Source organism: Methanobrevibacter sp. (genome assembly GCF_017539065.1).
Taxonomy (GTDB): Archaea; Methanobacteriota; Methanobacteria; order Methanobacteriales; family Methanobacteriaceae; genus Methanocatella.
Map to the genome: position 1 here is coordinate 1 of NZ_JAFYHP010000026.1, position 57671 is coordinate 57671.

66 protein-coding genes (1 of these 66 running past the window's edge) are annotated in these 57671 nt (G+C 33.4%); 18 read left to right on the forward strand and 48 right to left on the reverse strand.

Translation table 11 applies throughout. The features are described 5' to 3' along the window. Positions 1-114: 114 nt before the first annotated feature. The 4 genes from IKS50_RS06635 to IKS50_RS06650 all read right to left on the reverse strand — a co-directional run bounded on the left by IKS50_RS06635 (position 115) and on the right by IKS50_RS06650 (position 4706). Positions 115-1146, reverse strand: a complete 1032-nt coding sequence (locus IKS50_RS06635) for a TIGR01177 family methyltransferase (RefSeq protein WP_292847291.1) — start codon at positions 1144-1146, stop codon at positions 115-117. Between the two features lie 6 nt (positions 1147-1152). Next, a complete protein-coding gene (locus IKS50_RS06640; RefSeq protein WP_292847294.1) occupies positions 1153-2346 on the reverse strand; it encodes an NAD(P)/FAD-dependent oxidoreductase in 1194 nt (397 codons plus the stop codon). A 9-nt stretch (positions 2347-2355) separates the two neighbouring features. Next, the gene (locus IKS50_RS06645; protein ID WP_292847297.1) at positions 2356-3318 is read right to left on the reverse strand and encodes a PH domain-containing protein; all 963 of its coding nucleotides are present in this window, start codon (positions 3316-3318) and stop codon (positions 2356-2358) included. Positions 3319-3449: 131 nt separating this feature from the next. Further along, positions 3450-4706, reverse strand: a complete 1257-nt coding sequence (locus IKS50_RS06650; protein ID WP_394357528.1) for a proteasome-activating nucleotidase — start codon at positions 4704-4706, stop codon at positions 3450-3452. A 163-nt stretch (positions 4707-4869) separates the two neighbouring features. Between IKS50_RS06650 and IKS50_RS06655 the strand changes: the two genes are divergently transcribed. Beyond that, entirely contained in the window at positions 4870-5364 is a 495-nt protein-coding gene (locus IKS50_RS06655; protein ID WP_292847300.1) for a multiprotein bridging factor aMBF1, read from the forward strand. Here the strand turns inward: IKS50_RS06655 and IKS50_RS06660 are convergent, their stop codons facing one another. The 11 genes from IKS50_RS06660 to IKS50_RS06710 all read right to left on the reverse strand — a co-directional run bounded on the left by IKS50_RS06660 (position 5365) and on the right by IKS50_RS06710 (position 14753). After that, positions 5365-5796, reverse strand: a complete 432-nt coding sequence (locus IKS50_RS06660; protein WP_292847303.1) for a DUF356 domain-containing protein — start codon at positions 5794-5796, stop codon at positions 5365-5367. 4 nt (positions 5797-5800) lie between these two features. Then, complete coding sequence (locus tag IKS50_RS06665; protein ID WP_292847306.1) at positions 5801-7066, reverse strand: hypothetical protein; 1266 nt, start codon at positions 7064-7066, stop codon at positions 5801-5803. Beyond that, positions 7063-7506: a hypothetical protein gene (locus IKS50_RS06670; protein ID WP_292847308.1), complete on the reverse strand. Its 444-nt coding sequence runs from the start codon at positions 7504-7506 to the stop codon at positions 7063-7065. The genes IKS50_RS06665 and IKS50_RS06670 overlap by 4 nt, the downstream gene beginning before the upstream one ends. A 76-nt stretch (positions 7507-7582) precedes the next feature. After that, positions 7583-9013, reverse strand: a complete 1431-nt coding sequence (locus tag IKS50_RS06675; RefSeq protein WP_366664944.1) for a Mur ligase family protein — start codon at positions 9011-9013, stop codon at positions 7583-7585. Positions 9014-9501: 488 nt separating this feature from the next. Continuing rightward, the gene (locus tag IKS50_RS06680) at positions 9502-10584 is read right to left on the reverse strand and encodes a glycosyltransferase family 4 protein (protein WP_292847314.1); all 1083 of its coding nucleotides are present in this window, start codon (positions 10582-10584) and stop codon (positions 9502-9504) included. A gap of 64 nt (positions 10585-10648) precedes the next feature. Further along, positions 10649-11743 carry an acetyl-CoA carboxylase biotin carboxylase subunit family protein gene (locus IKS50_RS06685; protein WP_292847317.1) on the reverse strand — a complete coding sequence of 365 codons (1095 nt, stop codon included), beginning with the start codon at positions 11741-11743 and terminating at the stop codon, positions 10649-10651. Next, entirely contained in the window at positions 11740-12222 is a 483-nt protein-coding gene (gene hycI, locus IKS50_RS06690) for a hydrogenase maturation peptidase HycI (RefSeq protein WP_292847320.1), read from the reverse strand. The genes IKS50_RS06685 and hycI overlap by 4 nt, the downstream gene beginning before the upstream one ends. A gap of 8 nt (positions 12223-12230) precedes the next feature. Then, a complete protein-coding gene (locus IKS50_RS06695) occupies positions 12231-12962 on the reverse strand; it encodes a methyltransferase domain-containing protein (protein WP_292847323.1) in 732 nt (243 codons plus the stop codon). A 57-nt stretch (positions 12963-13019) separates the two neighbouring features. Continuing rightward, complete coding sequence (nikR, locus tag IKS50_RS06700; protein ID WP_292847326.1) at positions 13020-13469, reverse strand: nickel-responsive transcriptional regulator NikR; 450 nt, start codon at positions 13467-13469, stop codon at positions 13020-13022. 115 nt (positions 13470-13584) lie between these two features. Beyond that, on the reverse strand, positions 13585-14052 hold the full coding sequence (locus IKS50_RS06705; RefSeq protein WP_292847329.1) for a hypothetical protein: 468 nt from the start codon (positions 14050-14052) through the stop codon (positions 13585-13587). Between the two features lie 56 nt (positions 14053-14108). Next, the gene (locus IKS50_RS06710) at positions 14109-14753 is read right to left on the reverse strand and encodes a hypothetical protein (protein ID WP_292847332.1); all 645 of its coding nucleotides are present in this window, start codon (positions 14751-14753) and stop codon (positions 14109-14111) included. 78 nt (positions 14754-14831) lie between these two features. Between IKS50_RS06710 and IKS50_RS06715 the strand changes: the two genes are divergently transcribed. The 3 genes from IKS50_RS06715 to IKS50_RS06725 are packed head-to-tail and all read left to right on the forward strand — an operon-like array spanning position 14832 to position 16583. Then, positions 14832-15389 (forward strand): DUF2115 domain-containing protein, encoded by a 558-nt coding sequence (locus IKS50_RS06715; protein ID WP_292847335.1) that lies wholly within the window; start codon positions 14832-14834, stop codon positions 15387-15389. Between the two features lie 10 nt (positions 15390-15399). Next, positions 15400-15924: a TIGR00730 family Rossman fold protein gene (locus IKS50_RS06720; protein WP_292847339.1), complete on the forward strand. Its 525-nt coding sequence runs from the start codon at positions 15400-15402 to the stop codon at positions 15922-15924. Positions 15925-15932: 8 nt separating this feature from the next. Next, positions 15933-16583 (forward strand): hypothetical protein, encoded by a 651-nt coding sequence (locus IKS50_RS06725; RefSeq protein ID WP_292847342.1) that lies wholly within the window; start codon positions 15933-15935, stop codon positions 16581-16583. A 30-nt stretch (positions 16584-16613) separates the two neighbouring features. Here IKS50_RS06725 and IKS50_RS06730 read toward each other — a convergent pair whose 3' ends face one another. After that, a complete protein-coding gene (locus IKS50_RS06730) occupies positions 16614-17078 on the reverse strand; it encodes a HEAT repeat domain-containing protein (protein WP_292847345.1) in 465 nt (154 codons plus the stop codon). A 169-nt stretch (positions 17079-17247) separates the two neighbouring features. On the opposite strand from IKS50_RS06730, the gene aksF reads away from it, so the two are divergent. Continuing rightward, entirely contained in the window at positions 17248-18237 is a 990-nt protein-coding gene (gene aksF / locus IKS50_RS06735) for a homoisocitrate dehydrogenase (protein ID WP_292847348.1), read from the forward strand. Next, the gene (locus tag IKS50_RS06740) at positions 18237-19706 is read left to right on the forward strand and encodes a class I adenylate-forming enzyme family protein (RefSeq protein ID WP_292847352.1); all 1470 of its coding nucleotides are present in this window, start codon (positions 18237-18239) and stop codon (positions 19704-19706) included. The genes aksF and IKS50_RS06740 overlap by 1 nt, the downstream gene beginning before the upstream one ends. Before the next feature lie 26 nt (positions 19707-19732). Here IKS50_RS06740 and argB read toward each other — a convergent pair whose 3' ends face one another. Beyond that, positions 19733-20596: an acetylglutamate kinase gene (argB, locus tag IKS50_RS06745; protein WP_292847355.1), complete on the reverse strand. Its 864-nt coding sequence runs from the start codon at positions 20594-20596 to the stop codon at positions 19733-19735. 90 nt (positions 20597-20686) lie between these two features. Between argB and IKS50_RS06750 the strand changes: the two genes are divergently transcribed. Then, the gene (locus tag IKS50_RS06750) at positions 20687-21361 is read left to right on the forward strand and encodes a reductive dehalogenase domain-containing protein (RefSeq protein WP_292847358.1); all 675 of its coding nucleotides are present in this window, start codon (positions 20687-20689) and stop codon (positions 21359-21361) included. Positions 21362-21699: 338 nt separating this feature from the next. Here IKS50_RS06750 and IKS50_RS06755 read toward each other — a convergent pair whose 3' ends face one another. From IKS50_RS06755 to IKS50_RS06780, 6 genes are all read right to left on the reverse strand, one after another. Beyond that, positions 21700-22287, reverse strand: coding sequence for a DUF998 domain-containing protein (locus IKS50_RS06755; RefSeq protein WP_292847361.1), 588 nt, complete (start codon positions 22285-22287; stop codon positions 21700-21702). Between the two features lie 2 nt (positions 22288-22289). Continuing rightward, a complete protein-coding gene (locus tag IKS50_RS06760; protein WP_292847364.1) occupies positions 22290-23225 on the reverse strand; it encodes an SAP domain-containing protein in 936 nt (311 codons plus the stop codon). A 156-nt stretch (positions 23226-23381) separates the two neighbouring features. Further along, positions 23382-23639 (reverse strand): hypothetical protein, encoded by a 258-nt coding sequence (locus tag IKS50_RS06765; RefSeq protein WP_292847367.1) that lies wholly within the window; start codon positions 23637-23639, stop codon positions 23382-23384. A 91-nt stretch (positions 23640-23730) separates the two neighbouring features. Then, positions 23731-24231: a hypothetical protein gene (locus tag IKS50_RS06770; RefSeq protein ID WP_292847370.1), complete on the reverse strand. Its 501-nt coding sequence runs from the start codon at positions 24229-24231 to the stop codon at positions 23731-23733. A gap of 6 nt (positions 24232-24237) precedes the next feature. Then, positions 24238-24462 (reverse strand): hypothetical protein, encoded by a 225-nt coding sequence (locus tag IKS50_RS06775; protein ID WP_292847373.1) that lies wholly within the window; start codon positions 24460-24462, stop codon positions 24238-24240. Positions 24463-24631: 169 nt separating this feature from the next. Next, entirely contained in the window at positions 24632-24889 is a 258-nt protein-coding gene (locus IKS50_RS06780) for a hypothetical protein (protein ID WP_292847375.1), read from the reverse strand. Between the two features lie 50 nt (positions 24890-24939). Here IKS50_RS06780 and IKS50_RS06785 point away from each other — a divergent pair, with 50 nt between their 5' ends. After that, complete coding sequence (locus IKS50_RS06785; RefSeq protein WP_292847378.1) at positions 24940-25104, forward strand: hypothetical protein; 165 nt, start codon at positions 24940-24942, stop codon at positions 25102-25104. A 61-nt stretch (positions 25105-25165) separates the two neighbouring features. Here IKS50_RS06785 and IKS50_RS06790 read toward each other — a convergent pair whose 3' ends face one another. Together IKS50_RS06790 and IKS50_RS06795 are read right to left on the reverse strand one after the other, a co-directional pair. Further along, positions 25166-25378, reverse strand: coding sequence for a hypothetical protein (locus IKS50_RS06790; RefSeq protein WP_292847381.1), 213 nt, complete (start codon positions 25376-25378; stop codon positions 25166-25168). A 135-nt stretch (positions 25379-25513) separates the two neighbouring features. Continuing rightward, positions 25514-25864, reverse strand: coding sequence for a hypothetical protein (locus tag IKS50_RS06795; protein WP_292847384.1), 351 nt, complete (start codon positions 25862-25864; stop codon positions 25514-25516). 168 nt (positions 25865-26032) lie between these two features. On the opposite strand from IKS50_RS06795, the gene IKS50_RS06800 reads away from it, so the two are divergent. After that, entirely contained in the window at positions 26033-26560 is a 528-nt protein-coding gene (locus tag IKS50_RS06800) for a hypothetical protein (RefSeq protein WP_292847387.1), read from the forward strand. Here the strand turns inward: IKS50_RS06800 and IKS50_RS06805 are convergent, their stop codons facing one another. From IKS50_RS06805 to IKS50_RS06865, 13 genes are all read right to left on the reverse strand, one after another. Further along, complete coding sequence (locus IKS50_RS06805) at positions 26561-27577, reverse strand: alcohol dehydrogenase catalytic domain-containing protein (protein WP_292847390.1); 1017 nt, start codon at positions 27575-27577, stop codon at positions 26561-26563. It lies immediately after the preceding gene. Beyond that, positions 27570-28280, reverse strand: a complete 711-nt coding sequence (locus IKS50_RS06810) for a 2-C-methyl-D-erythritol 4-phosphate cytidylyltransferase (RefSeq protein WP_292847393.1) — start codon at positions 28278-28280, stop codon at positions 27570-27572. The genes IKS50_RS06805 and IKS50_RS06810 overlap by 8 nt, the downstream gene beginning before the upstream one ends. A 5-nt stretch (positions 28281-28285) precedes the next feature. Continuing rightward, positions 28286-28873, reverse strand: coding sequence for a class I SAM-dependent methyltransferase (locus tag IKS50_RS06815; RefSeq protein WP_292847396.1), 588 nt, complete (start codon positions 28871-28873; stop codon positions 28286-28288). A 95-nt stretch (positions 28874-28968) separates the two neighbouring features. Continuing rightward, complete coding sequence (locus IKS50_RS06820) at positions 28969-29571, reverse strand: class I SAM-dependent methyltransferase (protein WP_292847399.1); 603 nt, start codon at positions 29569-29571, stop codon at positions 28969-28971. Between the two features lie 309 nt (positions 29572-29880). Further along, the gene (gene argJ / locus IKS50_RS06825) at positions 29881-31104 is read right to left on the reverse strand and encodes a bifunctional ornithine acetyltransferase/N-acetylglutamate synthase (RefSeq protein WP_292847402.1); all 1224 of its coding nucleotides are present in this window, start codon (positions 31102-31104) and stop codon (positions 29881-29883) included. 14 nt (positions 31105-31118) lie between these two features. Then, on the reverse strand, positions 31119-31523 hold the full coding sequence (locus IKS50_RS06830) for a hypothetical protein (protein ID WP_292847405.1): 405 nt from the start codon (positions 31521-31523) through the stop codon (positions 31119-31121). A gap of 22 nt (positions 31524-31545) precedes the next feature. Next, on the reverse strand, positions 31546-32748 hold the full coding sequence (locus tag IKS50_RS06835; protein ID WP_292847408.1) for a hypothetical protein: 1203 nt from the start codon (positions 32746-32748) through the stop codon (positions 31546-31548). Continuing rightward, the gene (locus IKS50_RS06840; protein ID WP_292847411.1) at positions 32741-33766 is read right to left on the reverse strand and encodes a Zc3h12a-like ribonuclease; all 1026 of its coding nucleotides are present in this window, start codon (positions 33764-33766) and stop codon (positions 32741-32743) included. The genes IKS50_RS06835 and IKS50_RS06840 overlap by 8 nt, the downstream gene beginning before the upstream one ends. 60 nt (positions 33767-33826) lie before the next feature. After that, a complete protein-coding gene (locus tag IKS50_RS06845) occupies positions 33827-34570 on the reverse strand; it encodes a metallophosphoesterase (RefSeq protein ID WP_292847414.1) in 744 nt (247 codons plus the stop codon). Between the two features lie 5 nt (positions 34571-34575). Beyond that, on the reverse strand, positions 34576-34926 hold the full coding sequence (locus tag IKS50_RS06850) for a nascent polypeptide-associated complex protein (RefSeq protein ID WP_292847417.1): 351 nt from the start codon (positions 34924-34926) through the stop codon (positions 34576-34578). Between the two features lie 85 nt (positions 34927-35011). Beyond that, positions 35012-36154, reverse strand: coding sequence for an aldo/keto reductase (locus tag IKS50_RS06855; protein WP_292847419.1), 1143 nt, complete (start codon positions 36152-36154; stop codon positions 35012-35014). An 18-nt stretch (positions 36155-36172) separates the two neighbouring features. After that, positions 36173-37258 (reverse strand): acyltransferase, encoded by a 1086-nt coding sequence (locus tag IKS50_RS06860; protein WP_292847422.1) that lies wholly within the window; start codon positions 37256-37258, stop codon positions 36173-36175. Between the two features lie 55 nt (positions 37259-37313). Beyond that, positions 37314-38378, reverse strand: coding sequence for an acyltransferase (locus tag IKS50_RS06865; RefSeq protein ID WP_292847426.1), 1065 nt, complete (start codon positions 38376-38378; stop codon positions 37314-37316). Between the two features lie 39 nt (positions 38379-38417). Here IKS50_RS06865 and IKS50_RS06870 point away from each other — a divergent pair, with 39 nt between their 5' ends. Then, positions 38418-38954, forward strand: a complete 537-nt coding sequence (locus tag IKS50_RS06870; RefSeq protein ID WP_292847429.1) for a DNA-3-methyladenine glycosylase I — start codon at positions 38418-38420, stop codon at positions 38952-38954. A gap of 23 nt (positions 38955-38977) precedes the next feature. Here IKS50_RS06870 and IKS50_RS06875 read toward each other — a convergent pair whose 3' ends face one another. From IKS50_RS06875 to modA, 3 genes are read right to left on the reverse strand one after another with little or no spacing between them, the layout of a single operon-like run. Continuing rightward, the gene (locus IKS50_RS06875) at positions 38978-40012 is read right to left on the reverse strand and encodes a sulfate/molybdate ABC transporter ATP-binding protein (RefSeq protein ID WP_292847432.1); all 1035 of its coding nucleotides are present in this window, start codon (positions 40010-40012) and stop codon (positions 38978-38980) included. A 53-nt stretch (positions 40013-40065) separates the two neighbouring features. Continuing rightward, positions 40066-40743, reverse strand: a complete 678-nt coding sequence (modB, locus tag IKS50_RS06880) for a molybdate ABC transporter permease subunit (protein ID WP_292847436.1) — start codon at positions 40741-40743, stop codon at positions 40066-40068. Between the two features lie 56 nt (positions 40744-40799). Next, positions 40800-41624: a molybdate ABC transporter substrate-binding protein gene (modA, locus tag IKS50_RS06885; protein ID WP_292847440.1), complete on the reverse strand. Its 825-nt coding sequence runs from the start codon at positions 41622-41624 to the stop codon at positions 40800-40802. A 297-nt stretch (positions 41625-41921) separates the two neighbouring features. Between modA and IKS50_RS06890 the strand changes: the two genes are divergently transcribed. Next, the gene (locus IKS50_RS06890; protein ID WP_292847443.1) at positions 41922-42329 is read left to right on the forward strand and encodes a pyridoxamine 5'-phosphate oxidase family protein; all 408 of its coding nucleotides are present in this window, start codon (positions 41922-41924) and stop codon (positions 42327-42329) included. Between the two features lie 94 nt (positions 42330-42423). On the opposite strand, the gene IKS50_RS06895 is transcribed toward IKS50_RS06890, so the two are convergent. After that, positions 42424-43590: an MFS transporter gene (locus tag IKS50_RS06895; protein ID WP_292847446.1), complete on the reverse strand. Its 1167-nt coding sequence runs from the start codon at positions 43588-43590 to the stop codon at positions 42424-42426. 71 nt (positions 43591-43661) lie between these two features. Further along, on the reverse strand, positions 43662-45542 hold the full coding sequence (locus tag IKS50_RS06900) for a YhgE/Pip domain-containing protein (RefSeq protein ID WP_292847449.1): 1881 nt from the start codon (positions 45540-45542) through the stop codon (positions 43662-43664). 184 nt (positions 45543-45726) lie between these two features. Here IKS50_RS06900 and IKS50_RS06905 point away from each other — a divergent pair, with 184 nt between their 5' ends. Further along, on the forward strand, positions 45727-47208 hold the full coding sequence (locus IKS50_RS06905) for a pectate lyase-like adhesive domain-containing protein (RefSeq protein WP_292847452.1): 1482 nt from the start codon (positions 45727-45729) through the stop codon (positions 47206-47208). Positions 47209-47260: 52 nt separating this feature from the next. Here IKS50_RS06905 and IKS50_RS09135 read toward each other — a convergent pair whose 3' ends face one another. Both IKS50_RS09135 and IKS50_RS06910 read right to left on the reverse strand, forming a co-directional pair. Continuing rightward, positions 47261-47371 carry a symporter small accessory protein gene (locus IKS50_RS09135; RefSeq protein WP_366664941.1) on the reverse strand — a complete coding sequence of 37 codons (111 nt, stop codon included), beginning with the start codon at positions 47369-47371 and terminating at the stop codon, positions 47261-47263. Then, positions 47368-48981 (reverse strand): sodium:solute symporter, encoded by a 1614-nt coding sequence (locus IKS50_RS06910; RefSeq protein WP_292847454.1) that lies wholly within the window; start codon positions 48979-48981, stop codon positions 47368-47370. Before IKS50_RS06910 ends, IKS50_RS09135 begins: the two co-directional genes overlap by 4 nt. 231 nt (positions 48982-49212) lie before the next feature. Here IKS50_RS06910 and IKS50_RS06915 point away from each other — a divergent pair, with 231 nt between their 5' ends. Together IKS50_RS06915 and IKS50_RS06920 are read left to right on the forward strand one after the other, a co-directional pair. Beyond that, complete coding sequence (locus IKS50_RS06915) at positions 49213-50517, forward strand: phenylacetate--CoA ligase family protein (RefSeq protein ID WP_292847456.1); 1305 nt, start codon at positions 49213-49215, stop codon at positions 50515-50517. A 5-nt stretch (positions 50518-50522) separates the two neighbouring features. After that, positions 50523-50954, forward strand: a complete 432-nt coding sequence (locus IKS50_RS06920) for an amino acid-binding protein (protein ID WP_292847458.1) — start codon at positions 50523-50525, stop codon at positions 50952-50954. Between the two features lie 69 nt (positions 50955-51023). Here the strand turns inward: IKS50_RS06920 and IKS50_RS06925 are convergent, their stop codons facing one another. From IKS50_RS06925 to iorA, 3 genes are read right to left on the reverse strand one after another with little or no spacing between them, the layout of a single operon-like run. Next, positions 51024-51302 (reverse strand): hypothetical protein, encoded by a 279-nt coding sequence (locus tag IKS50_RS06925; RefSeq protein WP_292847461.1) that lies wholly within the window; start codon positions 51300-51302, stop codon positions 51024-51026. A gap of 52 nt (positions 51303-51354) precedes the next feature. Beyond that, positions 51355-51939 carry an indolepyruvate oxidoreductase subunit beta gene (locus tag IKS50_RS06930; protein ID WP_292847464.1) on the reverse strand — a complete coding sequence of 195 codons (585 nt, stop codon included), beginning with the start codon at positions 51937-51939 and terminating at the stop codon, positions 51355-51357. Positions 51940-51943: 4 nt separating this feature from the next. Beyond that, positions 51944-53836 (reverse strand): indolepyruvate ferredoxin oxidoreductase subunit alpha, encoded by a 1893-nt coding sequence (gene iorA, locus IKS50_RS06935; protein ID WP_292847467.1) that lies wholly within the window; start codon positions 53834-53836, stop codon positions 51944-51946. A 105-nt stretch (positions 53837-53941) separates the two neighbouring features. On the opposite strand from iorA, the gene tfrB reads away from it, so the two are divergent. The 4 genes in view from tfrB to dcd are tightly spaced (at most 19 nt apart) and all read left to right on the forward strand, a layout consistent with a single transcriptional unit that may run on beyond the window. After that, positions 53942-55417, forward strand: coding sequence for a fumarate reductase (CoM/CoB) subunit TfrB (gene tfrB / locus IKS50_RS06940; RefSeq protein ID WP_292847470.1), 1476 nt, complete (start codon positions 53942-53944; stop codon positions 55415-55417). Between the two features lie 12 nt (positions 55418-55429). Beyond that, positions 55430-56338, forward strand: a complete 909-nt coding sequence (locus IKS50_RS06945) for a TrmJ/YjtD family RNA methyltransferase (RefSeq protein WP_292847584.1) — start codon at positions 55430-55432, stop codon at positions 56336-56338. Next, positions 56335-57165, forward strand: a complete 831-nt coding sequence (locus tag IKS50_RS06950) for a 4Fe-4S binding protein (protein WP_292847473.1) — start codon at positions 56335-56337, stop codon at positions 57163-57165. Before IKS50_RS06945 ends, IKS50_RS06950 begins: the two co-directional genes overlap by 4 nt. A 19-nt stretch (positions 57166-57184) precedes the next feature. After that, positions 57185-57671, forward strand: partial view of a dCTP deaminase gene (gene dcd, locus IKS50_RS06955; protein WP_292847476.1) — the 5' portion only. Its footprint extends 101 nt past the window's final position; the window shows 487 of its 588 coding nt (coding positions 1-487); the start codon lies at positions 57185-57187; its stop codon lies off the right edge, out of view.

The following is a 57671-nucleotide window of genomic DNA, read 5'->3' on the forward strand; positions in this document are numbered from 1 at the left end:
AAATCAAAATTAAAAAAACAATTCAAGAAAATAATAAAATTAAAGGGAGTTAATAAGATTTAACCCCTTAAAAACAAAAAAATAAACAAGTAGTATATAAACTTATCCCTTAATTTATTTTTTTCTTATAACAGAAATGATTCTTGTTAAACTTCTATGCATTTTGATAGCATATTGCTCCACTATCACAAAACCAACTTCGTCAACCATCGGTTTTAAATCAACATAATGCGGTGAGGCCATACATAAGTAAGCGTCATCCCTCATATTATCATAAATCGCATGGAAAAATTCCTTAAAAATTTCATCACCATCAACATCCCCTGTTGAAGTAGAAATTCCATAAGGAGGATCTGTAACAACACTAGATACCTTTTCATACATTTTTAGTTCGCGGACATCAAGATGAAAGGTTCTATAATCGGTAATTCCATAATAATCAAGATTGATGGCCGTTCCATTTTTCATTTTCCAGTAAACATCAGACCCCACTACCTTACATCCTATTAATCCGGCTTCTATAAGTATTCCTCCGGTACCGCAAAAAGGATCAAGCAATAATTCCCCTTCTTTGATTCTTGATAGATTAACCATGCATCTTGCTAATTTCGGATTCATTGATCCGGGATAAAAGAATGGTCGTTTATGAGGTTTGCTGTCTTCAAAATGTTTCTTATTTAGTTTTATCCTTTCAATAGCTACATATAAATCATTTCCAAAAGCAGCGACTCTTATTAATGTTTTTGGTTTAGATAAATTAACTTTAATATTCTCGCTATTCTCCAGGATTAATGTTCCGATTTCTCTTTCAGTACCCACAGTATCAATTTCAGAGTGCAATCTTTTTACACGAACTGCGAATGTTTCATTAATGTATTTGGACCATTCCACAGTCTGGAGGTCTTCAGCCAAATCATCGATGTTAGATTTAATTATCATTTCATGTATTTCATGAGTATAACCTAATCTTTTTGTCAGAATCTTATAGTACTCATATATTTTATCACTTGAGATATCTTTTAAGATAACTAAACCCTCGGCTACATCATCAATTTTAGCTTCAATATTTTCACATTCGATAACTGCTTTTAGTTCAGCTAAAGGCAATTCCGGGTGTTCTTGTGATTGTATACATAATAATTCCATTAAAATTCACCTAAATCCAAATATATTTGCCACTTTTTTAAAAAGAAATGTTGGAATAATCTTAAATATTAGACCTCTTTTTATAAATTCTTTTACAAGTTTTGATTGATTGTCCATATCTCCATATTCAGAGATAATTTTTTCACATTCATTTTCCCGTAATTTTTCAAATAGATAATCCAAATCTTTATCATTCAATAGATTAAGAGTGTTTTGTACTTTAAACTGATAGTTGAATTCTTTTGAATACTTTTTAATAAATTCTTCCTGATAACCACTTAATATTTTAATATTGTCCTTTTTAATAGCTTCTGTTATGTATTTGCTTGCTATTTTACAGCTATCAAATGCGATTAGCAAACCTCCGCCTGAAGTTGGTTTTACCTGTGAGGCCGCATCACCAATTAAAAGCACTCTATTTTTTACCAGTTTATTTTTATTATTATAAATTGGAATAAATCCTTTATATTTTTCTATAATTTCATAATTAAAATTTTCATTTAAAAAGTTTATTAAAAATTCGTTTTGCTGTTTGTGAGAATGATTTGAAAATAGTCCAACCCTATACTGATTGTTTTTCAGAGGAATAATCCATAAAAATCCCGGAAGAATATATTCAAACAAGTAAGTGTCCACATAATCATCCAATGTTTTATTTGATTTTCTAAAACTATTCATAAATTCCCCATCTATTGAAACAAGCATTTGTGATGCCGGGAAATTTTGTTGAGCGTTCCCTATGATTGAGGATATTTTTGAGTTATACCCGTCACATGCCACAATAATTTTTGAAGTGATGAACTCATTATTGGAAAAATAGGTTATTCCCTTTTCAGCATTTACATCAATTACTTTATGATTTATAAGTTTGACACCATTTTCAATAGCTCGATTTAGCAAATATTGGTCATATCCACTTCTATCGATTACATAAGCAACATTTTCCTGTTTTTCAACATTGAGAATATGATTTTTGGTATGGAGAAACGCTCCTTTAACTGAATTTAAAATAACCTCCTCAGGCAGCTCATTATTTTCAAAAATATGTTTGCTTAAAATTCCTGCGCATTGTAGCGGATATCCTATTTGTTTTTTCTTTTCAACAACGGCTACATTTAATCCATTTTGTGCGAGGTAATATGAAATTGTTGAACCTACTGGTCCCGCTCCAACAATTACAACATCATAATCAAAATTCATTATCCTACCTTATTTCTTAAATTTGTCAAAATGTCTTTTTATGGCTTTTTCGGACACGTCTTCAAAATCATCTTGGGGAACTTCTTCAACGACTTCCTCATAATAAATGTCGCGTTCATTATGAGGATAGTAATCCTCGTTTCTATAGGAATAATCATCCCTTACTTGATTATAATGCCTGCCTTGGGAACGGCCATTTTGGCGGTTATGATATCCTGCATCATAAGGTTCATAATCATACTGATGCCTTGGGGGTTGGTTTTGTGAAAAATCTTCAGGATAATATTCATATTCCCTTCTTGGGGAGTAATTTCTCTCATGGGTTATTGGGGTGATTGGCTCGAATTCGTCATAGTAATCATTTCTTCCCAAGTAATCCTCATCCTCGGATAAAAGTCTTTCATGAGGTTCATATTGTGGAAATCTTTGAGGAGGAGCCTGAAAACTTCTTGGCCCAACCATTCTTGAGAATATGATCTCTTCAACTTCTGATGGATTTGATATGTTGCTTAACTCCAACAGATTATTGTCATAAGCACTGAATACTGAAACAGAGCCGACATTGAAAATCTTTTCAAGAATATTTTGAGAAGTATTGAGATCCTGAATTGTAGAATAAGGCATGTAATTTTTTTTAGTGGACAATACACCGGATTTAATAATAATTTTTGTATCAGTTAAAATGTATTCAACTGAATACCAACCTATCAATTGCCAGATTATGTAAATAACATTGACAAGGATTATAACAAAAAAGGCAATAGCTAAATAACTTGTTAGGGGAAGTTTAATATAGGATATTAAATAAACTTGCATTTTCCCTATAAACTTAATAGCAATAGGTGAAAGTGATAAAATAACTATTAATAAAATAACTCCAAAAATTGCTTTCTTACAACCTAAAAGCATATTCGGCTTAGTTTGATAGAGTATTCTATCAGCAGTTCTTCCATCTTTATTATTAAATAACATAATTATACATTGAATTTACTTTTAAATAAAGTTTTAGTAAAAAAAGATATTAAAATAAGCCTCAGCTCGCCCATCATTCATCACATATCAGAGCTCATAGGGTTCATCATAGGCTTATTATTTAATTAGATTTAACCAAACATTACGCCAGCTTCTGTTTTGAACAATTCATCTTCTTTAGATTTGCTCATAACTTTATCAATAGCATCCATAAAGTCATCTACGGTAATCTTATCACGTTTTTCACGAATTGCAAACATACCGGCTTCAGTACATACTGCTTTTAAATCTGCACCAGACAATTCATCAGTTAGCTCAGCAAGCAAGTCAATATCTGCTTCTTCATCTAGTGACATGTTTTTAGTATGGATTTTAAGAATTTCGCGTCTTCCATCTATGTTCGGAAGTGGAACTTCAATGAATCTGTCAAAACGACCTGGACGTAAGAGTGCAGGGTCTAGAATATCCGGCCTATTGGTTGCACCTATAATTCCAATGTCTCCTCTTGATTCAAATCCATCAAGTTCTGCTAAAAGTTGCATTAAAGTTCTTTGAACTTCCCTGTCTCCACTAGTTGAACTTTTAAGTCTTTTAGCGGCTACAGCATCTAATTCATCTATGAATATAATGGCAGGAGCTTTTTCCTTTGCAAGTTCGAATACTTCGCGAACAAGCCTTGCCCCTTCTCCAATGTATTTTTTAACGAATTCAGAAGCAACGATTTTGATAAAAGTTGCATTAGTTTCATTAGCTACCGCTTTAGCAAGTAAAGTCTTACCTGTTCCCGGCGGACCATATAACAATATACCTTTAGGCGGTTCAATACCTACCTTTTCGAATAGTTCCGGTTCAGTTAATGGAAGTTCCACAGTTTCTTTCACTTCTCTGATTTGTTCTTCCAAACCGCCGATTTGCTCATAAGTAATGTCCGGTTTAGTTTCTATTTCCATTCCAGATACATTTGCATCTTTTTCTGATGGTAATACTTCCACAATACCAAAGGTTTGTTGATTTAATGCTACCCTTGAACCAGGCACTAATAATTTTTCATCTAAGAATTTTGAGTAATTAACAAGAAAACTAGGTCCAGTACTGCTTTTCACGGTCATTCTGTGATCATCTAAAACTTCTGTAATAGTAGCGAGTACTAAAGGAGGGGATCTGAATCTATCCACTTCGGATCGTAAGGATTTAGTTTCTCTTTCAAGTCTAATTTTTTCATTCTCAATTAAGACTTTATCCTTTTCTAATTTCCTAACTTTCCACATTAAGTTACTTTTAGCTTTGGATTTTTCTTCTCTTAAAAGAACAATTTCCTCTTTTAAAGATTCAACTTGTTCAATTAATTCCTCTTTTGAAGAATTTTCCAAATCGTTAAAATCATTCATGTGAATCAACTCCAGTTAGTTAATATATTTCTACAATATGTTACTTTAATAACAATTAGTAACTTTAAAGTATTTAAAGGTATTCATTTTATTTTATACTAACAATAATTAAATAATAAAAATAATATAATATTAATTATAAAATGTGGAGGAACTGATTAAAATGGAATGTGAAATCTGCGGTAAACCAGTACCAGAAAACAATCCAATTAAAGCTAAAATTGAAGGATCAGTTATGGTTGTATGTAAAGAGTGCTCAAAACTTGGTAAAATTCAAAAAGCTCCACCAAAACCTAAATACGTAAAACAGAACAATAAATCAAAAAGACCTGCAACTACTCGAAATAGACCTTACTCCAGAAATGACGAACCGACAGAAGAGTTAATTGAAGACTTTAGTTTAGAAGTTAGAAAAGCCAGAGAGTCTAAAAATTGGTCTCGCGAAGATTTAGGTAAAAAGATTAACGAAAGAGTTTCAGTTATAACAAGAATTGAAACAGGCAAAATGACTCCGGACAATAAACTTACAAAAAAATTAGAAAAAGCATTGAATATAAAGCTACTTGAAGATTTAGACAATGTTGATTTAAATCAATTTATTAACAGTTCGTCTGGAGAAAGAACATTAGGCAACATTATGAAAATCAAAAGAAAATAGCTATTTAGTATAGCTATTTAATTTATCATTTTTGATGTGCCTTTCTTTTTTATTTATTTTATAGTCAATCATCCCATCATTAACAGCTTTTACAGAATTATAACCCTGAAAATTATCAGCTTTATTCAAAACATATTCCAATTTAGAATATGCTCCATATTCATCACTTACAACTACAACATGAGCTGGAGGATGAATTTTTTTAACCTGCATAATGCTTAAAGTTGTGTCTTCTTTTACAAAAAATGCAATGGCAACATTGGATTTAGTTTTAAGCTTGGAATTTAAAATTCCCTCAACCAATGAATCTGCAAAAGAAGCATCAATAACTTTAGGCTTTGTAGTTAAAGTTAAATTACCATGACGTTCCATATCAGTGATTGCATTAAGCAATTTAGAATTATTCTCTCCTCTAACTAATATTAACGCCATGACCTCACCTATTCTGGAATGATTTTAACAATCTTGATCTAAAGACCACGAGAAGTATTAAAATAATACCTACCGCAGTTTGTATGCTTCCTAAAATATTTAATATATTGCCATCAATAGGCAAATCCCATGCTGGAGAAGACCTATCTCCAGGAAGGGCATTATAATAAACACCAACAGCCTTTGAACCTTGTTTTACATTAATATCCTTAGGTTCAACATGGTCAACACCCATTAAAAGTCCATTATCAATTCCTCTATTAATGGAACCTGCAATAGCGGATGCATCATATCCATACTTTGCAACTGATGCATAAACAATTTCGGAAGTAGTGGATGCCAATCCCGGTTTATCACTTCCATAAACTGAAACACTGACTGCATTCGGACTGACTGTTAAAGCATTACCTAATGATTCATAAGCATAAACAACTCTAATGTCTGCTCCACAAACAGGACATTTATCATAAGAGTCCGACAGAGGATAACCGACAGCCCATCCACAATCGTCACAAACCTTAGAATATTGTTCATCCATCGGATACCCAGTTTGATTCATGTCTTTAGGAGTAAACATGTCTCCAGTGGAAATTCCTGAAACTAAATTCACTCCACCTCCACCATATTTCTCTCCTGCATCTTTAGCTACTTCACCCATAGCTTCTGAAAGAATAGTAGTGGCCGGATATCCGTCCCTAATCATTTTTCCAATATTCATTGCCGTTTCTTTTCTAACGGAGTTTGCAGTACCATACATTGGATTTCCTTCAGTATTCCTTAAGTGAATAATAGCTCCTTTTTGACCTGGCTGTAGAGTAGCCACTCCACTTGAATATGGAGTTACTTTAATATTATTACTGTATTCATCTACTGTGATAACATATGCATCAAAGGAACCGCCAATTGCCGCACCAATTCCTGGACCTCCAACTAACAGACGAGCCCCCTTAAATCGGCTTGCAGATGCCGCTGCTGATGCTGCTGATGCATTATTTTCTAGACTTGCAACTGCATCAACAATAGATTCCAACCTAGTATCAGAACTACCAGTACCCCCGGAAAGAACCGCAAAATGATTATTTTTAGACATTAAAAATGTTGACTGGAACATGTTTTCTGCAAATGACATACTTCCAGCTGCAGCACCATTTGGATCGCTACCGGTAGGGTCAGTGATAATTATAACATTACAAGTAGCGGCAACACTACTCATAGTCATTAAAATTATAATTAAAAAAACAATTGACGCGTGAAATCTTTTATACTTCATTTACTCGCCCCAGTTTTATTCTCAAATTCCACAGACGAAAAGTCTTCTATAACGGTTACGGTCACAACACCAGTATTCTTATCTACTTGCACATCTGCAGCGGTAATCGGTTCTACAGATGTACCTGGCACTGTCGACCATGTTGCAAATTCCTGCGCCGTCTGTATCGCATCCTGCAGGGAAACTTCTCTTTTAGAAGTTTTTAAAATATCTCCATATATTACACTACCGTCCCTGAAACCCGCCTGCATTACATTAGCTCTAATTGAATCTACAGGAACAATATCATTACCTTTAATAATGACTCCAGATATTGGAACGCCATCATTAATATCATCAGAGGATGCAAAAGCAACATATGTGATTAAACGGCCACAAAGAATTAAAATAAACGCTAACAATAAAATAATTAATGTGTCTCTTCTAATCTTTATAAACATGTTTATTTCCTCTAAGCATCAATATTCTTAACAAAAGAATAAATTATACATTTATTATATTAAATTAATATAATATTTAAATTTTTATTATGTCTTTTAAAAGTGACTCCGCAGGATCCATTCCCTGAGCACCAATCAGCAAAATAACATCTTTCTTATCTGCTTTTCCAAAAACTTCTTTTAAACAATCTTTTAAGTTATCAAAATGAGTATAATCAATGTTATTTTTATTTAAAGTGTTGAAGAATACTTCTCTTTCATCATCTTCAACAAAGTTTAATTCATTTACTACATCTTTACTTGAAGACAAGTATAATTCTATATTCTCATTCATTGATTCAACTAATGCATCAACATTTAATTGATTAATCTCAACACCTCTGGAACCTCTTATTGCACAAGCAACATGTAGTTTTTGATTTTTAGGAAGTAATTTAAGAGTTTCAGATATTGTTGCTTTGATTCCATCAGGATTATGGGCAAAATCATCATAAATTAATGGCTCATCATTTAATTTTGCAAATCTTCTATTCAATGCTTTATAAGTTTTAACGCCTTCGACTATTTTATCAATATCGATGCCTAAAGAAATGCATGCTCCAATAGCTGATAAGATATTTTGTATGAAGTGATTGCCTTTGAATGGCAGTTCATCAATTGTTAAAATTGAATTATTATTATAAACAATATTCTCTCCATCAAAATAAACAGCATTTTCTTCATTTAATGGAGACATTGATGTATAAAACGGATTTTTAGCATCGAGTTTTCTTACTAACTCATCATCATAATTTAAAACAGTTATTCCATCACCAATAGCATGCGGCACCGCTTTGATTTCATTGAAAACATCATCAATTGAATTTACAAGACCGATATGGTCCATTGCAATATTGGTTATGACTCCCACATTAGGTTGAATGGCTTCACTCATTAATGCAGCATGATTTTCCATTAATTTGTCAAGCCATCCCTGAACTTCAGATACTTCAATCACCAAATAATCCAGTTTGCCATTTGCAATAACTTCATCTGAGATTAATTTAGAAACCATAGGGTCAATTAATGTATTAAATTCGGATTCGCTATCAGTATTTGTTAGTACGTGATAGCCGGCATTATTTAAAATATGATAAATTAAATGGGATGTTGTTGATTTTCCGTTTGTTCCTGTAATAACAATATTTGTTGAGTTTGGAGAATATTTTTTTACAGTGTGTGAAAGTGCAAATGCATTTGCAAGTTCTATTTTATCTGTAACTATTAATGGAAAGCCCAAACGTTGAGCAGTTTCAATAGCTCCATCTTTAGGAGTTTGTGTAATGAGGCAAGCAATATTTTTATTAAACGCCATTTCTACACCGGTTCCATTAATCCAATGCCTGATAACTATATCTCCAGTGTGAGCTTCATTTAAAAAAGTGAATTTGCCTGTAAAACCTTCTATGGAGAAAAAGTCAGAGTTACCATAAAGTTTGCCGTTGACTTTTTGAACTAACAAATTTATATCGCCTAATCCATTGTCTGGAAGTTTCTCTTCCTCATGTAAAAAGGGAATTTTATCTGTAATCTCCTCCAGAATATCCTCCTTATCGGGAATTTTATCTTCAACCTGATGAACCAAATTATGAATGGTGTCTCTTTTTCTGCTAGAAGCTTGTTTATTTTCTTCTGAATATTTAGATACATACTCCTTTGCTATTTCAATGTTGGGTATAACAATTAATGGGAAACATAAACGTTGAGCAGTTTCAATAGCTCCATCTTTAGGTTTGGGTGTTATAAGGCAAGCAATATTCCTATTAAATGCCATTTCAACTCCTGTTGAATCAATTTCCTCTCTAATGACTATATCTCCAGTATGAGCATCACGTAAAAAAGTAATTTTTCCTGTAAAACCATCAATGGAAAAAAAGTCGTCATTCCCATAAAGTTTTCCATTTATAGATTTAACCAAATCCTGAATATCCATTTTACCATCCCCAAAAAAAGAAATTAGAATATGTACATCTTGGCTAGTATCCCAATGATACATAATAATACTGTAGTTCCCCAATATGTGAATACAATTTTAGTTTCAGACATACCATAATGATTTAAAGTATGGTGTAGCGGTTCCACCGGTAATTTAATAATATGGGCACGATGTAATAAACTAACAACGACTGAAATAATCGGCACTCCTAATGCAAGAACACCAAAGTAGGGAATATCGCCTATTAAAACTGCTGTTGCATAACCTACGCCCAATACAAATGATCCAGTATCCCCCATAAATATCTTTGCAGGATATTTATTAAATACTAAAAATCCAAAACATATTCCGGCTATGATTAAAAATGGTGGAAGAATTGTTGGCTGTCCAAATAACTCCCCATAAATACAACATGCGAGTGATGCGATTCCAACAATACCTGCTGCTAGACCGTCCATACCATCAATAAGATTAACTGAATTTATACATCCAAGGATTGCTATAATGCAAACTGGAATGGATAACCACCCTAATGTAAATCCGCCTAATGTTGTTACGACACCAGTCAATCCTAAAAATAAACCTATAACAATTTGACAAATGATTTTTTCAAGTTCTTCTGGTTCTGTTTTAATTGGAACTTCTCCAATGACTTCAACTTTACCTTCTTTAAGAAAATCTTCTACTTCCGCTTTTGCTTTTGGAGTTGCAACCCTCACTTCCTCATTAGGTTGCACATCTAATCTTCCTAAAGTAATGACTTCATCTGAAATGTTTACCACAAGCTTTTGGACTTCTTTAATCTTGAGCCCGATTAAATCATCCACTAACCCTACAATTCCTCCAATAAGCATCATGAAACATACAACAAGAATAGGAGTATCAGAGAAAAATAATGCTATGATGAGAGAACTAGTAAATAAAAATGCAATGCCCCCCATTGTTGGAGTACCGCTCTTAAATCTATGTTCACTAACTATAGGGTTATCTGTAATCCTTGCTTGTAATAAAATCCTTTTAACATACCATGTGAAAAATATTGAAGCACATAGTGTTATCAAAAAAAGAATTAACATTTCAATATTATTCATTATACCACGCAATAAATCTTTTAAACAATTAGATTATTTATAGGTAATACTATATAATTATAACTTATAACAAAATTTAAGTTAATTCATTAACTAAATTTTCAAGCTCTTCTTTTGATTTTGCTCTTGCTGTAACCCTTTGATACCCTTCAGGACCATGCACAACAAAATCATTGTCTTCAAAAGATTTAACCGGTTCTTTTGGTGCAGGGCCTTGGTAATTGCCTACTGGAATTTCAGTTGAATAATAATATTGAAGTTTATCGGAAATATTAGCTAAACTAAACTCGCCGATTGCCATATCAACTAATTCACATAATGAGTTCACACCACAAGTAGCAGTGGTCAAATATCTTGTACCGTTAGGCCTTGTATTAACTTCAATAGCATATAATTGGTTGTTTTTACGAGAATACATGAAATCCATCTCAAAAATTCCATCTGAATCTAAATTTTTAGCTACTTTATAAGCAGTGTGTTGAATTAGATTATTATCCAATCCGTCAATCAAACAAGGGCCTGTTTTTACTTTATTTAATGGATGAGTGCCTTCTAATGTAGTTTCACCTTTATATATAGGGGGCAAGGCCACATATTCCCCATTAAAACCCAATACCTCAATGGAAATTTCGGCTCCTTCGATGAATTCTTCGCATAAAGCTTGGTTGAATTGTTTGAAATATTCCTCAACATCTTCAATTGATCTAGCCACTTTAATATCTTTTCCGCCTTGTCCTTCGCCTTGTTTTAAAACAACTGGAAAATCAAGTTTCAACTCATCGGGACTATTTAAAATTTGATAACTAGGAGTTGTGACGCCAATCTCTTTGTAAAATCCTTTTGTTTTAATTTTGTTGGAAGTTAGTTCAACTGCGCGTACACCCGCTGCAATAACCGGTATGTCATATTCTGCTTCAAGTTCTTCTTTCATATGGGCAACATCAATTAATGGCGGATCAATTCCAATTAATGGAACGACCGCATCAACATTTTGCATTAATGCAACTTGTTTAGGGCCTTCCATTCCACGAGGAACAATAAATACCTGATCAGGCAAATCCAAGTTAATTGCGTTCTCATTAGATTCTGTTAAGACACTTTCTATGCCTTTAGATTTTACATACCAATCAATATCATCATATAATCTTGAACCAATAAATAATAATTTCATAATATAATTCCTTTTAATGTTTCAATAAATTCATAAGCGGCTTTTTCAACTTTTGGTGTTGGCTTTTCTCCCCAATCCATAGTTTCAGGTTCAAAACCAACGAATATTATTCTAAAATCTGTGTCTTTTTCAAGGTATCTTACAAAGAAAGATAAAGACATTGAATGGGTTGAAATACCAATATTTGCAAAATCCTCTTTATTAACAATCCGCATATCTCCAGGTTGCGATTCCATTAGGCATGCATCAACGATGATTAGATGTGTAGGTTTTTCTTTCCTGATTTTTCCAGTGAAGTTTTCAGGTACGGTTTTTCCATCAATGAATAATAAATTATTATCCTCAATGTTTTCTTCTTTTAACTTTTTTATAATGAATGGGCCTACACCATCATCACTTTTAAGCTCGTTGCCAACACCCAATACTATTAATTTCTCACAATCTGTTAAAAAATTGTTTAATTGAGATTTGAAGGTCAAATTACCACCTATAAATATTTAGTTTTTATACTTTCAATCCCATTTCCCATAATATATTTTATCTCTACATCTATAAAGTCATTTACTTTTATTTGCTTTTCATCCAATGGGATTAATAATGGTGGGTTTAACATAGGCAGTGGCCCTGCAATTAAATTTTCATTAAGTTTAGTATAAGTAGTAATCTTTAATCCATTAACCAAACCATCTTTATTTGCTTTTAATTTTAGTGTTGTTTTAAATTCGGGATTAATTTCATCTAAAAAGTTAAATTGTGAATAAACGATTTCATCAGAAAGAGTTTCATACTTTGATTCCTCATCCCAGTGCACATAATGCCGTTCTAAGTTTACTAATTCAACAGTGTTTATTATCCCTTGAGGAATGATTTTTCCATCAGATTTCAGGAATTTTTTAACATGGTTCAGGACAGGGATTTCCTCTTCATCGATTAATGCAGTATCAAGCATTTCACAAACTATTAAATCTGCTTTTTTTGTGAAGTTATAATCTAATACGTCGCTGTTGATAACTTCAATATTTTCAAAATCATCTAAATTCTCTTTAGCACATTGAAATGCTTTTTTATCAATCTCCAAAGATATAATTTCTCTAAATTTTGAACTTAGAAAATAAGATAGGACCCCACTTCCGCAACCTAAATCATATGCTAAATCAGTATTTGAATCATAATCATTAATAGCTTCGTGAAAAACAGCCAGCCTATCATTATCTTTCAATAAATCAAAATGATATGAAGTGGTTTTAAATTTCATAAAAAAAAGTAAAAAGAAGATTTAATGAACATGTGGGTGGTCATGAGAATGACCTGGTTCTCTGAAATCTTCTCCGTTAGCGGTACTTGTAAGTTTTACGTGTTCAACCCCTTTTAATCTCATGATTTTTTCGGTTAAATCACGAATTTCAGCTATATCTCCATTCACAACTACAATTTCCATACAGTATTTATCAGTCATATGAATGTGCATACTAGTGTTGATTTCATTTCTGAAACTGTGTTGGATTTCTGCAAGGCTTTCCATAACCCCTGTGTAGTGGTGATCATAGATAATTGTTATTATACCAATTCTGTGTCCCTCCATGGAATTCATCCATTGATATCTCACAATATAATCTTGAAGCGCATCACGAATTCCTTTTGAACGAGACTGGTATCCCCTTTCTTTTAGTACTTCGTCAAAATCGGCCAGTAATTTTTTAGGTAATGACATACTTATTCTCATCATAAAAAACACATCATAATTTCAATATTATATTATACTTTGATTTTTTAATTATATAAATATTATGATTAAAATAGAAATTAATAATACTTTCATATTAAGAAAAATGTAAAAAATATTATCCAACGAGAAGATAATATTCTCCATCGTCCTTATTAATTGTTTTTAAAAGTCCTTTATTTTGAAGAGACAATATAATATGGTACATTCTAAAATTACTAAGTTTTAAATCACCATATAACAAATGACCCTCTAAAGTATATTTAGAAATAAGATTTTTATCATCAACTAAGTCTTGAATCAATTTATATGAATCCCTTTCTTTTTGGTTTAACTCCAACTCTTCCAAATCCTTTTTGGAATTAACTGTATTGACTTCCTTTTCACTTTCAGATAAGATGGCCTTATTATCTTTAAAAATAATTAAATTCTTATCCTGAAGCTCTTCAAGAATTTGAACTAAATCATATTCATGAAATCCCAACTCCTTTCTAAGTAGACTAACTGGAACACCATCAGGATATTCAATATTGAATATTTTTATTTGATTTAGAACAACTTCCTCATTGCGTGTAATATTAATCATATAATCAGTTAACTTAATTGATAATAATAATTATGTAAGATAATAATACTTAAATATTAGGATAGTTGCATTTCATTTTCAAGTGCTTTAGCTTCTTGTTTGTTTTTCTCGGCAACTTCTTCAGGAGTCAAATCAAAAGGTCTTGTGAAAAATAAGTCAATGTCATTAACCACCTGACAAATTGACATGTGGACAAGTTCTTTTAAAGCCAAACTCTTCTGAACTCTATTTAAAGATTCGTCAGAGTATATCCTCTCATGATCATTGTTATAATCTTCTAAGATTTTATCTTGATTTAAATCATTTTCGAGTTGATCTTTTTCATAATCTTCTGTTAGAAGTAAAAAACTGATTAATTCATCTTTTTCATCAGTGAAATCCTTATCTGGATTATCAATTACCTCATGAAAATAGCTACTAACAGATTGGAAAACATCACGTGAAACATTGCCATTAATAATATTGTCTATGAACAATTCGAAAGTATTTGAAATATAATACTTGCCGTTTTCCTCAAATGTATTAAAAACAAGTTCATTTTCAACATTAGCTACATATTGAATTAAAACAATATCCTTTGCTTTTTCAAATGATTTTACATTGAATTTAGTGTTTTTTAATTTATAATCGCTATTACTTTTTAAAGCATTTTCAACATTTTCAATATCTTCTTTTGAAATCTCCATAAAATCTTCAACCATATTCTAACCCCATATGTTAATAATATTGTCAAAGTGATTAATAGTTTTTATTAATTATAAATTTTATAAATTAATAATATGGAACCTGAAGACATACTGGCTGAACTTAAAAAATTATCTCAAAATGAAGAAATTCTAAAGTCAGGGATAATGAAAATTCTCAAAAAATACGCCCGCATAATATCTGTGAACGATTTGATGCTGGCTACAGCGCGTATGAGAAAGGATGGAGAATTTGTTCATGCCAGTTACCGTGAAAAATATTTGACAATTTATATAAAATATTTTATCATGCGTATGAAGGAAGTTAAGGAAAAAGAAGACTATGTTGACTCAACTATTGATAAAACTTCCTTTGATGAATCATTTCCAATGCTTGAGAGAACTTTTGAAAAAGAAAAAGAACAAACATTTGGCAGCCAAGATGATAAATTCGCATTAATCTATGTGATTACCGCACTTTACACCACATTCATTTTAGAAGAACCCGTTCATCCTGTGGGAAGCGAATTTCCAGGAAGTTTATTTGTCGAAGAAAGAAACGGACAATATTACTGTCCTGTAAAAGATAATCAGGACGACAATCCTGATGCAATCTGTCATTTATGCCTCGCAGAACAAACACCCGATATTTAGAGTTGATAAAATGAACATTTGCTTTTATGGTTCAGGAAGTAGAAAAATCGATGAAATTTATACTGATAAAGCCTATGAATTAGGTTGTAAACTAGCTAAAGAAGGTCATACTCTTGTTTTTGGTGGTGGAGACACTGGCATGATGGGAGCATGTGCAAAAGGAGTCCATGACAATGACGGAACCTCAATTGGAATTGCTCCAGAATGGATGAGGAACTTTGAACCATTATGTGAAAACTGCAGTGAATTTATTTATGTTGATTCTATGGATGAGAGAAAACAAAAGTTTTTTGATAATTCCGATGCATTCATCATATCTCCCGGAGGAATTGGAACCCTAGATGAATTTTTTCAGATAATCACCCTTAAAAAATTAAAACAACACGATAAAGAAATTATAATCTTCAATATTGACCATTTCTTTGATAAAATGCTTGAAATGATTGATGAAATGGATGAAAAAGGGTTTTTATACAAGCAGGAAGATCTTTTTAAAATAGCAAACAGTATTGATGAGATATTCATGATTTTGTAGGTGAGATCATGATAAGCGATGAAGATGTTTTAAAAATAGCTCAGAAAATGGAAGATGCCAATAATATTGACATTAAAAAAACAATCGAAAAAGCTTCAAATGTAGGATATCTCGGTGAAAAACATTTCTATTGCACTGTAATTGAAGATGGAGGATTAACCCATACCATACCCGAAATCTTAGGCAACCCCTATAAATCACAGCCATTGGATAATTTATATTTCGATATTATCTCCAAAGCTCTTGACCATGATGGGATTTACATTTCCCTTGGATACTGCGCATCACATATAATCATTCCAGACAGTGAATGTAGTGAAATAATAGAATACGACGATTATGACCTTGATGAGGATGAATATGAATATATGGTTGAATATTCTCTAATTACCTCTAACGGTGTTAAAAAATTTAAAGTTTATGCAGAGGAAGGTATCGCTGGCCATGACCGTACTGAAGACATCGGCCTTATGATTAACATCATTGATGGAGATTATAAAGCTTACTTTGCACTCAGGTCTACTGATCAATGCATGTCCAGTTTCAGAGTGATGCCATTAAAAATGGATTACCCGAAAGAGCACCCTTTATCTCTTAAAAATCCTATTAACAAAATAATGATTGAAATGATTGACAAGACAGTTGTTGAAAAAAATTAATTAAAAAAAAGAAAAAGTAAGAAATAATAATTATTTCTTAATTGAACTTATTGCACTTTGTGCGCCTTGTTTTACGAAACCACTTTCATCATCAAGTAATTCTTCAAGTGCAGGAACAGCTTTTTCATCGCCAATATTACCAAGCGCCCATGCAGCTGCACCTCTTACTCTCCAATCTTCATCAGATAATGTTTCAATTAAAGGATCAACAGCAGGTTGGCCCATACGTGAAAGTGCGGTTGATGCTTCTCTTCTAACTAACTTGTTATTATCGTGTAATGTTTCAACTAAGGCAGGAATTGCTTTAGGATCATTAATAGCACCTAATAAAGTGGCAGAATGTAATCTGATTCCTTTTTTTCTGCTTGATAGGCCATCAATCAAAGCATCAAGTGCTTCATTACCTCTTAATTCCAATTCTCCAACAGCATCTTCAACAACAAAGTCATCTTTATCGTTTAATAATTCTATTAACTCATCAATACTTCTTTCCATTTTCATCAGTCCTTTGATTAAGGTGTTCAACTACTTTTTACTATGTAATTAATATCATTTATATTTAGTATAATATAAAAGTATTTCGATAACATACGAACAAAATTACAATTATATAATATGACTTAAATATTATTAATATACGAACAAAATTGTTTTAAGTGAAATAATGTATAACATTGCAGTGATTGGTGGAGACGGAATAGGTCAGGAGGTAATGTCTGCTTGCGAGTATTTACTTGATAAAATCGACGTAGATTTTAGTTTCCAATATGGAGAAGCAGGTTTTGAGTGTTTCAATAAAAATGGTACAACATTGCCTGAAGAAACAATAAAAATAGCCAACAATAGCGATGCGGTATTATTCGGAGCATCAACATCAACCCCCGGAGAACCTAGCCCAATTATAGATTTAAGAAAAGCATTAAATGTTTATGCAAATATAAGGCCTATAAAATCATATAAAGGAGTTAACTGCTTGCGTGATGATATTGACTTTGTAATTGTTAGAGAAAATACCGAAGGATTGTATTCCCAAATTGAATATCTTGACGAAGACAGGATGATTGCTGAAAGACATGTTACAAGGCACGCTTCTGAGAGAATTTCAAAAGCGGCATTTAACCTGTGCATTAAAAGAGGGCAAAATAAAGTCACATGTGTTCACAAAAGTAATGTCTTAAAAAAGACCGACGGTATTTTTAAAGAGTCTTTTTATAATGTATCTAAAGATTACCCTCAAATTAAAACTGAGGATTATTACGTTGATGCTATGGCAATGTATCTAATTACACAACCTCAAAATTTCGAGGTAATTGTTTCAACTAACCTATTTGGCGATATATTATCTGATGAAAGTGCAGGGCTTGTTGGAGGATTGGGTCTGGCGCCGTCTGGAAATATCGGCGATCACAACGGACTATTTGAACCAGTCCATGGTTCAGCACCTGATATTGCAGGTAAAAATATAGCAAATCCATGTTCCATGATACTATCCGCGGCAATGATGCTTGATTATTTGGGAGAATGGGAAATCTCAAATAATATTAGAAATGCTGTTGAAAAAGTAATAGCTGACTGTAAAATAAGAACCCCTGATTTGGGAGGGGATGCTTGTACAATGGATGTTACAAAAGCTATTGTTAAGGAGTTAATTTAATGTTGAATATTACTACTTTTTTAGATGCGAATTCAAAAAGATTAGATAAAAATGTTTTATACAATCCAACAACAGGACATAAATATAATTCTGGTGAAATTTTATCAATTGTTTCTGAAATTGGACGTACTTTGAAAGATTTGGGAATTAATAAAGGAGACCGAGTATTAATCTATTTAAACAACTCCGAAGAATATTTATTTTCACTCTTTGCAATTTGGAGAATTGGCGCAATAGCGATTCCCGGCAATAGAATTTTCACAACAAATGAACTTGAATACATAATAAGTGATTCAAATGCTAAACTGATGATTACTGATGAAGATGCAAAAGATTTAATTGGCATAGAAACTTATATTCCAAAAGACGTTTCAAAATTTAAAGATTGTGAAGTTTTAGAAGCTGAAAACACTGATTGGGACGATTTATGCCAATTACAATACACCTCCGGTACAACCGGTAAACCAAAAGGAGCAATGCTGACCCATGGTAATTATTTCACTGCAATTCACAATGAATGTGATGTGCTAACCTTGAAACAAGATGATGTTTATTTAGGAATTTATCCAATGGCCCACGTTGGTCTTTCATGGTCTATTTCTGCACTAAGATCTGCTGCTTATTATATTATGATGGAACAATTCAACCTTGATGAATACTTAGATTTATGTCAAAAAGAACAAGTTACTGTTTTAAGCGGAATGCCCCCTGTCATACATTCATTAACAACAATGGATAAACGTGAAGAGTTAAAAACTGTTCGTGAAATCATTTCTGGTGGAGGACCCTTACATAAAAAAATATGGAAGGATTTTCATGAAACTTATGCAATACCTATAATAAATGCATATGGATTATCTGAATCAATAGTTATTGGAACCGGCACTGTTATTAGACCGGAAGACTATCGTGAAGCAGATAGATTTGAAAGTGTAGGGCACCCTGTTTGTTTTTCAGAAGTGAAAATCGTTGATGAAGATGATTCCTCAAAGAGTTTGCCTCAATATGAACAAGGTGAAATTGCACTTAGAGGTCCTGCTATTGCTAAAGGATATTGGGGAAATGAAGAAAAAACCAAATCAACCTTTTTAGAAGACGGATGGTTTTTAACAGGAGATATTGGGTATCTTGATGAAGATAACCGTTTATTTATCACAGACCGTAAAAAAGACATGATTGTGATGAGCGGATGGAAAATCTACCCTACAGAAGTAGAGGAAGTCTTAATAAAATATCCTGAAGTTAAAGAAATAGCTATTTTTAGTATAAATGACTGTCATAGAGGAGAAATTCCAGTTGCGGCAGTTGTTTGGGAAAACGAAGCTGACGATGAAGGATTAATTGATTTTGCTCGTGAAAACTTATCCCGATATAAAGTTCCTAAAAGAATTTTTGAACTTGATGAACTTCCAAGAGTAAACGGATGGAAACTTCTTAGAAGAGAATTGAGAATAATGTTTAAACAATAAAAAAAAAAAAGTAGAGTTAACCATGATCATTTAAAAATCATGGTTCCGATTCCATCAGTTGTAAAGATTTCTAAAAGTAAAGAGTGTTTTTTCCTTCCATCGATGATGTGGCAGGATTTAACTCCCTCTTCAATAGCTTTTACACAGGTTTCTATTTTTGGAATCATGCCTCCGGAAATAACACCATCTTCAATTAATTGTGGAATCTCGCAAACACGGATTTTTTGAATAAGAGAATCAGGATCATCCGGATTTCTTAAAACCCCTGGAACATCGGTTAGAATGATTAACTTTTCAGCACCAACGGCACTTGCAACTTCCCCTGCAACAGTATCTGCATTTAAATTTAGGCTGGTTCCATCTTTTGCAATACCTACCGGAGATATTACTGGAATATAATCATTTTGCAAGAACATATCAAGTAAATCAGTATTTACACAATCAACTTCTCCAACAAGTCCTAAATCAATGATTTCTTCGTCAATCTTTTTAGCCTCTTTTTTATGTGCAAAAATTAAGCTGGAATCTTTTCCAGATAAACTTATTGCTTTACCGTCATGTTGAATGAGTTCAGATACAATTTCATTACTTATTTTACCAACCAATACCATTTCAATAATTTCCATGGTCTCTTCATCAGTCACCCTTAAACCTTGGATGAATTTTGGTTCTTTTCCGAGTTTATTCATGGATCTTGAGATATCTGGACCTCCGCCATGTACAATCAATGGTTGCATTCCAACATATTTGAGTAATACAGTATCTCGGGCTGTAGAAGACTTTGCTTCATCATCCACCATTGCATGTCCGCCATACTTAATTAAAATCTTCTTATCATGAAACTTTTTAATATATGGTAAAGCTTCAATTAATACATCTATATCTTTCATTTAATCACTACATTAAATATTTAACTTAATTATTTATAAGTGTATAAGTTAAAAATCATCTTTAAATATTTCTAAAATATAATCATTATTATGTCTGAGATGAATGATGTTAAAAATTATTTGATTGGGCTAGGAGCCAGCAAAGTTGGTTTTGCAGATGTCAAGGGATTGGCCAGCGAATTTGTTGACTTGCCTAATGGAATAAGTCTTGTTTTAAAGATTCCCAAAGAAGCAATGTATTTGGTTAAAGAAGAGGAATATGAAGAATACTGGAAATGTTTTCATGCCCAAATCGATAAGTTGACTCAAATAGCCCTTGATGGTGAAGAGTATATCAAGAATCTCGGTTATGACGCTTTCGCCTTGACAATGACTAGAAACGAATGCGATATGGAAAGGCTGTTAAGCATTCTTCCATATAAAACAATAGCTACAAAATCAGGCCTCGGTTGGATTGGAAGATCTGCATTATTTGTAACTCCAGAATACGGTTCTGCCGTTGCTCTTGGTGCCATTTTGACTGATATGCCTCTGGATTTCGATGAACCCATTACCGATTCTCAATGTGACGAGTGCACCAACTGTCAGGATGCCTGTCCTGTAAATGCAATAAATCCTCTAAAATGGAATGACCGGCTTAATCGTGAAGACATCATTGATATCGAAACATGTGGAGAATACATTATTGGACAGTATAAGGCAGGGCTTGGCTGTACAAAATGCATGAGCGAGTGCAAACTCACACTAGAGTATTTGAAAGGATAAAACTAATTTTAGATATTGACTTTGGATGAGGGAATATTCTTTTTTAAAAAAATTTAGGTATGCCTAAATATTTATATATGATAAGGAAAATAATCACATATGGAGGTGAGAATATGATTATTGGAATTGAAAACCTAAAAGAAAAACAGAAAGACAAAGAAGATTCAAAAAATTAAAAACACCACTTTTCTAATTTTTACTATTCTCATCTACATCTGTCCAACACATTACCCTGATTTATAAATGAAAAGTTAAATAATCAAATATACGATCAATATAATGATAAATGGACCAACGACATTGAGAATTATAAAACGAGAAATCAAGTAAAACATGTCTTATTTTTTTACCAGAAATAGTCCTGCCAAGAAACTCCAGATGACCAACGGGTAAACTGAAAGCCTCTCAAAAACAGGCATGTAAATGCTTTCCATATTGAAAAACATTATCCAAAATGCCAGCAAACCGATGATTCCCAACGACAAGGTAATCTTTTGAAAATCTGAAAATTCACCCATTGATCTTGAAATGAATACCAATAGGACATTTCCTCCAAATATGGCCATTATGGCACCCAATGCATGATAGCCCAAAGTCAGAGGATTTCCTCCATGAATCAAACCGACTATGATGACTCCCAAACCTGTTACCAATGTCAAAATGAAAAATATTGCCTTATTCTTTACAATGAAATCCCTGAATCTGTAGAAATTGGAAAATATTAGTGCCAAACCAATCAGTATAAATGCAGAATTCATTAACCAGAATAATGGCGAATTCAGAAGGGGAATTCCAAGTTCGGATATGGTGTGAAAAACATAAGTGTTAAAAATAGAATCATTGAAATAAGCTGCAGAAATAGCTTCAGCTATAATATAATACAAACTGCCAATTATGAAGACGATTCCGGCAACTTTAGATTTCATTTTTAGATTCCGAATTTCTTATTGAAGAATTTCTCTCTTAATTCAAAGTTTAACTCCTCAATATCTGCACCATTGATTGCCTTTTGTAATGTTTTATAACAAGTCTTTTTAGGTATAGTAGTGCTTTTAATATGAGATTTATTCCAGATTCTGTCAAATCTTTTCTTAAGACTTCCCAAATCAACTTTTTCTGTCACATTTTTTATATTGAGGATATTCGCTTCACTAATGATTTCATAGGTGGCGTAAGTCTGTGCATCCATGACAATTGGATTCAAACCTAAAATGTAACGTTGCAAATCATAATCAAGGAATGAGTCATAATCCTTTTCATATGCATATACGTGAGCCTTTGCGGTCAGTGCATCGATAAATACTAAAAAGTGATTTGAAACCAATGACCTTGAAAGGATTTCGTCACAGAAATTCAGTGCTGTTTCAAAACTTCCAACATCGGATGCATTGTAATAGGTTTCATAATCTTCAAATCTGAATGCTACAAGAGCAAACATGTATAAGTCCATCCACTCATTTTCCTTTATGAAATCCTTTGCTTTTTGAGTTAATTCCAAATTTGCAAACGATTTGTTGGTATCAGCAGACACATCCAACTTGCGTGCATCCTTTGCTTCCTTTAATAATGGCAAGACTCTTTCCACCAATTCATGTTTTTTACCGGACACTTTCAGGCCGTTTTCCCTTAGGATATCCTTCAATTCAGCAACAACATAATTTTTAGAGATGTGTTCAGCAGTGATTTCAACATCAGCTGTTATTTCAACATCCCCTTCAAGATATCCTTCATCAATCAGATAATTAATACATTCTTCTGCTGATGCGAATGTCCCGAATTGGCCTTCGTTTAATATATCTTCAAGTTCATAACCATGATCCAAAAAATTTAAAACATTAAATACTTCTAATTTCTGTTCAGTCACTTAAACACCTTTTATACTTCATTTGCAATATTGCAAAATGTTATGATTAAACTTCCCCCTTAAGAAAGAAAAAATTTGAAATAATAACTATTCCAAATATAGTATTTCTATTTCAATTAATTTAATACTTTGCTTAATAATATAACCAAAAAAAGATTAAAACATGATTTGCTTTTCAATCATTTCCATCATAGGTTTGACATCATCAGAAAGATTAATCTCAGTTACTTTTTTAGAAGACCTCTTTTTTGAAGCATAATATGCTTGTGCAAAACTCATGCTAATATAAAAAATTCCCTCAAAATCCATTATAAACTCCTTTTCATCCATTTGATTTATTTTATCAAATAAATCAGATGCAGATTTATTAAAATCCAAAGCAGTATTTATCTCATCTTTAAGCTTTATAATCATCATTACACCAAATACGTGTAATTATTTAATTTTTGAGGCTCCAGCAATTCATAGATATTTTGAATTTCATGCTTATTTAATCTAACACTTACTAATGTCCCATAATATGTTCATCATCTAATAAATAATAATTGTAATTGCCTCCTAAAATATGCAATGAACCTTTTCTTGATATTATTAATAATTCACCACCATTACCTTCTCCAATTAATCTCGCAATAGTTCTCAAACCATTTCCGCGTTCATAAAAAGTATCTGAAACAGTAGAAAAAGTCCCAATACCCATTTCTAGTGAATGACAATCATCAACAAAATCAACATTAGATTTCTCAAATAACCCCGGAATAGACAACCCATCATCGACAACTGAAACTTCCAATTTTTCATATTCCGAATATAATTTAGAATAGATATAACTTTGCAGAGGCCTATTTTCAATTTTTGCATGATCATAGACATTATTTGCTAACTCTGATACGATGTGTCTTAAAGAGAAATAACCTCCATAACCTGAATCCAAATTATCCATATAACATGTGATAAAATCGATTTCATCACTTTTAATTCTAGATATTGGTAATTTAGAAAACAATACGTCCTATTTTAACATGCCCTCTAAAACTTCAAAAGCATTTCCCTTATTTGGGATATTAAAATTTTGTTTTTTAAACTCACATAACAATGGAAGGGATGTTGTTGGATTAAGTTCTACATCAGTTAAATCAATTTCACCATCACGTGCACTTTTTAATATTTCTTCAAATTCCATATAATTATCAAACAAGTCTTTAAGTGTTATAATAACACCACCTAAATCATTCAATAATTAACCAGAAAGTGAAAAAATCCGGATTTAAACAACTTTTCAGTTAACAAGATTAGTTTAGTCAAAAAGACATATAAAATAAGCAGTTGTAAATAATAACAATTTTACAATCGAAAAACAATATTTCAAACTCGTACAACTTTTGTTTTAAAAAAATAAAAAAAGATTAGGGATTGCATGCCTCATCCGCAGCCCCCATGACTACAGTTACTTCATCAGACAGGTTGATTTCGGAAATCTTTTTATCTGATTCATATTTGGCAGTATAGTATGCCTGTGCAAAATTCATTGTAACAAACATTACTTCCTTAAAATCGATTATAAAATCGTCTTTAGGGATTTTATTTAAAATATCAATTAATTCAGTTGCATCTTCGCTGGATTCCAAATGAGTGCCGAATTCGGCGCCAAGATTAATCATCATTTTAACACCTATATTAATATTTAAAATTCATCATTAATATATTAATTAACATGAAATGTCCATATTGTGAAAGAGAATTGGTCAAAGTATTTCACGGAGAGCCTGGTGATGAACTCGCCGAAGAATCCTTGGAAAATACTGTGATAATTGGAAACTGCTGTGAAAGCGAATACAATTATTATTGTGAAAACTGTGATGAATTCTATCAGTTTTAAAAAAAAAAAAGAAAAGAGACCTTATTATAATATAATAAGGTTTATTTAATTGCACTTGCTTCTAGTCTGCTGTAATATATGCATCATAAGCAGCGTAAATAGCAATAAACAAATTAATTATGTATACAACCCATGATCTAAAGATCCATGATGCAATAATTCCCATAATTAACGCAAGTACGAACAATATTATACCTTTTTTAATATCACCATTTATAGCTTGACCTAATCCTGGGATAATGAAAGATAATATAGCTGAGATTATAGGTATCATACTTTCCCTCCATCATTTTTAAGGCAATATGCCAAACATTATTATTCACTCTATTAAATAATAATTAATATTAAGTTTATATTTCTTTTATATAAATATTTGCTTATTTTTTAATAATTCAGCGAAAAAAAATTGTTATAATCCTAAAATGTCCTTATCAGGATTTGAATTTTTAAACAAGTTAATTTTTACATCTCTTTTCCATGTGAATTTCAAAAGACCCTCATGAACCAATTTTAAATCGTCATCTGAGAAATCTTCCAGATAATAGATTTTTCCCCTTTCGCCAACATTCACTAAGAATCTTATAAGATGCCTGTACACCATCACTGAATGAGGCTTATAGACTACAATATCATCTGTGATGTATTCAATCAACTGCTCCATTTCAAAAACATCGGGAGTCATGACTTCGACATCACATGTTGGGAATTTTTCACGAATTATTGCCTCATAATCCACATCATCACCACTAATAGATTTCAATATAATAAATATTAAAATTAATGGAATGAAAATTCGAGGATTGAAAAAACAATAACAATCTATAAAAACTGTTTTAACTTCGTAAAATTGATTTATTTTACAACTTACCAATTTATAAAAGATAAGAATGTATATAGAAAATGCAAATTAAATTACGAAGGTTAAAATATGAATAAAAAGGATTTTGATATAAGAGCTAAAATCATTAAAGAAACGTTCAAGGACAACCGCCCCATAAAATGTGAAACCCCTGAAGATGAAAGAAAGCTTGATGAAAATGTTCACCCCGGAGGAGACATTTTCACAACCGAAGATGGAGAATTCATAGATTTTGAACTGCAGCTAAACGATTTTAATGAGGAAGAACTTACAAAGTATATCGAATTTGCTGAAAACCTTTATGAAAAGCACCAAAAGCACGTCTCTGTTTACTTGCTATGTCCTAAAAATATCAGTGTCAGTGTCAGGGAATGTACAATAAAATCAGAATCAGACTTCACAATAAAATTGGCATGTTCACAAGAAGACCCCTGCCATATAATCCTTAATGGAATTAAAAATAAGCTTAAAAATAAGGAAATGCTTGATGGGGATGATTTGCACGCTCTTGCAATGCTTCCAATAATGTGCGATAGAAAGGACAGGAACTACTTTAGATTGGAATACTTGAAGATAATTAATAGATACTTCTATTGATTATTTATTCCATTTTAAAATAGTTTTACCGAAGTTTGAGTTATTGTCTATATCGAATGCTTCCTTCAAATCATTTAAAGTGGTTATTTCACAAACATTGGTCACTAGCTTTTCCAGATACTCAAATAGCTGAGGGTTTTGTTTGAGGGTTTCAACGACTCCAATAAAGTCTTCCCTTTCGGACCTGCTGTTTCCCTGAACAGTCAATCCTTTCTCTAAAACCATTCTTGTATTGATTGGTATCGGATATTCGCTTACACCAAATAAGCTTATTACACCTTGCGGATTGATTAAATCAATAATCTGTTCAATAGCTGACTGGGAAGCGCTGGAACCTACGCATTCGAAAGCATGGTCTATTGTCAGGTCATCGGGGACATTATGTATTTGATAATTTCCGTCTGCAAATGAAAACAAGTTCAAGTTTTCAAGATGTTTCCCAAAAACAATTACTTTTGAATCCGGAAACCTCTCCTTTAGAAACAGTGCTGTAATGAATCCTAAGTTTCCATCTCCCCAAACGCCCAAAGTATCCTTTGGAGTTATTGCAAGTTCTGAAAACTTAGTTATTCCCTGATAAGCCACAGTAATCAATTCTATAAATGCTGAAACAGCAGGATTAAATCCATCAGGAAGCCTGACAACACGGCTGGATTCCAATTTAATCAAATCTGAGGTGAATCCGTCGAATCCACTACCTCTAAATTTTGAATTGTAGGAATAATTGGCTCTGCAGACATCTTCCCCCAGAGGAGTATTTGGAATCATTACTACTATGTCTCCCGGCCCGAATTCCCCTGAAGCATCATGGACAACCTCACCTATTCCTTCATGGATCAATGCCATAGGCAGCTTTTCCTCTAAAACTTCAGCAGGCCTGGAACCCTGATAGTATCTTTGATCCGCCTGGCAAATTGAAAGATATGTCGGCCTTACAACCACTCCGTCAAGTTCAATTTCATCTATTGCCTCCTCAAAGAATTTTGGGGCCTTAAGTCTGTATACAATATTAATCATTTGAATCCTCAAGAATTGTATTTGCTAATCTTAAATCATAAGGGTATGTAATTTTGATATTTGTGACCTCGCCCATAACCAGATGAACATCCTCATCCTTAAGTGTGAATATCTTGCATGCATCGGTCAGTATATTGGCTTCCTCTTCTGTTAGACTGTTAATCAAATTGAAAAGTTTCCTTACATTGAAGCTCTGTGGAGTTTGGCCTTGGTAATAATAATCCCTTACTGGAATGCTTTGTATAGTTTCACCGTTTATGCTCTCAACGATAGTGTCAGTTGCCGGAACAACAGTATCACATGCCCCATATTTTCTTGCAGCATCAATATTGTCTTTAATTATCCTATGGGTGACGAATGGACGAACTGAATCATGTGTGATGATTATGGAATCGTCATCTATTCCAAAATTCTCTTCAATGTATTTCATGCTGTTCATTAAGGTATCGTTTCTAGTTTCTCCACCTTCAATAACAATGATGTTTTCACTATCTCCAATGTAGTCATTAATTAACTTATTAGTATGTGTTATAAAATTTTTAGGTGTTAAAACAATGATCTTATCGATATTTTCATTAATTACGAATTTTTCGATTGTATGGACAATAACAGGCTTGTTGCCTAAGGTTAAAAATTGTTTAGGAGTATCTGTACCTCCCATTCTTGAACCAATTCCCCCTGCCAATATTGCTGCAAAAATCATCTAAATTACTCCTTTTCAAATATAATTAAATAGTGAGACTTGGTTTCACCAATATCACTACCAATGTCCACTGTTAAATAAGTCTTTTTAAGACCATAATCATTAAATATTTTTTCCAGTTCAATGTGTGAAATTCTAACATCAATTGGAGGTCCGAATGTCATTTCAATTGGTTTGAATTCCATTATGGCTATTTTACCATCTGATTTAATAATCCTTTTTAATTCGTTGATAACATCTTCCCTTTGACCTGATTCCTTAAATCCGTGGAAAACATTGAGCATGAGAACAACATCCACAGATTCATCATCAACCCCCTGAATGGTTTTAGTAATATCTGCTTCAACAGGTATAAGATTATCAATATCATTCTCGTCTACAAAACTTTTCAACTCAATGATGGATTCTGAATATAAATCAACTGCATAAACCTTACCTTCCGGGAGATATTTTTCAATAGCTTTTTTAGAAATATAACCGTCACCGCATCCGGCATCCAAAAAAGTCTCATTACCGTTAAGATTCAATTCAGATAATATTTCATCTGAATCAAGGAATTTTGCACTTGATTTTCCATGATGTTTATGTTCCATTTTATACACCTTAGATTATAATCTTTAAAAAATAGTATATAATAATTTTCAAAAAAAAAAGTTTTAGAGAGTTTAAAACTCCCAATTAAAAAAAGTTATTCTTTTTCAAACATGATTAAATAGTGAGATTTACCTTCAGGAATATCTTCACCAATTTCCTCATTTAAATAAGTCATTTTAAGACCATGGCTTGCAAAAAGTTTTTCTAAATCTTCAGGTGAAGATCTCATTTGGGTTGGAGGTCCTTTTGGAACATCCCACGCTTTGTAATCCATAATGGCAATTTTTCCATCTTTTTTGATTATTCTGGCAAGTTCATCAACCGCTTCATCAAGTTTTCTTGATGCTTTAAAACCATGGAAAACATTAACAAGCAACACCACATCAATCGATTCGTCATCTACTCCAGGAATCCCTTCAGTAATGTCAGCTTCAATGTTTGTCAAATTTTCAATATTATTTTCTTTCTTATAAGTTTCCATATCTTCAATTGAAGCATCATAAACGTCTACTGCATAAACATGACCTTCAGGAAGATATTCCTCAATTACTTTTATTGCAATGTGGCCATCACCACAACCTGCATCCATAAAAGTCTCATTTCCCTTTAAGTCCAACTCTTTTATAATTTCATCAGAATCAAGGAAAAATGCACTAGAAAATCCATGAGCTCTGTGTCCGTTTTCGGGCATCATCATATTATCACCTATGATAATAATATTTAAAAAATAGTATATAATTATTGTCAATGTGAAAATTAGTAAATAACAGTTAAAAATAGTTAAAAATAATAAAAAAAAGATATAAGAGGATTATTTTTTCCAGGTTTGTTTTACTCCTCTTCCTCTTTTACTACCAGGTTTAGTATAACTTCTTTTTTGTCTAGTTCTTCTGTTAGTTCCTTTAACTTTTGCCATATCTTACCCTCCTTAAAATTTATCATTACAAAATTAGAATTAAATCTATAACAAAAAAATATTTGTTTTTAAGATATTTAAAGCTTTTCTTTAAGTGGTGTATTCTGCATTAATTTTAACATAATCATATGTTAAATCACAACCCCAAGCAGTAGCCTCGCCATCACCTAAATACATATCAATATTTACTGAGATATTTTTTGACTGCATAATCTTTTCAGCTCTTTCAAGATAAGGAGTGTCTTCAAATGCTAAAATTTCCCCTTTTTTAACAAGATCAACATCATCTACATCATCTGCAATAGATATTGTTACAATATCCGGATTCAAATCACATCCGGAGTATCCTATTGCTGAGACAATTCTTCCCCAATTAGGATCTCCTCCGAATACTGCTGATTTAAATAAACTTGAAGATATTATGGATTTTGCTGCAAGACGTGCATCTTCATCATTTTTTGCACCACACACATTTGCTTCAATAAATTTGGTGGCACCTTCACCATCACGGGCCATTTTCTTAGCCAAATCAATGCATAAATAATTTAAAGCATCTTGGAAGTTTGAATCGATTTCACCATCTTTTATGACATTTACCCCTGAGGCACCATTTGCCATCATTAAACATGTATCATTTGTACTTTCATCCCCATCAACGACAATCATGTTAAAACTGATATCAGCAGATGCCTTTAATGCTTTTTTAATCTCATCTGATGGAATAATGGCATCAGTTACAATAAATGACAACATTGTCCCCATATTAGGAGCAATCATTCCACTACCTTTAGTGATTCCTGCAATTCTTACAGTCTCGCCATTAGTTAATGTAACTTCAACAGCACATTCTTTTGGAAATGTATCAGTTGTCATTATGGCCTTTGCAGCTGCAAGGGAATTTTCAGGACTATTGCCCAATTTAGATAAAGATTCAAATGCAACTTTGGAAATAATGTCGATTGGCATTTCACGACCAATAACTCCGGTTGATGAAATAGCTATCTCATCCTTTGGCAATTTTAAATCATTGGATACTAATTCCACTAAGGTTTCACAATCTTTAAATCCTTGTTGGCCAGTAAAACAATTAGCATTCCCGCTATTTACAAAAACTGCGGAAACGATTCCTTTTTTTAAAACATTTTTTGTATACTTAACAGGAGCGGCAACTACTTTATTTGAAGTGAAAACCGCTGAAGCACTACTGTTAGGACAAACAATAATGCTAACACCATATTTTCCTTCGCGAGCTCCGGATACTTTTAGATTTTCAATTACTGAAAATCCTCCATCAAGTTCTTTAATATAATTCATAAAAATCACAGAAATTATTCTTCAACCGTCTGATATTCTATCTCTGTCAGTGTAGACGTATTTTCATTATAATCGACACGATCAACATCGGCATCGAATAAATAAACATCATCAGTCTGGTTTACATTGCTGGTCATTTCTTTGGTAACATTTTCATAATGGGGTCCATCATCACTACCATCACTCAAACTTAATGAAACGCCAATTCCGGCACCAATAACAAATGCAATTAATGCAATAATCATTATGAAAACAAGAGACTTATTAGCTTTTCTTTTTGGTTTATTTCTCTTATTTATAGGGGGCCTTTTTGGTTGGGCGAATTTACGAGTATTATTTCTTCTCCTTCTTCTTCTAGAATTTTTTTGTTGACCGTTTCCAGGTCGCAATACTCGTTTATCGTCTTTTTTTCGTCTCATATTATCTTTATTCTGATTTATTTTAAGAAACTAATGCATATACAAGAGCTAAAATTACCCCAATGAAGCTGAATATTCCTAATCCTAAAATTGACATTAAATAAGCAAATAAAAATACAAAAATGAACACACCAATTAATTTAGGTTTTTCATTTTCAACTAAGTTAATCAATGTCCTTGTGAATTCAGACGGAATATTATAAGCATATAATCCATTAGCTAATTCGAAAACAACTAATGACAATGGAGCCGCAGACTCTAAATCATCAACTATTTGAGCTCTTTCACCTGCTTCACGCCTACTTCTTCCAATACCTGCTCTTATTTTTGCACCATTGTCCAATGCAAACCAAGCAGCATCGAGTCCTGCACGAATTGCTAAGTCTTTTGATGGGAATCTTGCAATAAAATCGTCTCCACCTTCTCTGTAACCTTCTAATTCGCCGTCACACTCAGTTTCAATGAAATTTTTGATTGCAGTCATTAAATCAACAAGTTGAGTTCTGCCGTTTTTATTGATAAATTTAGTAGAATCAATCAAATCAATGAATAAGTAATTTTCTAAATCAACAGGCCTTGATTCTTGAAGCAAAAATGGTGAATCAAATACTAATGCATATTCCCCACCAAGTTTAGTGAATGAAATACCTGGAAAACTACCTATATTTTGAGTATAATGAATTGCCCGTTCGATTGCAGCCGCACCAGTCATTCCAACAGCAGATGTGACTTGCATTCCTTCAGACAAACCTATTCCGATTAATTCAATAGCGACACGTATAGCATCATTCTTACTTAACATTTTTGCAACAAGTTCTGTTGCTGTTTTTTCCACAATCTCCCCTTTTTCATTTTGAATGATTTTAACAAATATATCAATCAAACGGGAAGGATGCTGAATTTCTAGGTAAAGATAACGGTCACTACCCATTATAATATTGCTTACTAAAGCATATTCTTCTATTTTATTTTCCGCAGGTTTTAGTTCATGGAAAGTATAATCTTTCGGGAGATTTTCTGCACCCACGTCACGGATTAGATTTTTTAAAATTGTATCTGAAGTTATTTCTGCTTTTTCAATTTCAAAGAGAATAGTTTGAGTGTAATTGAATAATTCTACATACTCTGTCTCTAAAGAGTTTGTTGGAAAAAATTTAGTTCCAACAGCAATGGGTTTAAGCTTAGTTGTAAACTTAATAAAAGACTTAGTTAGACTATTAGCCATCTAAGCCCCCTCCCTTCTCTAATTCAATCTCAAATTCCCCTGGTTTTTCTAAAAGCATGTCTGGTTTTACGGATACAAATGGGAATTTCCAGGACCCAAGCCTTCCGGCAATAGTGCTTGCAATATTTCTTGAATTTCTTTTAATGAATACTTCATCATGCTCACTTACACGCACTAAAATATTATATGGAGCAGTTTCTGTAACTTCATCTGCAAGCAAAATATTTAATTCAAAGGTTCCTGGTTTTGTAAATAAATCATTACGTACTGCAATTAAAGGTTTTTTCTCAAGACCTAATCTATCTGCAACAGTAACAGAAATGTTACCTGCATTTTTTACAGCAATTTTATAATCTTTAGGATGCACCAATACAAAAATCACATATGGAGCGGCTATTTCTACATCATCTACCATTTCTACAATCTTATTAAACATTGGTATTTTTGCAAAAATATTTTCCAGTTTGGATTCTGCATTATTCTCATTATCAATACGAATAATAGCTTGTTTAGCAATATTTAATGGAGAAATTTCTAATCCTTCTTTGCCTTTATAAATTTCCCATTTTTTGAAGTTTAATTCTTTAATAATTTCATCACAAATGTGTTGAAGAATATTTTTATCTTTTTTAGGTTTTTTTGGTTTTCCGAAGGTGAGTCTTCCTCTATCAATAATGAATGGTATTCTCATTGAAGATATATTTCTAAATTCAGCAGCATAATCTCTGAATTTATCATTTGACAAGATTTTTGCTTTTTCACGAGTAGCAATATCTAAAATAAAATGATCTGCATCATTTCCCGCTGGAACTTCTTCTACATTCTCATTTTCCAACAATTTCAAAAAGTTTTCCTTATCATCAATATCATGACGAAGTGATGCATCGGCAATAATTACAAATTCATCTTCACTTTCTTCTAATGCTTTAACAGCTGCAAGGATATTGGACAATTGAGGTTGTCCATTTTCGTTTTTAACATGATAAGCTACATTAGAAGCATCTACAACAACTTTCATAATATCACCTTAAATTAATTCAGTTTATTATATATATTCTATTCAATATTTAAATCTATTTTAAAATTTATTTCTTGGATATTTTCCAAATAAGAATTTTTCACCATTGACTTCATTTAGATAAATTTCAATTTCGTTTTCAGTTATATCATAAACAATATATGAATTTTTGTTTTTACCTCTAAGCTTATTAGAAGCTATTGAACCGGCATTAACAATTATAGTCTCATTTAATTTCCAAATATTCGGAACATGTTTGTGTCCAGATAAAACTAAATCCACTTCATGTGTTGTTAGGGTTTTTAATATGTCCCCCGCATCTGATAAAACATTACGTTCACGTCCAGTTTGAGGAATTGGAACAATATGATGATGCAAAGCAACAATTGTAAAATTTTCATTAATGACACATTCGTCTAATTGATGTTCCAACCACATGTGCTGAGGGTTTCCAACATGACCTGTATCTTGATCAGGAGAACTGCTGTCAAGCCCTATAACAGTAAAATCATCATCCATAGTTAATTTCCAACTTTTCTCGCCAATTAACTCTTCGAATGTTTGATAACCTAAATTACGGGCATCGTGGTTTCCTGGAACTGCAAACAATGGAGCTTCAAACATTTCTAAATATTTAGTGGATTGCTCAAACTCCCTATAATAACCATTGTTTGTAATATCTCCAGTTAAAATAATCATATCCGGCTGTAAATCATTTATTTCACTTACAGCAAGCTTAAATGTCTCTTCATCAAATGTGGCTTCTGATATATGCAAATCAGAAATGTGTGCAATTAAAGTCATATTATCTATTGATTTAATTTCATGATAGCTTCTGCAAGATCTCCTTTACATTCTTCAAGTGCTTCTCTTGCTTTATCTGCACTAACACCTGCACTATTAGCTACCATTTCGACATCTTCATCAGGAATCTCAATTTCATATTCTAATTCTACTTCACGGGCTTTACCTTCAACTTGATATGTTTCTTGCCCCATTATATTCATTAAACTTACATTAGGATTATCAATAATTAATTCTTTATCTTCAAAACGGATAATGACTTCTTGAACTCCTTGAAGTTCGTCCATTTTCATACCCATTTTCTTCATTTGTCTTTCCATTTGCTTCATTTGTTTTTTATTCATACCAGGTATCATATTTAAAACCTTCAATATAATTTAACTATTTATAAATATGTTAATAATTATTATTTAAATTTACTTAAATTAAAAAAAACACGGACTAATCTGTGAATCCATAAATTTCAGTTTCAAAAGTTTTAGCAACATCTTTTAAAACTTCAGGAATGTTTATTTGTTGCGGGCATTCCTCAATACATACTTCACATTCAATACAATCAGAAGCTATTCCCACACCATCAAGCTTTGAATAATTTAAATAAGCATTTCCATGGGGTGTCCACTCATCAGTATCCAAAAGCTTATGTTTATTGTATAAATCAAATAATCTGGCAATATCAATTTCTTCAGAACATGAATCCACGCAATATCGGCATTTTGTACAATTTACAGTGATATTATTGTTGATAATCTCTGAAACCTCTTCAAGAATAGTTAATTCCTCATCATTTAAAGGATCGGCATTATTAAATTCTTCAATATTATTTTCAAGTTGTTCTAGGTTACTTGCGCCTGTTAAAACAACACAAACGTCATCAAGATTAGCTACAAATCTCATTGCCCATGAAACAATTGATCTGTCAGGGTTATACTCTTTCATTAATTTCTCAGCTTCTTTTGGAACGTCGGCTAAAAATCCGCCTTTATACGGTTCCATAATCATTATGGATTTATTATATTTTCTTGCAACTTCCCAACATTTTTTAGCTTCAATATTTTCATCTTCCCAATCAAGATAATTAATTTGAAGCAACACAAATTCCAATTCAGGATGTTCAAATAAAATTTCTTCTAAAAATTCAGAATTCCCATGAGTGGATATTCCAATATGCTTAATGTATCCCTCTTCTTTTTTCTTTTGAATGAATGAGAATAAGTCTACATTTTTCCATGCATTTTCTGTGAATCCGCTAACATTATGCAACATGAAATAATCAATGTAGTCAACACCACAATTTTCAAGTTGTTGGTTGAAAATTGGTTCCAATTGTGATTCTTCAGTGATGATGAATAATGGCAATTTAGTTGAAATTTTAAATGATTCGCGCGGATATCTGTCAACGACACATTTTTTAAATGTTTGTTCCCCTATACCTTCATGATAGACGAATGCAGTGTCAAAATGATTGAATCCCGCATCCATATATGCATCTACCATCTTATTGACTTGTTCATAATCTATATTTGTAAAATCATTTTCATCCAATAATGGAAGTCTCATCATCCCCATGCCTAATTTTGCCATAAAAACACATCCCTCTTTTTATTTAGCTCCAATAACCTTATTAATATATGGTACTTTCTCTAATAAATACATAGTCAGCATTGAACTTATTACAATTAATATAAATATTTCTATGAAATTTGTATAAAATTCATGGTAAGGCAAAATCTGAGAATAAATGCACAGGAATAATCCTTGAATCAAATAAATACCATAACTATATTTTGCAATATCGAAAACAATCCGTCTGAATAATTTATCTAATGTTTCATTAAAGTTTAAGTTTATATTAAATTTGTGGAAATTCTTGAACAATAAGAATATTCCCGCCACCTCAACAGATAAGAACAATGAATACCTATTTACTGTGTGAAACTCGGATGTTGTTGAATACATTGTTACATTGACAATTGTTAGAGCTGCTGAGACTAATATTAATGCTAGGGCGAAATAAGGATTGTTAAGAAGTTTTCTTTCAGTGTGCCTTAAATAATACCCTAAGACAACAAGGCCTATCGGGCTTGTAAAGTAAGACAGCTTAATTGGGAAATCAACATTGATGGTAAAGTCAAATAAACAGGTAACCAACCATATCACCAAGAAGTATTCAGCTTCTTTTAAATCAGAATGGAGCAGCCATTTATTGAATACCGGCATGATCAGATAAGTTCCCAATATCATCCAGAAGAACCAATAAGGCGAAAACCCTGGAGATTTGGCCATGAAAACACCTTGCATGAATGTGAGTATGGAATTGATGTCAAAGTGGTATATGAACTTAAATCCAAAGTAATATGAGATTATGATGGCAATGACTCCAGTCACGGATCCCCAAAAGATAAATGGGCCGACAATTCTTGGAATTCGCTTTCCTAAAAATTCCCTGATTGTCCAAACGCGACCAAGGGATAATGCTCCTGCCAACATTAAGAATAAATCTACACCAAATCTGAAACAGTTCCCAGTAATTTGTGCGAAAATCCATCTTAAAGAAGGTATTGTACTATATTCTGCCATTACATGCATTCTTGTAACGGCATAAACATGAACAACAATAACCGACAGTATTGCCGCTGCCCTTAGAGCATCTAAATAAAAAATACGCTTTGATTTCTTAACTGTCATAATCCTGCCCACAACATTTCCTTTTTCTCTTAAACATCACCAGAAAATTTTCGCATTACTTTACCCCACTGCCAATTTTTAATATTGGTATTTTACTCATAACATAAATTAGAGTCCATGACATTCCGATAATGATTACCGCGGCCAATGGGAAGTAGATAAATATGTTTTTGTAACCCCACCAGCGCATAAATCCAAAACGGTGCAAGTACAACAGGATAATATAATGGGAGAAGTAGATTCCAAAACTGCATGAACTGAACGTTACGATGATTTTACCAAGAGTCTGTTCTTTTATAGGTTTTATATTATCTGAAATCATCTTAACGTCCGCATATTTAAATGCAATGAATACACCCATGGTTTCCATTACCACAAATATGTCGAACAGGTCAATAGGAGCTAATGCGAATCCTCCCAATCCCTTATAATAAATCTTTAAGAAATGGCCAGTGATTCCTACAATGAACATCAAAACTCCAATTAAAAACATCTTATTGTTTGAATACTTGAATTCATGATTATGGATATAGGAACCTAATATAAAGTAACCCAATACGGGGAAGAAGTTAAATACTACCCTGAAGTCATGTTTTATGTGCTGGTCATTGAAAAATCCCACAGCTACAAGCACAGACAATATGATTGTAATTATGATCAGATATCTTGAACCGAAATCCCCATATTCTCTGATGAAACTGCTTAAGACAGGAATCAATAAATAAACCCCGATTAAAGACCATATGAACCAGAACAATTCACATAATGGATGGATTCCGAATGTTATTTCATAGGCATATTGCAATGTGAACTCATAATGCCATATTAAAACGCCTAAAATCATATAAACAATGATCCAAAAGGCAAAAGGCAAAAATACACGCTTGAATCGCTTTTCCAAGAATAATTTAATATCATGCTTTCTTGTCAGCAGCAATGCTCCACTAACAGTGAAAAATAAGGGAACGCCAATTCTTGTTAAAGAAAAAACTGCTGAGCAAATCTGCCAACTCGCAAAATCATGCGAAAAAATACGTATTAAATGACCCAAAACCACTAAAATAATAGCTAAGGATCTTACTTCATCTAAATATAAAATACGATTAGGAGAAATTTTCATTAAATAAATATTTAAATTAAGTTTCTAATAAGTATTTTTATGACTAAAAACCGATGCTCATGGGCAGGACCTGATGAAATTTATATAAGATATCATGATGAGGAATGGGGAATTCCAACCCATGACGATAAGGACCTCTTTGAAATGCTTGTTTTGGAGTCTTTCCAGGCAGGTCTGTCTTGGATAACAATTCTTAAAAAGCGTGAAAACTTTAGAGAAGCCTTTGATGACTTTGATGTGGAAAAGGTAGCAAATTATGATGATGATAAAATGGAAGAGCTTAGATTGAACGAAGGGATTATCCGCCATAAAGGCAAAATTGCCTCAGCAATCAACAATGCAAAAATTTTTATTGAAATTCAAAAGGAATTCGGAAGCTTTGACTCATACATCTGGGGCTTTACCGAGGGTGAAGTTATAAAAGCGGAATATTTAACTGAATCTGACTTATCTAAACACATTTCAAAAGATCTGAAAAAGCGCGGAATGAAATTTGTTGGCCCAACAATAATCTATTCATATCTTGAATCGATTGGAATTATTGATAACCACCAGAAGGATTGTTTTAAATATTAATTTCAAAACTAGTATAGAAGAAGCTACTCTTCCAATAGGATTATATCTTTAGGGTCTACCTTTAAGTATTTAGGAAGCACAAATTCATGCTCATGAATCTGCTTATCATATTTCCACCATAAACCATTTCCTAAGGTCACTTCCCATTCAAAAGGCATTTCCAATATTGATGAATCTTTAGTATCCAACACATTTACGGCATCTTTTTCACAAGGAGCAAAATCATGCGCCCTTATTCCAATATGAGTAATGTTAGGTGAAATTTTTTTAGAAACTTCGAATGTTATGCCCCAATCAATGGATTTAAGATGATAATCATCTATTATTTCGACTTTAGAAATATTTTTACAGCCTGTAAGTCTTGCAACCTGAACTTTTCTAGGATTCTCAAATACATCATAAGTATCTCCTTTTGCTATGATTTTGCCTTCATCCAATACTATAAGTTCATCACAAAACTGGAATGCCTCATCACGGTCATGAGTAACCATAATAGAAAATCCTTCGAAATCTTTCAGTAAATTAACAAGTTCAAGACGCAGCTGTTCTTTTAAAAAAGTGTCCATGGCACTAAACGGTTCATCCAACAATATGACATCCGGACGATAAGCCAATATGCGAGCTAAAGCTACCCTTTGTTGTTGGCCTCCGGACAATTGTCTTGGATATCTTTTTTCCAATCCCTCTAAATGAAAACGCTTAATCATTTGGGATACCCTTTTTCCATCGTCATCCTTAGGCAAACCAATGGCAACATTTTCTTCAACAGTCATATTGGGAAACAAAGCATAATTCTGAAATAAATAGCCCACATTTCTTTTTTGAGGTTTCAAATTAATTTTCTTATTAGAATCAAAATAAACAGTTTCCTCATCAGTTGTTAAACTTACAATGCCCTTATCCGGATCTACAATGCCTGCAATGGATTTCAATGTCATACTTTTACCGCATCCAGAAGGACCTAGAATACCCAAACGCCTTTTTTCCATTTCGAATTCAACATCCAAGTCAAATTCCTTTAGTTCCTTTTGGATATCTACTTTTAATTTATTACTCATAATCCTCCCCCATGACATATACAAAATATATTTAGATCATCCCAAATAATAAATTATTTCCATTGCTTTTCCTTACGTAAAGACACATAATCCATTATAAAAATAGCTATAAACGATATGACAACAATGACTACTACATAATTAAAAGCTTCTCCCATATTACCTGCAGCCACTTCAGAATAAACTGCCATAGGGAGTGTTCTTGTTTGTCCGGCAATATTACCAGCAAGCATAGCTGTAGCACCGAATTCTCCTAAACCCCGAGCATAAGCAAGAATTCCTCCGCTGATAATTCCCGGCAATGCATTTGCAAATAAAACTTTCCAGAAAATTTTCCACTCGGACATACCTAATGTACGGCCGGCGTCTAACAAGTTGGAATCCACTTGTTCATATGCGCCCCTAGCGGAACGATACATTAAAGGAAAAGACATGACTACTGCAGCAATAACAGTAGCCGGCCATGAAAAAGCAATTTTCACGGCAAAAAAGTCTATAAAGAACTTTCCTATTGGTCCCCTAACACCAAAAATGTACAAAAGAAAGAAACCTACTACAGTAGGTGGCAATACAATCGGTAGTGTAAAAATACCGTCCAGTACAATTTTTGCAGTGTCGTTTTTCATCTTAACAATACCCCAAGCTACAACCAAACCTACAAAAAAGGTTATGAATATTGATAAACTTGCGGTTTTCATTGAAATGAAAATTGGAGACCAGTCAACTGCCATGTCTTTATCACCTTTAATATAATATATTATTCACAAAGAATAACACTATTTGAAATCTATTCGTGAATAGTGAAACCGTATTCAACGAAAACATCTTTAGCTTCTTGAGTTTGTAAGAAGTCCATGAATGCTTGTGTAGCGTCTGAATCTGTTGAATTTTTAAGTGCAGCTACAGGATAGATAACTGGAGTTTTTAAAGCATCATCAGGAGCTTCACAAATTACTTTAACATCATCAGTGGATTTAGCATCAGTAGCATATACAATACCACAATCAGCAGATCCTTGTGCAACTTGGTTTAATACAGCGGTTACATCAGTACCTAAGGATAATTTAGGTTCAACAGTATCCCAAAGGCCAGTGTTGTTTAATACTTCTTGAGCATATTGACCTGCAGGTACGGATTCTGGATCACCAATAGCAATGTTACCTTCTACATCTTTTAAGTCATCGAATGAAGTTATATTAGCATCTGAGTCTGCAGGTACAATTAATACAACTTTATTTTCTAAAAATTGAAGATTGGTATCATTATCAACTAATCCTTCATCAGCTAAAGCGTTCATCTGTTTATTAGCTGCAGACATGAACACATCTGCTTCTAAACCGTTTTCAATTTGAGTTTGTAAATCCCCACTTGAAGCGTAAGTTGGAGTAACGGTTACACCAGGGTATTTTTCTTCAAACATAGGAATTAATTTTTCGTCAAAGGCATTTTTCAAACTTGCAGCAGCAGCTAAATTAACTTCTTGTCCATCTAAGCTAGTGTCAGTAGTATCACCAGTGATGAAATCAAACAAACCAGCAGAACATGAACCTATTGTAACTGCAGCAATCAGTACTATAGCAGAAATAACTAACAATTTCCTCATAGATTTCATTGATTTTTCCTCCATTTTTTCAATAACTTGTTAAAACCGATGTGAAAATAAATTCACACATGTTAAGATTTATAGAGTTGTATATATAAAAGTTTTGTTATGAAATCACTGTTTAAAAAATTATATCGAAAATAAAAAATCAATGCAAAACTTTGTAAAACGAAAAATATTATGTTTAAAAAGAAATGATGAATGGAAACAATTGTCATATCCATGATGAAAAAAGCGAAAATAAAACAGATTAATATGGAACATTTAAATAAGGATTAAATAATATAAACTATTAGAGGTATCAAAATGTCAGACATAGAAAAAATAAATGATATAATAACCAAAGCAGAAGTATTTTACCTTGCAACCGTAGACGGAGACAAACCAAAAGTAAGGCCGCTAGGTTTCCACTTGTTATTTGAAGATAAAATCTACTTTGGGGTTGGAACCCATAAAGATGTCTACAAACAATTGGAAGCAAATCAAAGCGCAGAAATTGCAGCATGGGATGGAGAACACTTTTTAAGATACTATGGAACCGCTGACTTAACTGGAAATGAAGCAGTAGTTGAAAAAGCATTTGAACTCATGCCTGAAATAGCTGAAGCATATAAAGCCAATAACTGGGAAATGGGAGTCTTTTTCCTCAACGATGCAACAGCTGAAATCAGAAATATGTTTGCAATTGAAGAATCTTATGAATTCAAGTATTAATGTCCAACATTAATACTCAAACTTTTTTTAAAACCTTGCCTAATTCAGCCATTTGAAATAATGCTAAGAGCCCTTGAAAGAACATTAGGGGATTTCATTTTAATGAATACAAACAAATCGGCAAAGCCAATAAGGTAATTATTGATGATATGAAATACAATGGAGCATATCCTGTACTTGCTGATACAAAACAACCCAATAATGCGGGTCCAAAGCCAATAGTTGCATCACAGAATATAAAAAATGTAGAAAGAGCATAGGATCTGCGATGTTCCGGAGTATTTCTTGTTATGATTGCAGTGCATGCCGAATTCAGGGTTCCAAAACCTAAAGCTGCACAAATTGCACAAATGATAACTGTAATATTTGATGGTATTAATGCAATCAACATCAAACCAATGGATTGGGCGATGATTCCAACAACACATACAATCTTGTCTCCACCGTTATCCTGAATTTTACCTGCCAGAGGCCTTGTAAGGACTAAACAGATTGAATATATTATGAAAAACCATGAAAAGACAGCAGTTAGATTGACTTCAGCAGCATATAATCTGTAAAATGATAAAATTGATACATATCCTAGGCTTGTAAGTGCTGTAAAAAATGAAACCGGAACAGCACCGAACTCAATGACCTTTTCAATGCCGGAATATTGCTTTTCTTCAGATAATTTATCTTTAGTATCATATTTATCAATGTCTATCAGACTCATGAATATCAATGCCAATGCTGAAAATACTCCCGCCGCTATAAAACAGCCATGAGAACCGACAGTATCATATAAAAAACCACCTATGAATGGGCCTAGACCTACCGCTATTGTGGTTCCAAGCATGAAGTATCCGAATGCCTCTGAAAATCGTTTTTTAGGCAATATTGCAGAAGCCACCGTTACGATTGCATTGGCTGATGCGCCGAAACCGATACCGTGAACAAATCTGACAATGATTAACAAGGTAACATTATCCACTATAAAATACAGCAAACAAGCAAGAAAATGAATGCTCATGAAAACAAGCGCTATTTTTCTCCAGCCGATTCTCTGTAAAGCGTCACCGGAGTATATCCTTGAGCACAATCCTCCAAAAACATATATCCCTGATACCAATCCTGCAATTGTTGCGGTTGACCCCATTGCAGTTGCATATTCAGTTACCGTTGACATCAATGCATACATTACAAGGGCCGTGAAAAGCAACGCACCAAATATCAGGAAAAATGATTTTGTGAAAATTTTTTCAGATTCGTCAACTGTCATCGTTAAGAATTATGTTTTTAATAATTTATAAAAGTTTAAAAAATAGAAAGATAGAAGTTGAAAAACAACTTCTAGAATAATCCGCTTTCGTCCAAACGTTTTTCAAAGTAATGGGCAGCCTTATCCGCTTTTTCTTTAATGATTAATGAAACAACTTCAGTAGCAAGTCCAATGCCTATTAGCATGACTAATGCAGGCCAGTAATTTGACCAGATTAAACCTAATTGTGCTTCACGCATTAAATCAATACCGTATGTCATCGGCAGGAACGGATATAATGTTTTGAATAGTGTACCCATAATCTCTATCGGATAGATTCCTCCAGTTCCGGATATCTGGAACAGCAGAAGAATTATGGCAATTCCTTTTCCAACATTTCCCAAAGCCGAACTCAAAGAATATATCAATGCCATAAATACTACCGATACAAGTATCGCCGACAGCGTGAATAATGGAAGATTAGTTATATAAATTCCTAAAATGATTGAACCTGTAACAGTAACCAATGCCTGTAATACTGCCATGGCTAAGAACAAGGCTAACTTACCAAAGTACATTTCAAGAGGAGAATATTTGGTTCCTTCACTAATTCCCGGTCTCAACATTGTATTTGTAATCAAAGCTCCAACCCACATGGACAATACTAAGTAGAACGGGGCAACTTGAGATCCATAATCAGGAACAGGGAACAGTTCATGTCTGTCCAATTTGATTGGGGAATAGAAATATTCTCCGAGAATTGTTTCATTGATTCCAGTGATTCCTGCAAGAGACTCCGCAGATGAAGCTAACGCACCTGATGCAGTGAATAATGCTTGAGTTGCACCATTTGAAAGCAATTGGGAACCTGCTGCAAGGGCTAATGAACCTTCAGCCAGTTCAACTGAACCATCAGCTAAATCGGATGCGCCTCCGGCTACCTTACTAGCGCCTCCTGCAACTTGACCAGAACCGTTAGCAAGTTTTGATGAACCTTCTGCAAGTGATGCGGAACCACCTGCTAACTTACTAGCTCCTTCAGCCACTTGGCCACTTCCATTTGCAAGCTTGACATTACCCTCAACATATTCTTTCACAGGCCCTTCAGGGATTACGGACGGGTCAATTGCTGATTGTATCTCTTCAGATCCTTTTTCAACTTGACTTGCTCCCTCTTGAACCGCAGAAGAACCTTTTTTAACATCATTTGCTCCCTTATTAACTGCAGGTACTCCTTTTTGAACCTTATCTGCACCCTTTTCGACTTGACTTGCACCATCTTTGACTTGACTTGCACCGTCTTTGACCTGGTCTGCACCATCTTGAACTTGGCTTGCACCGGATGCGACCTTCGCCGAACCTGCAGCAAGTTGATTTCCACCACTGGCCAACTTGCTTGCACCGGAAGCAAGACCTTCCTGCAATTCCCCAAGTTTTCCGTAAGCTGCAAGATTGATAATTTCAACAATTTTTGCATTTAATGACAAGTAAACCGCATTTGAAGCAGAATCTGTTAATTTAGCCGCTACAGGATTCGCCTTCATGTTAACAATGTATTCAAGTTTTGCTTGCTGAGGATCATCTGTAGTGATTGATAGAACATTTTCCGTCAGGTTTTTGGGAATTACAATTCCCGCATAATAATCTCCTTTATAAACACCCTCGCGCAGTTCATCTTCAGTTACAAAAGTCCAATCGAACTTGTCATTGTTCTTTAAGTCTTTAACAAGCTCATTTCCAATATTCAATTGTTTTCCTTCAAAACTTGACCCATTATCCAAATTAGCTATTGCAAATTGAACATCACCCGTATTCCCATAAGGGTCCCAACATGCCTGAATATTAATAAGAGCATAAAGGGAAGGCAGAATAATCAAAGCAATTAGAACAAATGTTACAATAGGGTTTGAAAATGCAGCTTTGAAATCATTTTTGATAATTTCAATAATGTTTCCCAAGTCTCTCCCACTCATCTTATACCTCACCGTATTACTATAAAAAGGGATTTACATGAAATAGTTCAATCTCCCCTAAACTAAATATATATTTCATTCTTTTAATATTAAATAATTTTGGAATATCGATTATACTTTGTCAAAAAAACCTTGAAAAGTATTTAATGTATAATCATCAAACATTAGAGCAAGGGGAATAAAAATGAAATACGGGAAGATTTTTTTAACGTTATGTTTAATTTTCTTCATGCTGAGTATCTTCAGTGTTTCGGCCAGTGATTTGAATGATACAATTACTGCAACTGAAGATGGTGATATGCTTGAAATTACTGAAGAAAACGGGATAATTGAATCTGCACAGGAAGACATTCTCTCAGCAAGCGACAATGGAACTTTCACAGCATTGCAACAAAAGATTGATGAGGCAAATGCAAGTTCTACAATCACATTGGACAGAGATTACACCTTTGATGAAGGATTCAGTACCAGAGGAATCATAATTGATAAAGATTTAACAATCAACGGAAATGGACATACCATAAACGGATTGTCAAAATCCAGAATTTTCTTGATAAAATTAGGTAAACTCGCCCCTAATAAAGTCGTGTTGAATAACATTAAATTAATAAACGGGGACACAAACCTTTATGGGGGAGCATTATTCAATTATGCGGATTTAACTGTCAACAATTGCCAATTTGATGGCAACCATGCGAAATACGCTGGCGGAGCAATTTGTTCTATTGGATATCTGGAATGTAAAAATTCCAAATTTAACAAGAATATAGCTGATGGTGATGGAGGCGCTATCTTTACATTATCATGGAGAGGAACCCTTGAAAACATGATATGGATTTTAATCAATTCATCACAAGAGGGCAACCTGGACTTTTTAACCGACTATGCAAATGACGATACCCTTGTATATGCACAGGAAACCATAAGCAATTGCGTATTCACAAACAATGAGGCAAAAGGCCGTGGCGGTGGAGCAATTTATGGATTCGGACATATCAATATTAAAAAATCCACATTTACTTCAAATAAAGCCGGTGAAAAAGGCGGAGCCGTATTCGGTAATAAAAATCTGTTCATCTCAGATTCAAAATTCACCAGCAATCAAGCCCCTGTATACGGTGGAGCGGTTTACTTCAGATGCCATGACCAAGGAGGACATTATGAAAATAAAACATGGGTTTCAAAAATCAACTATTACTCAAATTCCATAACAAACTCCATTTTTACAAAAAACACCGCCGGCAAAGGTGGGGCAATATATGCATTCAGATACAGTGATTCCGATACAGTCCATTGTGCCAAAGCGGTAAAATGTACCTTTGAAGCTAATAAAGCATCAAAAGGAAGGGACATTTACGGTGGAACCACTTCAAAATGCATATTCAACTATCCGAAATTAACATTGAAAAAGGTAAAAATCAAAAAATCCGCCAAAAAGCTTGTTTTAACCGCAAAGCTTAAAAAAGGTTTAAACCCTATCAAACATAAAAAAGTTACTTTTAAATTTAAAGGCAAAACCTATAAAGCAAAAACCAACAAAAAGGGAATAGCTAAAGTAAAAATTAATAAGAAAGTACTTAAAAAGCTCAAAGTTGGTAAGAAAGTTAAATACCAAGCTAAATACGGCAAATTAGTTGTGAAAAGAACAGCAAAAGTTAAAAAGTAAATGCATCTGCATTTGCTTTTCTATTTTTTTAAAATAAAAAAAAGTAGGAGAATCAATCTCCCTTATTCCAGTTTATAACACCATAAACAACACATAAAAGTGTGGATAAGATAATTCCCAAATATACTCCCCAAATCATTGGATCTTCTATTCCTAAAATCATCTTGCATCACTTCCTTTTCTGTCTATGTTTTCAAATGCTTTGTCAACAACCTCTTTAGCAGGAGGTTTTGTAAGCAAACTTACTACAATAGTAAATATTGCAGATATCGGTACAGCTATCAACATTACGTCAATAAACGGCCATGGTGCTGCAGACAATAATGTATCTACACCGAATATGAAACTACATAAGCCAAGACCAACAGCGGTTTTTTTGAATACGAATACCATCCAGAATAGACTTACAAGTGTTCCGGACAATATTCCTGCAATTGCTCCAAGTCTTGTGATTCCTTTCCAGTAAAGCGCACCGAAAAATACAGGTAAGAAAGCTGCTGCGCAGATTTCGAAGAACAGACTTGTACCTAATGCAACTACACTTCCTGGAAGTGAAAATGCCATGACCAATGCTAAAATGATAGCTATCAAAATACCTACTCTTGAAATACTTACTTGGTCAAGTTTTTGTTTGGATTTGTCTCTTATTGTTCCATAGATATCCACACCGAATGCGGTTCCTTGAGTGTGCAATTGTGATGATATTGTTGACATTGCAGCAGCAATCAAGGATAACAGGAAAATGTAGACAAACCATTCAGGCAATGCCATAGTAATGAATGTAGGAATAATCTTATCGATGTTTCCTCCAACTACATCTACAGCGATTTTACCTAATTTATCATAGAAATATACATTTGAAAGAGATCCTACAATATAAGCGGTTGTCGGCATGATTGCAATGAAAATTCCACCAATTAAAACTGACCTATTCAATTCTTTATCTGTCTTAACTGTCATGAATCTTACAATCAATGAAGGCTGTGCGAGTACACCGATACCAACACCGATTAAGGTAGATGATACAAGTGACCACCAGAACGGTGTTCCAAACGTTGGGAAGGCCGTCCATCCCGTACCTCCGGTAGCAGTAGCTTCAGCAGGATACAAATTAACCATATTTGTTAATGCGGTGTTTGCAGTATCCACTCCTCCAAGCAACCAATATACAAATGCGAGAAGGAATATCATTGCAACAACCATGATGGTTCCTTGCAATGCGTCTGTATACATTACACCACGGATTCCACCGAACAATACATAAAATGTGATAATAATTGACAAAATTAAAAGTGCAATACTGAAATCAATTAATAATGAAGATTCCAAAAATCTTGCAGCTCCAATCAATACAACAGCTGCATATAAAGGCATTGCACAGAATATGATTAACCCTGAAACGTAATGGATGAATTTAGAATCAAAACGTTTTCCTAAAAACTCAGGGAAGGTTAATGATCCTAAAGCATGCCCCATACGACGGGTTCTCTTTCCTAAAAATACAAATGCAATAAATACTCCAATAATAATATTTAAGAATGCCAGCCATAAGACACTCATACCATATTCACCGGCTACTCCCCCAAAACCAACGATAGCTGCTGTCGAAATAAATGTTGCACCATAACTCATTGCCATAATGAATGGGTGGGTATCTTTACCAGCAATCATGAAGTCTTCAGAGGAATTAGTTTTTTTGTAGGCGTAATATCCTACAAACACTAAGGCAAATATGTACACTATAAATATTATTGCTAAAATCATAACGTCCATAAATAATTACCTCTAAAAAAATATTAAATGAATTCAATTAATACAATTAACTATATAACTAAATAGTTATATAAATATTACCATTGTATACATTAATGTACCTATTTGTACATTACAATATAAAATTTTAATAATGAAAAATACATCCAAAATTAAACAATAAAACAAAGTTTTTTATTCAACAAATATGATAATTTAAAATATTGAAAAAAATGGTGTAAAAGGGATACTATGTATTGGAATGAAGAAGCCGAGTGTATGGGCAAAGAAGAAAAAGAAAAGATACAACTGGAAAGACTGCAAAAGACTGTAAAGCTCGCATATGAAAATGTGGAGTTTTATAAAAAACGATTCGACGAAATTGGCCTAAAACCAGAAGACATTAAAACCTTAAAAGATATCGAAAAAATTCCATTTACAACAAAAAGTGACCTTAGGGAAGCATATCCTTTAGGACTTCTTGCAGTTCCTCGTGAAGAGATTGTAGAAGTGCATGCATCTTCAGGAACAACAGGAAAACCAACTGTAACTGCATATACCCAAAACGATTTGGACATTTGGGGAGAATGTATTGCTCGTGGACTTAAAATGGCCGGTGCTGAAAAAGACTACATTATCCAAAACGCATACGGATACGGTCTGTTCACAGGAGGATTCGGTATCCACCATGGAGGAAATAAGATGGGTGCAATCACCATTCCAATTTCCGCGGGAAATACCCAAAGACAGTTAGACACAATGGTTGATTTCCAAAGTGAAATCTTGACATGTACTCCCTCTTATGCAATGTATCTCGGTGAATCCAGAGAAAAGGCAGGAATATCCCTTGATGACATAAACTTAAAAATAGGAATTCACGGAGCTGAAATGTGGACCAACGAGATGAGAAAAAGAATTGAAGCATCTCTTGGAATAAAAACATACAACATTTATGGTTTGACAGAGGTAATGGGTCCGGGTGTTGCTCAAGAATGCGGCGAACAGAACGGAATGCACATTCAAGATGACCAATTCTATCCTGAAATCATCAATCCGGAAACTGGCGAAACCCTTGATTATGGTGAAAAAGGAGAATTAGTATTAACTTCTTTAACCAAGACCGGAATGCCAATTATAAGATTCAGAACTAAAGATTTAACTTCCATTATTGGCGAAAAATGTGAATGCGGAAGAACTACCGTAAGAATGACTAGAATTACTGGTAGAAGCGATGACATGTTAAAAATCAAAGGAGTTATGGTTTTCCCATCACAAATTGAGAAAGCATTGCTTAAAGTCAGCGACGTCAGCCCTAACTACATGATCCATGTGACAAGGCCTGATATTTTAGATGAAGTGGAAGTTAAAGTAGAAGCTACTAAAGACTTGTTCTTCGATGAAATGAAAGAGATGGAAAGATTAGAAAAACAAATACAAGCATCTATCCGATCAGAAACCGGACTTAGAGTAGATGTAAGTATCGTTGAACCGGAATCACTTCCAAGAAGTGAAGGTAAAGCTGTTCGTGTAATTGATGAAAGGAATTTGGAGGGGTGAGAAAAATGGTAGTTAAACAAATTTCAATTTTTGTGGAAAACAAAGAAGGGAGAATTAAAAAAGCTATTGACACATTAGCAAAAGAAAATATTAACATTCGTGCATTATCAATTGCAGACACAACAAAATACGGAATTTTAAGATTGATTGTTTCTGACAATGAAAACGCAATTGAAGCTCTTGAAAAAGATGGTTTTATTGTTAAAGAGAATGAGGTGCTTCTTTTAACTGTTCCTGATAGGCCTAATGGATTAAATTCAACATTAGCAGTGTTTGATGAAAAAGGCATTAACTTAGAATATTTATATGCTTTTGTAAGTAGCAAAACAGATGAAGCTATTGTTGTAATGAGATTGGAAAATATGGAAAAAGCTATCGAAGCACTTGAAGCTAAAAACATTAAAATTTTAGAAACAGAAGACATTAAAGATTTATAGAAAAGATTAACTTCTTTTCTACAACTTATTTTTTTTAATCAGACCTTAAAAATAGTAAAAAGAAAATAGCTAGAATTCTTTTAATAAATTAGCTATATCTTCTTTTGAATAACCTAAACGTACAAAAAGACTTTTCAATGGTTCATTTTCAGGAATTTTACCTAATTCCCTCCAACTTTTAAAGTCGTTTGTTAAAATACCATTAATTAAAAGTTGAATTGTGATTAAATCATCACTTTTAATTGCAATAAATGCATCCTCATCTTTGAAAACATTTTCTGGGTCAATTAAGGTTATTTTACCATTTCTATCTTTTTTTACAATAGCATTGTCAATTTTGTAAACCATAATACCACAACTTCTATATAGTTAATAGTTTAGTTTAAATACTATATAAAATTTAACCCTTGATGGATTTATACCCACTTTCAATTGCTTTTAAATTCATTTCATGGAATTTAGGTTTTAAATTATTTTTCATTGCATCAATAACAGATTCTTTTGTAAGTGGAAATTTATCATCAGCAGTGACTGCCCCTAAAAGAACCATATTTAAAGATAAAACGCTTCCAGCATCAATGGCTAAATGTGTTCCATCAATTGGGAGAACATGCTTAAAATTTTCTTTTAAAGTTTTTGTTATTCCATCAACACTTGGATAAGGTTTGTTAGTTGAAGACGGAATGATTGGATGGGTATTATAAACGATTTTAGTTTCGGAGTTTACTTTATCAAGCCCTCTTATTGTTTCGACAGGTTCAAAGGAAAGCAACATGTCCGCACCATGATTTGGGATGATTGAAGAATTGAAACCTCCAATTTTTAATTCTGTAGAAACAGAACCTCCTCTTTGAGACATTCCGTGAATTTCACTCATCACTACATCCAAACCTTGATTCATTGCAGCTTCACCGATAATTGTGGAGGTTTTGATAATGCCTTGGCCTCCTACACCACAAATATAAATACAATAATGATTATCCATACTATCACCTACCTGCCTCTAGAGCACCATATTTACAGACCTGTATACAAACGTTACATCCGTCACATTGTGCCTTGTCGATTGTGATTTTTCCATTGACCTTTGAAATTGCAGGACAAGCCAATTCATTTACACATTTATCGCAATAATTACAGTTGCCTTCAACAAAATCAACTGGAGGTTTTTTAGCCAAACCTTTGATTAAAGTACATGGAGCTTTTGATATAATTACTGCGGTGTCGTCTCTTTGGAAAGCTTCCTTATAAGTTTTTACAACTTGATCCAAGTTAAACGGATTGATTACGCGCACATAATCGCATCCGCAGGCAAGTGCCAGTTTACGGATTGACACTTCAGGAGCTTCGTCGCCCATTCCATCAATAGGAATTCCGGGGTTAGGTTGGCCCCCAGTCATTGCGGTGATTCTATTGTCCAAAACTGTCAAAACAAAATTATGTTTATTGTGGACTGCATTGATTAATGGTGAAACACCACTGTGGAAAAATGTAGAATCTCCAATGAAGCTTGCTACCTTCTGGTCTGTTGAAACTGAAAATCCGCAGCCGTCCCCTACACTTGAACCCATTGATAACAGGTAATCAGCGGCATTGTATGGCGGATTGATTCCTAATGTATAACATCCTATATCGGATGCAAAAATTACATCTTCAGGTTTCAAGCCCAATTCGCCAATTGCAAGATTAATTCCATAATACATCGCCCTGTGAGGACATCCTGCACATAATACCGGAGCACGGGAAGGCAAATCCTCTTCCAGTTTGTTCAAGCTTGATGAATAACTGATTTCATCGTCGTTCTTAAAGTTGAATGTTTTATCCAAACCCTCTGCAACAACATCTGAGTTGAATTCATGGTACAATGGGAATGTGCCATCTAATTTACCATGTACAGTTACATTTAACTTTTCAGCACCAATAGCCGCCAAAGTATCTCTTTCAATAATAGGGTCAACCTCTTCAACAATGAATACCTCATCAACATCCTTTAAGAATTCACAAACTTTTTTGCTTGGGAATGGATATGAAAATCCAAGTTTTAAAATGTTAATGTCTAAATTGTTGAATTTGCAAACATCATAAGCATAATTATAAGCGCTGCTTGAAGCAATTAAAGCATATTTTTTATTATCAGATAAATTCATTTCTTTATTGAATTCACTTTTATTAGTTACTTCTTCAAGTTTATGTACTTTATCCCATAATCTAATATGCATATCCCCTGCAAATGCTGGAACTGGAACATATTTTGACGGGTCTTTATTAAAGTGACCTCTCTTCCAGTGGTTATCATTATTTGATGAGTTATCTTTAACATCACCAAATTCAACTACTCCCCTCATATGAGACACACGAGTTGTGGTTCTGACAATGACAGGTAAACCAAATTGTTCAGATAAATCAAATGCATATTTAACCATGTCTTTTACTTCCTGACAATTTGATGGTTCCAAAATAGGCACATTTGCTAATCTTGCATAGTTACGTGTATCCTGTTCATTTTGAGATGAAAAGAGAGATGGATCATCTGCAGATAAAATTACCATTCCACCTGTTACCCCGGAGTATGCAGTAGTCATAAATGAATCCGCGGCAACATTCATACCCACATGCTTCATAAATGTAAATGACCTTAAACCTGAAGCAGCCGCAGTAGCTGCAACTTCCATAGCAACTTTTTCATTAGTGGAAAATTCAAAGTAAATATTAGCATCTTTAGCCAATACTGATAATACATTACCAATTTCTGATGAAGGAGTTCCTGGATATGTAGCTGCAATAGAAACACCTGCTTCTATTACTCCTCTTACAGCAGCTTCATTACCTAGTAAAAATTGTTTTTCACCAGACACTCCTGTGACTAATTCTTTTAAATTCATTATTTTTTCCTCAAAATTATGATTTTTACTATATTATTTATAATACTTCAAACTATAAATATTATAGTATAATATTTTATTAGCTTATAACATCGGAGGGAAAAGATGATTAAAGTTTATGTTTCTAGATTTAATAGAGAAACTGATACAGAACCACATTTGGAGTGTTATGAAATAGAAAAAACACCTCACATGAAAGTTCTTGATGCTTTACAAGCTATTAATGAAAAATATGATGCTGATATTAGCTTTAGAAGCTCCTGTAGAGCAGGCCAATGCGGGTCTTGCGGTATCTTATTTAAAGGAAATGGAGCCCTGGCTTGTCAAAAAGAAATTAAAGATGGAGCAATTATTGAACCTCTTAAATTTCCAGTTATCAAAGATTTGGTTGTTGACAAATCAAGTATTGAAGCTAAAGTTAAAGATTTGGAATTGTCTCTTCAATGCGACCACAAATGCAATGAACTTGACACCAGCATAACTAAAGAAGACTCTCAAGAAACTAAAAAGGTAAGAAGTTGTATAGAATGTTACTCCTGCTATTCAACTTGCCCTGTTGTCAATATTGCAACTGAAGAGTTTGGCGGCCCTTATCTAATGAGATACATTAGAAAATTTGAAAGTGACCCGAGAGATAACTTTGATAGACTTAAAGAAGCACTGGATGATGGATTATACAACTGTACCAGTTGCGGCAAATGTTTAGCCGTTTGTCCTAAAAATATTAATACATTTGGAGATGCAATTGAAAAAATGAGAGCAATTGCAGTCGCAAATGGCTCCGGACCTCTTCCAGAACATGTCGTGTTTAAAGAAAACATCTTAAAAAATGGAAGGTCCGTTACAACAGACAAAGCTTCATTTATCGAAGAAGCGGAGAACGATACCGGTTCAAAAATAGCTTTCTTTACAGGGTGTATGATTGATTATAAATTCCCTGAAATAGGTCACAAATTAGTCAAAATTCTTAAAGAAAATGGTATTGATATTGATGTGCCTGAAGGCCAAGTTTGCTGCGGGTCTCCACTTTTAAGAACCGGTCAGACTGACATAGTGCAAGACCTTGTCGACAAAAACAAAGAGGTCTTTAAAGATTATGATACAGTAATAACAATCTGTTCAGGTTGTGGAGCCACTTTAAAGAATAATCACCCACAATACGGTTCAAAGTTAAATGTTATGGACATTAGTGAGTTTCTTGTAGATAAACTTGATGCCTCTAAATTAAAAGAAGTGGATATGAAAGTAACTTATCATGACCCATGCCACTTAGGAAGAGGCCAAGGAATTAAAGACCAGCCAAGGGAAATCATTGAAATGATTCCTGGCGTTGAACTTGAAGAAATGAAATATCCTTGCCAATGCTGCGGTGCAGGTGGCGGAATTAAATCAGGCCGACCTGAAATCGCACTAGATTTATCCAAATCAAAAGCTGAAATGATTAAGGATACTGGTGCTGAAGCAGTAGTGACAATTTGTCCATTCTGTGAGTTGAACTTACAAGATGGTTTAAATTCAATTGGATGTGAAGATGTCAAATCAATGCACATTCTTGAATTATTAGACAAAGCTTATGATTAAATTAAATTGGAGTTGATTGAAATAGGGGATGCAGCTGTAAGTGAAGAAAAAGTAGTTGAAACAACTGCTATGGCTTCAACTGAAAATAAAGAAGAAAGCAAATCCGAGAAAAAGTCAACTTCCACTAAAAAAGCTATATCAACAAAGCAAGCAAGAGGCACAGGTAAAGTAAAACTTCTTCGTGAAAAGGAAGATGAAGAAATAAGCCTCTTTAAAGAAAATATTTATATTGTATTTGTAGAGTGTGAAACTCCTGGAAATGTGGGTTTCCTTGCAAGAACAATGGCAAACTTTGGATTAAAAAACCTCGTGTTAATTAATCCAACAACATTAACAAATGAAGCTTATTATCAAGCTACACATGGAAAATATATTGTAGAAAATGCTAAAATCTACCCGACATTAGCTGATTTCTACCAATCCCAAAGGATTGATTTCAAAGTTGCTTCGACCGGAATGGCTGGCGGCAGTTATAATCTATCAAGAATTCCGATTAAACCTGAAGAACTGGGCAAATCAATCAATGTAGAAAATAAAACGGCGATTCTGTTTGGAAGGGAAGGCGATGGATTATCCAATAAGGAAATTGGAGATTGTGATATTTGCGTATCAATACCAACTGACCCGACTTATCCAATAATGAATATTTCCCATGCGGCTGCAATAATATTTTATGAATTATTTAAAAACAAGCATGAATTTGGAGTTGAAGGCCTTTCAGAAAGTAGTCCTCTAGAAAAAGAATATTTGCAAAAAGATATGGATTATTTAATTGATTGTCTTGACATTCCAGAACATAAAAAGAGAAATGGTAAAAAAACATTTAATAATATCATTTCACGGGCATTCATTACAGGCCGTGAAGCACATACTTTAAAAGGCATTTTAAGAAGATTAAAAAATAAAATTGGTGAACAATGAAAAAAATTAGTTTCGCAGACATCAGCATCTCCGTCCTTAAATATATCTTTAATTGGAGGTTCTGGATAGCGGAAATTACAAAAAAATCAAAGATTTACAAAAAAATCGTCGACAAATTACTCTTTGAAGATGATGAAATCATTGTTATTCCAAATACAATAAGCGTTAATAAAAAAATCGAATCGGAAGGATCCGAATTCCTGCCGACCGAAATCATTAAAGAGGTTATCAAACGCAGTAATGATATTGTTATTATGGATTCATGCCTTTGCAGAACATCTAACCAATGCAAAGATTATCCTCATGATATAGGATGTATCTTTTTAGGGCCTACAACAAGAAAAATCCCAAAAAATATAGGTCATAAGGCAACTGTTGAGGAAGCTTTAAACCAAGTTGATATGGCGGATGCCGCTGGTTTAAGCCATATTATTGGAAGAAATAAAATTGATACCGTTTGGATGAATGTTAGGCCTGGAAAAGGACTTTTAACCATTTGTCATTGTTGCCCATGCTGTTGCTTGTGGAAAGTTTATCCGAATTTAGATAAGGATATAAGTAATAAATTAGAAAAACTTGATGGCGTTAGTGTAAAACTTCATGAGGACAACTGCAGACTATGTGAAAAATGTTTAGACGATGTTTGTATGTTCCAAGCCATCAGTTTAAAAGATAATAAAATTACAATTGATAACGATACTTGTAAAGGCTGTGGCCTTTGCGTGAATACATGTAAATTCGATGCTATTACAATTGACTACAGTAATGAAACTATTGATAATGTGGTCAACAGACTCGATGATTTAATTGAAATTAAAGAGTTATAAAACTTATTTGTGTGAAAATATGGCAATTTTAAGTGATAAAACTATAAAAGAATATTTAAAAGAAGGGAAAATAGGTTTTGAACCCCTTCAAGATGAAAAACAAATCCAACCCTCTTCTATTGATATGAGATTAGGGGACGAGTTCAAAGTATTTAAAGTGATTAGAGAACCTTATATTGATCCTAAAGATGAAGATGACCTTGCATCATATATGGAATCAATGACTGTAAAAGAAGGCGAAGCATTTATAATCCACCCAAATGAATTTGCCCTAGCCACTACTTTAGAGTATGTCAAATTACCTGACGATTTAGTTGCTAGAGTAGAAGGCCGTTCCAGTATGGGCAGATTAGGTGTTACAATGCATGTTACAGCAGGTTTCATTGACCCAGGTTTTGAAGGGAAGATCACTTTAGAGATATCAAACATCGGCGCAATGCCGGTTGCTTTGTATCCTGGTCAAAGAGTTTGTCAAATTGTTTTTGAAACTATGACAACCCCTTCTG

Coding starts and splice junctions, on each gene's coding strand:
- IKS50_RS06635 (WP_292847291.1), bottom strand. CDS start 1,146: ATGGAATTATTATGTATACAATCACAAGAACACCCGGAATTGCCTTTA.
- IKS50_RS06640 (WP_292847294.1), bottom strand. CDS start 2,346: ATGAATTTTGATTATGATGTTGTAATTGTTGGAGCGGGACCAGTAGGT.
- IKS50_RS06645 (WP_292847297.1), bottom strand. CDS start 3,318: ATGTTATTTAATAATAAAGATGGAAGAACTGCTGATAGAATACTCTAT.
- IKS50_RS06650 (WP_394357528.1), bottom strand. CDS start 4,706: ATGAATGATTTTAACGATTTGGAAAATTCTTCAAAAGAGGAATTAATT.
- IKS50_RS06655 (WP_292847300.1), top strand. CDS start 4,870: ATGGAATGTGAAATCTGCGGTAAACCAGTACCAGAAAACAATCCAATT.
- IKS50_RS06660 (WP_292847303.1), bottom strand. CDS start 5,796: ATGGCGTTAATATTAGTTAGAGGAGAGAATAATTCTAAATTGCTTAAT.
- IKS50_RS06665 (WP_292847306.1), bottom strand. CDS start 7,066: ATGAAGTATAAAAGATTTCACGCGTCAATTGTTTTTTTAATTATAATT.
- IKS50_RS06670 (WP_292847308.1), bottom strand. CDS start 7,506: ATGTTTATAAAGATTAGAAGAGACACATTAATTATTTTATTGTTAGCG.
- IKS50_RS06685 (WP_292847317.1), bottom strand. CDS start 11,743: ATGAAATTATTATTTATTGGTTCAAGATTATATGATGATATTGATTGG.
- nikR (WP_292847326.1), bottom strand. CDS start 13,469: ATGATGAGAATAAGTATGTCATTACCTAAAAAATTACTGGCCGATTTT.
- IKS50_RS06705 (WP_292847329.1), bottom strand. CDS start 14,052: ATGATTAATATTACACGCAATGAGGAAGTTGTTCTAAATCAAATAAAA.
- IKS50_RS06710 (WP_292847332.1), bottom strand. CDS start 14,753: ATGGTTGAAGATTTTATGGAGATTTCAAAAGAAGATATTGAAAATGTT.
- IKS50_RS06715 (WP_292847335.1), top strand. CDS start 14,832: ATGGAACCTGAAGACATACTGGCTGAACTTAAAAAATTATCTCAAAAT.
- IKS50_RS06720 (WP_292847339.1), top strand. CDS start 15,400: ATGAACATTTGCTTTTATGGTTCAGGAAGTAGAAAAATCGATGAAATT.
- IKS50_RS06725 (WP_292847342.1), top strand. CDS start 15,933: ATGATAAGCGATGAAGATGTTTTAAAAATAGCTCAGAAAATGGAAGAT.
- IKS50_RS06730 (WP_292847345.1), bottom strand. CDS start 17,078: ATGGAAAGAAGTATTGATGAGTTAATAGAATTATTAAACGATAAAGAT.
- aksF (WP_292847348.1), top strand. CDS start 17,248: ATGTATAACATTGCAGTGATTGGTGGAGACGGAATAGGTCAGGAGGTA.
- IKS50_RS06740 (WP_292847352.1), top strand. CDS start 18,237: ATGTTGAATATTACTACTTTTTTAGATGCGAATTCAAAAAGATTAGAT.
- argB (WP_292847355.1), bottom strand. CDS start 20,596: ATGAAAGATATAGATGTATTAATTGAAGCTTTACCATATATTAAAAAG.
- IKS50_RS06750 (WP_292847358.1), top strand. CDS start 20,687: ATGTCTGAGATGAATGATGTTAAAAATTATTTGATTGGGCTAGGAGCC.
- IKS50_RS06755 (WP_292847361.1), bottom strand. CDS start 22,287: ATGAAATCTAAAGTTGCCGGAATCGTCTTCATAATTGGCAGTTTGTAT.
- IKS50_RS06765 (WP_292847367.1), bottom strand. CDS start 23,639: ATGATTATAAAGCTTAAAGATGAGATAAATACTGCTTTGGATTTTAAT.
- IKS50_RS06780 (WP_292847375.1), bottom strand. CDS start 24,889: ATGATGATTAATCTTGGCGCCGAATTCGGCACTCATTTGGAATCCAGC.
- IKS50_RS06785 (WP_292847378.1), top strand. CDS start 24,940: ATGAAATGTCCATATTGTGAAAGAGAATTGGTCAAAGTATTTCACGGA.
- IKS50_RS06790 (WP_292847381.1), bottom strand. CDS start 25,378: ATGATACCTATAATCTCAGCTATATTATCTTTCATTATCCCAGGATTA.
- IKS50_RS06800 (WP_292847387.1), top strand. CDS start 26,033: ATGAATAAAAAGGATTTTGATATAAGAGCTAAAATCATTAAAGAAACG.
- IKS50_RS06805 (WP_292847390.1), bottom strand. CDS start 27,577: ATGATTAATATTGTATACAGACTTAAGGCCCCAAAATTCTTTGAGGAG.
- IKS50_RS06810 (WP_292847393.1), bottom strand. CDS start 28,280: ATGATTTTTGCAGCAATATTGGCAGGGGGAATTGGTTCAAGAATGGGA.
- IKS50_RS06815 (WP_292847396.1), bottom strand. CDS start 28,873: ATGGAACATAAACATCATGGAAAATCAAGTGCAAAATTCCTTGATTCA.
- IKS50_RS06820 (WP_292847399.1), bottom strand. CDS start 29,571: ATGATGATGCCCGAAAACGGACACAGAGCTCATGGATTTTCTAGTGCA.
- argJ (WP_292847402.1), bottom strand. CDS start 31,104: ATGAATTATATTAAAGAACTTGATGGAGGATTTTCAGTAATTGAAAAT.
- IKS50_RS06830 (WP_292847405.1), bottom strand. CDS start 31,523: ATGAGACGAAAAAAAGACGATAAACGAGTATTGCGACCTGGAAACGGT.
- IKS50_RS06835 (WP_292847408.1), bottom strand. CDS start 32,748: ATGGCTAATAGTCTAACTAAGTCTTTTATTAAGTTTACAACTAAGCTT.
- IKS50_RS06840 (WP_292847411.1), bottom strand. CDS start 33,766: ATGAAAGTTGTTGTAGATGCTTCTAATGTAGCTTATCATGTTAAAAAC.
- IKS50_RS06845 (WP_292847414.1), bottom strand. CDS start 34,570: ATGACTTTAATTGCACACATTTCTGATTTGCATATATCAGAAGCCACA.
- IKS50_RS06850 (WP_292847417.1), bottom strand. CDS start 34,926: ATGATACCTGGTATGAATAAAAAACAAATGAAGCAAATGGAAAGACAA.
- IKS50_RS06855 (WP_292847419.1), bottom strand. CDS start 36,154: ATGGCAAAATTAGGCATGGGGATGATGAGACTTCCATTATTGGATGAA.
- IKS50_RS06860 (WP_292847422.1), bottom strand. CDS start 37,258: ATGACAGTTAAGAAATCAAAGCGTATTTTTTATTTAGATGCTCTAAGG.
- IKS50_RS06865 (WP_292847426.1), bottom strand. CDS start 38,378: ATGAAAATTTCTCCTAATCGTATTTTATATTTAGATGAAGTAAGATCC.
- IKS50_RS06870 (WP_292847429.1), top strand. CDS start 38,418: ATGACTAAAAACCGATGCTCATGGGCAGGACCTGATGAAATTTATATA.
- IKS50_RS06875 (WP_292847432.1), bottom strand. CDS start 40,012: ATGAGTAATAAATTAAAAGTAGATATCCAAAAGGAACTAAAGGAATTT.
- modB (WP_292847436.1), bottom strand. CDS start 40,743: ATGGCAGTTGACTGGTCTCCAATTTTCATTTCAATGAAAACCGCAAGT.
- modA (WP_292847440.1), bottom strand. CDS start 41,624: ATGAAATCTATGAGGAAATTGTTAGTTATTTCTGCTATAGTACTGATT.
- IKS50_RS06890 (WP_292847443.1), top strand. CDS start 41,922: ATGTCAGACATAGAAAAAATAAATGATATAATAACCAAAGCAGAAGTA.
- IKS50_RS06895 (WP_292847446.1), bottom strand. CDS start 43,590: ATGACAGTTGACGAATCTGAAAAAATTTTCACAAAATCATTTTTCCTG.
- IKS50_RS06900 (WP_292847449.1), bottom strand. CDS start 45,542: ATGAGTGGGAGAGACTTGGGAAACATTATTGAAATTATCAAAAATGAT.
- IKS50_RS06905 (WP_292847452.1), top strand. CDS start 45,727: ATGAAATACGGGAAGATTTTTTTAACGTTATGTTTAATTTTCTTCATG.
- IKS50_RS09135 (WP_366664941.1), bottom strand. CDS start 47,371: ATGATTTTAGGAATAGAAGATCCAATGATTTGGGGAGTATATTTGGGA.
- IKS50_RS06910 (WP_292847454.1), bottom strand. CDS start 48,981: ATGGACGTTATGATTTTAGCAATAATATTTATAGTGTACATATTTGCC.
- IKS50_RS06915 (WP_292847456.1), top strand. CDS start 49,213: ATGTATTGGAATGAAGAAGCCGAGTGTATGGGCAAAGAAGAAAAAGAA.
- IKS50_RS06920 (WP_292847458.1), top strand. CDS start 50,523: ATGGTAGTTAAACAAATTTCAATTTTTGTGGAAAACAAAGAAGGGAGA.
- IKS50_RS06925 (WP_292847461.1), bottom strand. CDS start 51,302: ATGGTTTACAAAATTGACAATGCTATTGTAAAAAAAGATAGAAATGGT.
- IKS50_RS06930 (WP_292847464.1), bottom strand. CDS start 51,939: ATGGATAATCATTATTGTATTTATATTTGTGGTGTAGGAGGCCAAGGC.
- iorA (WP_292847467.1), bottom strand. CDS start 53,836: ATGAATTTAAAAGAATTAGTCACAGGAGTGTCTGGTGAAAAACAATTT.
- tfrB (WP_292847470.1), top strand. CDS start 53,942: ATGATTAAAGTTTATGTTTCTAGATTTAATAGAGAAACTGATACAGAA.
- IKS50_RS06950 (WP_292847473.1), top strand. CDS start 56,335: ATGAAAAAAATTAGTTTCGCAGACATCAGCATCTCCGTCCTTAAATAT.